General features: G+C 71.7%; 47 protein-coding genes, 2 tRNA genes and 2 pseudogenes (1 of these 51 running past the window's edge). 20 read left to right on the forward strand and 31 right to left on the reverse strand.

Annotation, left to right across the window (positions count from 1 at the left end; all coding sequences use genetic code 11):
• A protein-coding gene (locus tag ACIBSW_RS01795; protein WP_354726395.1) for an LPXTG cell wall anchor domain-containing protein crosses the window boundary here: on the forward strand, positions 1-441 show its final stretch. The gene continues 534 nt to the left of window position 1, outside the view; the window shows 441 of its 975 coding nt (coding positions 535-975); its start codon lies beyond the left edge, outside the window; its stop codon occupies positions 439-441.
• A 122-nt stretch (positions 442-563) separates the two neighbouring features.
• On the opposite strand, the gene ACIBSW_RS01800 is transcribed toward ACIBSW_RS01795, so the two are convergent.
• The 7 genes from ACIBSW_RS01800 to ACIBSW_RS01830 all read right to left on the reverse strand — a co-directional run bounded on the left by ACIBSW_RS01800 (position 564) and on the right by ACIBSW_RS01830 (position 18338).
• On the reverse strand, positions 564-1022 hold the full coding sequence (locus ACIBSW_RS01800; protein ID WP_354726393.1) for a hypothetical protein: 459 nt from the start codon (positions 1020-1022) through the stop codon (positions 564-566).
• 25 nt (positions 1023-1047) lie between these two features.
• Positions 1048-1962, reverse strand: a complete 915-nt coding sequence (locus ACIBSW_RS01805) for a hypothetical protein (RefSeq protein ID WP_354726391.1) — start codon at positions 1960-1962, stop codon at positions 1048-1050.
• 33 nt (positions 1963-1995) lie between these two features.
• The gene (locus tag ACIBSW_RS01810) at positions 1996-8283 is read right to left on the reverse strand and encodes an RHS repeat domain-containing protein (protein WP_404799189.1); all 6288 of its coding nucleotides are present in this window, start codon (positions 8281-8283) and stop codon (positions 1996-1998) included.
• 84 nt (positions 8284-8367) lie between these two features.
• Entirely contained in the window at positions 8368-13953 is a 5586-nt protein-coding gene (locus tag ACIBSW_RS01815; protein ID WP_354726126.1) for a carboxypeptidase regulatory-like domain-containing protein, read from the reverse strand.
• A 148-nt stretch (positions 13954-14101) separates the two neighbouring features.
• Complete coding sequence (locus ACIBSW_RS01820) at positions 14102-14446, reverse strand: DUF952 domain-containing protein (protein WP_354726124.1); 345 nt, start codon at positions 14444-14446, stop codon at positions 14102-14104.
• Positions 14443-16644 (reverse strand): ATP-dependent DNA helicase RecG, encoded by a 2202-nt coding sequence (gene recG / locus ACIBSW_RS01825; protein ID WP_354726122.1) that lies wholly within the window; start codon positions 16642-16644, stop codon positions 14443-14445. The genes ACIBSW_RS01820 and recG overlap by 4 nt, the downstream gene beginning before the upstream one ends.
• Positions 16641-18338, reverse strand: a complete 1698-nt coding sequence (locus tag ACIBSW_RS01830) for a DAK2 domain-containing protein (RefSeq protein ID WP_354726120.1) — start codon at positions 18336-18338, stop codon at positions 16641-16643. Before ACIBSW_RS01830 ends, recG begins: the two co-directional genes overlap by 4 nt.
• A 166-nt stretch (positions 18339-18504) precedes the next feature.
• Here ACIBSW_RS01830 and rpmB point away from each other — a divergent pair, with 166 nt between their 5' ends.
• Entirely contained in the window at positions 18505-18696 is a 192-nt protein-coding gene (gene rpmB / locus ACIBSW_RS01835) for a 50S ribosomal protein L28 (protein ID WP_354726118.1), read from the forward strand.
• A 57-nt stretch (positions 18697-18753) separates the two neighbouring features.
• Here rpmB and ACIBSW_RS01840 read toward each other — a convergent pair whose 3' ends face one another.
• Together ACIBSW_RS01840 and ACIBSW_RS01845 are read right to left on the reverse strand one after the other, a co-directional pair.
• Complete coding sequence (locus tag ACIBSW_RS01840; RefSeq protein ID WP_354726116.1) at positions 18754-19212, reverse strand: GNAT family N-acetyltransferase; 459 nt, start codon at positions 19210-19212, stop codon at positions 18754-18756.
• 24 nt (positions 19213-19236) lie between these two features.
• Complete coding sequence (locus tag ACIBSW_RS01845; RefSeq protein ID WP_354726114.1) at positions 19237-20175, reverse strand: thiamine-phosphate kinase; 939 nt, start codon at positions 20173-20175, stop codon at positions 19237-19239.
• Between the two features lie 152 nt (positions 20176-20327).
• Between ACIBSW_RS01845 and ACIBSW_RS01850 the strand changes: the two genes are divergently transcribed.
• Together ACIBSW_RS01850 and ACIBSW_RS01855 are read left to right on the forward strand one after the other, a co-directional pair.
• Positions 20328-20561, forward strand: a complete 234-nt coding sequence (locus ACIBSW_RS01850) for an Lrp/AsnC ligand binding domain-containing protein (protein WP_184990037.1) — start codon at positions 20328-20330, stop codon at positions 20559-20561.
• A 1-nt stretch (position 20562) separates the two neighbouring features.
• Positions 20563-21210 (forward strand): DUF3515 family protein, encoded by a 648-nt coding sequence (locus ACIBSW_RS01855; RefSeq protein WP_354726112.1) that lies wholly within the window; start codon positions 20563-20565, stop codon positions 21208-21210.
• Between the two features lie 3 nt (positions 21211-21213).
• Here ACIBSW_RS01855 and ACIBSW_RS01860 read toward each other — a convergent pair whose 3' ends face one another.
• The 5 genes from ACIBSW_RS01860 to ACIBSW_RS01880 all read right to left on the reverse strand — a co-directional run bounded on the left by ACIBSW_RS01860 (position 21214) and on the right by ACIBSW_RS01880 (position 25700).
• Complete coding sequence (locus tag ACIBSW_RS01860; RefSeq protein ID WP_354726110.1) at positions 21214-22317, reverse strand: D-alanine--D-alanine ligase family protein; 1104 nt, start codon at positions 22315-22317, stop codon at positions 21214-21216.
• Between the two features lie 132 nt (positions 22318-22449).
• Entirely contained in the window at positions 22450-22809 is a 360-nt protein-coding gene (locus tag ACIBSW_RS01865; protein WP_354726108.1) for a hypothetical protein, read from the reverse strand.
• Between the two features lie 5 nt (positions 22810-22814).
• On the reverse strand, positions 22815-23918 hold the full coding sequence (locus tag ACIBSW_RS01870) for a cystathionine gamma-lyase (protein ID WP_354726107.1): 1104 nt from the start codon (positions 23916-23918) through the stop codon (positions 22815-22817).
• Positions 23915-24910 (reverse strand): NAD(P)H-dependent glycerol-3-phosphate dehydrogenase, encoded by a 996-nt coding sequence (locus ACIBSW_RS01875; RefSeq protein WP_354726105.1) that lies wholly within the window; start codon positions 24908-24910, stop codon positions 23915-23917. Before ACIBSW_RS01875 ends, ACIBSW_RS01870 begins: the two co-directional genes overlap by 4 nt.
• Before the next feature lie 55 nt (positions 24911-24965).
• Positions 24966-25700, reverse strand: coding sequence for a lysophospholipid acyltransferase family protein (locus ACIBSW_RS01880; RefSeq protein ID WP_354726103.1), 735 nt, complete (start codon positions 25698-25700; stop codon positions 24966-24968).
• Between the two features lie 131 nt (positions 25701-25831).
• On the opposite strand from ACIBSW_RS01880, the gene cofC reads away from it, so the two are divergent.
• The 4 genes and pseudogenes from cofC to ACIBSW_RS01900 all read left to right on the forward strand — a co-directional run bounded on the left by cofC (position 25832) and on the right by ACIBSW_RS01900 (position 29952).
• Positions 25832-26503 (forward strand): 2-phospho-L-lactate guanylyltransferase, encoded by a 672-nt coding sequence (gene cofC, locus ACIBSW_RS01885; protein ID WP_354726101.1) that lies wholly within the window; start codon positions 25832-25834, stop codon positions 26501-26503.
• Positions 26504-26513: 10 nt separating this feature from the next.
• Positions 26514-26711, forward strand: coding sequence for a cold-shock protein (locus ACIBSW_RS01890; RefSeq protein WP_354726099.1), 198 nt, complete (start codon positions 26514-26516; stop codon positions 26709-26711).
• A 286-nt stretch (positions 26712-26997) separates the two neighbouring features.
• Positions 26998-29070, forward strand: a pseudogene (locus ACIBSW_RS01895) (RNA degradosome polyphosphate kinase); the annotation flags it as partial.
• Positions 29071-29952: an NUDIX hydrolase gene (locus tag ACIBSW_RS01900; protein WP_354726095.1), complete on the forward strand. Its 882-nt coding sequence runs from the start codon at positions 29071-29073 to the stop codon at positions 29950-29952.
• Here the strand turns inward: ACIBSW_RS01900 and ACIBSW_RS01905 are convergent.
• From ACIBSW_RS01905 to leuC, 4 genes are all read right to left on the reverse strand, one after another.
• Complete coding sequence (locus ACIBSW_RS01905) at positions 29909-30364, reverse strand: hypothetical protein (RefSeq protein WP_354726093.1); 456 nt, start codon at positions 30362-30364, stop codon at positions 29909-29911. The genes ACIBSW_RS01900 and ACIBSW_RS01905 overlap by 44 nt on opposite strands.
• 121 nt (positions 30365-30485) lie before the next feature.
• Positions 30486-31334: an HU family DNA-binding protein gene (locus ACIBSW_RS01910; RefSeq protein WP_354726091.1), complete on the reverse strand. Its 849-nt coding sequence runs from the start codon at positions 31332-31334 to the stop codon at positions 30486-30488.
• A 177-nt stretch (positions 31335-31511) separates the two neighbouring features.
• Entirely contained in the window at positions 31512-32099 is a 588-nt protein-coding gene (gene leuD, locus ACIBSW_RS01915; RefSeq protein ID WP_354726089.1) for a 3-isopropylmalate dehydratase small subunit, read from the reverse strand.
• 14 nt (positions 32100-32113) lie between these two features.
• Positions 32114-33559 carry a 3-isopropylmalate dehydratase large subunit gene (leuC, locus tag ACIBSW_RS01920; RefSeq protein ID WP_354726087.1) on the reverse strand — a complete coding sequence of 482 codons (1446 nt, stop codon included), beginning with the start codon at positions 33557-33559 and terminating at the stop codon, positions 32114-32116.
• A 49-nt stretch (positions 33560-33608) separates the two neighbouring features.
• On the opposite strand from leuC, the gene ACIBSW_RS01925 reads away from it, so the two are divergent.
• A complete protein-coding gene (locus tag ACIBSW_RS01925) occupies positions 33609-34295 on the forward strand; it encodes an IclR family transcriptional regulator (protein ID WP_023561932.1) in 687 nt (228 codons plus the stop codon).
• Between the two features lie 16 nt (positions 34296-34311).
• Here ACIBSW_RS01925 and ACIBSW_RS01930 read toward each other — a convergent pair whose 3' ends face one another.
• The 4 genes from ACIBSW_RS01930 to ACIBSW_RS01945 all read right to left on the reverse strand — a co-directional run bounded on the left by ACIBSW_RS01930 (position 34312) and on the right by ACIBSW_RS01945 (position 36212).
• On the reverse strand, positions 34312-35004 hold the full coding sequence (locus ACIBSW_RS01930; protein ID WP_354726085.1) for an MBL fold metallo-hydrolase: 693 nt from the start codon (positions 35002-35004) through the stop codon (positions 34312-34314).
• A 59-nt stretch (positions 35005-35063) separates the two neighbouring features.
• Positions 35064-35136: transfer RNA gene (locus ACIBSW_RS01935), tRNA-Glu, on the reverse strand.
• A gap of 111 nt (positions 35137-35247) precedes the next feature.
• Positions 35248-35319: transfer RNA gene (locus tag ACIBSW_RS01940), tRNA-Gln, on the reverse strand.
• 92 nt (positions 35320-35411) lie between these two features.
• The gene (locus ACIBSW_RS01945; protein WP_354726083.1) at positions 35412-36212 is read right to left on the reverse strand and encodes an NAD(P)H-binding protein; all 801 of its coding nucleotides are present in this window, start codon (positions 36210-36212) and stop codon (positions 35412-35414) included.
• A gap of 55 nt (positions 36213-36267) precedes the next feature.
• On the opposite strand from ACIBSW_RS01945, the pseudogene ACIBSW_RS01950 reads away from it, so the two are divergent.
• Positions 36268-36957 (forward strand): annotated as a pseudogene (locus ACIBSW_RS01950) (TetR/AcrR family transcriptional regulator); the annotation flags it as partial.
• A 51-nt stretch (positions 36958-37008) separates the two neighbouring features.
• Here ACIBSW_RS01950 and ACIBSW_RS01955 read toward each other — a convergent pair.
• Positions 37009-37812, reverse strand: coding sequence for a fumarylacetoacetate hydrolase family protein (locus ACIBSW_RS01955; RefSeq protein ID WP_354726081.1), 804 nt, complete (start codon positions 37810-37812; stop codon positions 37009-37011).
• A 187-nt stretch (positions 37813-37999) separates the two neighbouring features.
• Here ACIBSW_RS01955 and ACIBSW_RS01960 point away from each other — a divergent pair, with 187 nt between their 5' ends.
• Entirely contained in the window at positions 38000-38938 is a 939-nt protein-coding gene (locus tag ACIBSW_RS01960) for a 3-methyladenine DNA glycosylase (protein ID WP_354726080.1), read from the forward strand.
• A gap of 16 nt (positions 38939-38954) precedes the next feature.
• Positions 38955-39536, forward strand: coding sequence for an ATP-binding protein (locus tag ACIBSW_RS01965; protein ID WP_354726078.1), 582 nt, complete (start codon positions 38955-38957; stop codon positions 39534-39536).
• 24 nt (positions 39537-39560) lie between these two features.
• Here the strand turns inward: ACIBSW_RS01965 and ACIBSW_RS01970 are convergent, their stop codons facing one another.
• The 3 genes from ACIBSW_RS01970 to ACIBSW_RS01980 form a co-directional block, all read right to left on the reverse strand.
• Positions 39561-40052: a hypothetical protein gene (locus ACIBSW_RS01970; RefSeq protein WP_354726076.1), complete on the reverse strand. Its 492-nt coding sequence runs from the start codon at positions 40050-40052 to the stop codon at positions 39561-39563.
• A gap of 23 nt (positions 40053-40075) precedes the next feature.
• A complete protein-coding gene (gene arfB, locus ACIBSW_RS01975) occupies positions 40076-40498 on the reverse strand; it encodes an alternative ribosome rescue aminoacyl-tRNA hydrolase ArfB (RefSeq protein WP_354726074.1) in 423 nt (140 codons plus the stop codon).
• Positions 40499-40640: 142 nt separating this feature from the next.
• Positions 40641-41492: an EamA family transporter gene (locus ACIBSW_RS01980; RefSeq protein WP_354726072.1), complete on the reverse strand. Its 852-nt coding sequence runs from the start codon at positions 41490-41492 to the stop codon at positions 40641-40643.
• Positions 41493-41559: 67 nt separating this feature from the next.
• On the opposite strand from ACIBSW_RS01980, the gene ACIBSW_RS01985 reads away from it, so the two are divergent.
• The 5 genes from ACIBSW_RS01985 (at position 41560) to ACIBSW_RS02005 (ending at position 47870) form a co-directional block, all read left to right on the forward strand.
• Positions 41560-42456 (forward strand): LysR substrate-binding domain-containing protein, encoded by an 897-nt coding sequence (locus ACIBSW_RS01985; protein ID WP_354726070.1) that lies wholly within the window; start codon positions 41560-41562, stop codon positions 42454-42456.
• Positions 42457-42573: 117 nt separating this feature from the next.
• Positions 42574-43890: a pitrilysin family protein gene (locus ACIBSW_RS01990; protein ID WP_354726068.1), complete on the forward strand. Its 1317-nt coding sequence runs from the start codon at positions 42574-42576 to the stop codon at positions 43888-43890.
• Positions 43887-45233: a pitrilysin family protein gene (locus ACIBSW_RS01995; RefSeq protein WP_354726066.1), complete on the forward strand. Its 1347-nt coding sequence runs from the start codon at positions 43887-43889 to the stop codon at positions 45231-45233. The genes ACIBSW_RS01990 and ACIBSW_RS01995 overlap by 4 nt, the downstream gene beginning before the upstream one ends.
• Before the next feature lie 83 nt (positions 45234-45316).
• Positions 45317-46807, forward strand: a complete 1491-nt coding sequence (locus tag ACIBSW_RS02000; RefSeq protein WP_354726064.1) for a hypothetical protein — start codon at positions 45317-45319, stop codon at positions 46805-46807.
• Between the two features lie 58 nt (positions 46808-46865).
• The gene (locus ACIBSW_RS02005) at positions 46866-47870 is read left to right on the forward strand and encodes an endonuclease/exonuclease/phosphatase family protein (RefSeq protein WP_354726062.1); all 1005 of its coding nucleotides are present in this window, start codon (positions 46866-46868) and stop codon (positions 47868-47870) included.
• A gap of 15 nt (positions 47871-47885) precedes the next feature.
• Here the strand turns inward: ACIBSW_RS02005 and cimA are convergent, their stop codons facing one another.
• Entirely contained in the window at positions 47886-49472 is a 1587-nt protein-coding gene (gene cimA / locus ACIBSW_RS02010) for a citramalate synthase (RefSeq protein WP_354726060.1), read from the reverse strand.
• Positions 49473-49710: 238 nt separating this feature from the next.
• On the opposite strand from cimA, the gene ACIBSW_RS02015 reads away from it, so the two are divergent.
• Positions 49711-50448 (forward strand): tyrosine-protein phosphatase, encoded by a 738-nt coding sequence (locus ACIBSW_RS02015; RefSeq protein ID WP_354726058.1) that lies wholly within the window; start codon positions 49711-49713, stop codon positions 50446-50448.
• 36 nt (positions 50449-50484) lie between these two features.
• Here the strand turns inward: ACIBSW_RS02015 and ACIBSW_RS02020 are convergent, their stop codons facing one another.
• Together ACIBSW_RS02020 and ACIBSW_RS02025 are read right to left on the reverse strand one after the other, a co-directional pair.
• Positions 50485-51582, reverse strand: a complete 1098-nt coding sequence (locus tag ACIBSW_RS02020) for a branched-chain amino acid aminotransferase (protein WP_354723406.1) — start codon at positions 51580-51582, stop codon at positions 50485-50487.
• Between the two features lie 155 nt (positions 51583-51737).
• On the reverse strand, positions 51738-52769 hold the full coding sequence (locus tag ACIBSW_RS02025) for a 3-isopropylmalate dehydrogenase (RefSeq protein ID WP_354723414.1): 1032 nt from the start codon (positions 52767-52769) through the stop codon (positions 51738-51740).
• 355 nt (positions 52770-53124) lie between these two features.
• On the opposite strand from ACIBSW_RS02025, the gene ACIBSW_RS02030 reads away from it, so the two are divergent.
• Positions 53125-53487, forward strand: a complete 363-nt coding sequence (locus tag ACIBSW_RS02030; RefSeq protein ID WP_354723404.1) for a hypothetical protein — start codon at positions 53125-53127, stop codon at positions 53485-53487.
• On the opposite strand, the gene serA is transcribed toward ACIBSW_RS02030, so the two are convergent.
• On the reverse strand, positions 53484-55088 hold the full coding sequence (serA, locus tag ACIBSW_RS02035; RefSeq protein ID WP_354723402.1) for a phosphoglycerate dehydrogenase: 1605 nt from the start codon (positions 55086-55088) through the stop codon (positions 53484-53486). The genes ACIBSW_RS02030 and serA overlap by 4 nt on opposite strands.
• Before the next feature lie 176 nt (positions 55089-55264).
• On the opposite strand from serA, the gene ACIBSW_RS02040 reads away from it, so the two are divergent.
• Positions 55265-55933, forward strand: coding sequence for a hypothetical protein (locus tag ACIBSW_RS02040; protein ID WP_354723400.1), 669 nt, complete (start codon positions 55265-55267; stop codon positions 55931-55933).
• Between the two features lie 7 nt (positions 55934-55940).
• Here ACIBSW_RS02040 and mpgS read toward each other — a convergent pair whose 3' ends face one another.
• Entirely contained in the window at positions 55941-57203 is a 1263-nt protein-coding gene (gene mpgS / locus ACIBSW_RS02045) for a mannosyl-3-phosphoglycerate synthase (RefSeq protein WP_354723398.1), read from the reverse strand.
• Positions 57204-57277 lie beyond the last annotated feature (74 nt).

The following is a 57277-nucleotide window of genomic DNA, read 5'->3' on the forward strand; positions in this document are numbered from 1 at the left end:
GCGACGGTCAGCGAGGAGCCGTCGACGCCGCCCAAGCCCACCAAGGAGCCGGAGTTCGTCTACGACGAGACCTGCGACACGGTCACCGTCGGCATCACCGTCCCGAAGGACTGGCACGAGGACATCACGGTCGACTTCGTCACCAGCGAGGGTGACTCGAAGACGGTCGTCGGCAAGCGCGGCGAGACCACCACGGTGGAGTTCCCGGCCGTCGACGGCATGACGATCACCGCCACGCCCAAGGGCTACGAGGGCGAGGACGCCACCATCACCTACGAGCAGCCCGAGGACTGTGGCGGCAGCGGCGGCGGCGAGGAGCCGTCCCTGCCCCTGACCGGTGCCGCCGCGGGCAGCATCGCGGGCGGCGCGGCCGTCCTGCTCGCCGTCGGCGCCGGCCTGTTCTTCATGGCCCGTCGCCGCAAGGTGAAGTTCACCGCCTGATCGAGTAACCAGCTCCACGCAGGGGGCGCGTCGACCGTCACGGTCGGCGCGCCCCTTCGCTGTCCGCTGAAATAGCCGCCCGGTGCAGAAGCACCGGGCGGCATAAGAGTTGGTTGTCCGGGTTACCCCTCGAGTACCTCGAGTGCCGGGATCCCGAGCGCGGCGAGCAGTTCGTCGAGGGTCTCCTCGGCGAACACGTTCGTCGCCTCGAACGCGTCGCGGAGCGCGCCGGGATCGGCGGCGAGCCCGGCCTCGGCCGACCAGGCAAGCGCCTGCCGGGTGATCTCCTCATCCGATTGTTCGAGCGCGGGTGCGCCGTAGCCCTCCGCGGTGTCCCGATGCAGATAGGTGCGCCAGCTGACGCCGGCCGGGGACAGCCCCTCGACCTCCGCGCAGTCGCTGTCCAGCACGAACGCCGACACCGCCGGCGCACCTGTCGCGGCGACCAGGCCCTTGAGCGCGCCGGGCGAGTCGCCGTCGAGCTGGACCGACCACCATCCCGCACCGAACTCCCGCTCGTGCAGCACCTCGGCACCCAGCGCCGGCGCCCCGGCCGGGGACGTCCCGGTGCGCGTCACCACGATTCGACCCGTGTATCCCACCGACTCAGCCCTGCAGCTCGGCGGCGTTACGGCGGGACACGTAGTACGGCGGGTTACTCGCCACGGTCGGCAACGGATCGCCGGGACGCAGAACCGGGGCCAGGACCGGGAAGATCTTCTCGGCGGCCGGCTGTCCGAACTCGCGCCAGTCCTGCGTGGCGAGCAGCCAGTATCCGCCGTTGCGCAGGGGCTCGACCTCGGCGAAGGCCCGGCTGGCCCGCAGCGCCTCGACACCGCCGAGGCGGTCGCCGATCTCCTGCGGGCAGAGGGTCAGCCAGGCATAGCCGCGGAGCATCTTGCGGCTCTCCGTCGAGGTTCGGTTGGGGATGCCACGGAACACGCTCTCGTACGCCGTGCGCCCGCTGCCGCGGTCGTAGGAGATCTCGCCGTGTGCGACGTTCCATTCGTCCGCGAATCCGCGGACGAAATCGAGGGTCGACCGCTGAAACTCTGGTTCGTCGAGCAGCTCCGGGCCGAACTCGACGCTCAGGAAGAGCCAGTCGTCGAAATCGTCGTTGACCTGCGCGGTCACCCGGAAGGTAGGGAAGGCGTTGGGGAAGCCGGCATCGTCCAACGTGACGAGGTTGAGCACGGCCAGGTTGGGGGCCTTGGACATCCCGTCGAGGAAGGCCTTCCAGGAGGCGGGGCCGAACGGCTTCTCCGACATCCGCAGACCCCGGGCACCCTGGACGCCGATGCTGACTTGGCCCCAGACGTCACCCGGCCTACCGAAGGCATCGGTGCGCTTACGCTTGCGCAGAAAGTCGGCCGCGGGCGGCTCGGCTGCGAGCAGATCTGCCCGCAGCCGGCCACCCATGGCCTCGAAGGATCCGGCAAACCAGTCACACAGCATGCGCGCGGCGGTGTCGCCGTCCGCGGGTCTCTCCACCGTTATCTGGAGCTGCATCTGCCACGTCATCGGACTCGCCGGATCCCTTCTGTCACGACACCACTAGGAGAAGGCGAAGCTTAGTGCGATGGCCGCACAGGCCGCCCCGACAGCCGCGATCACGACGGGCGCGGCGGCGACGGCAATCGCGACGACCACAGCCACCACGACCACGACGGCGACCGCCGCCATCACGGTCTCGGCGTCCGGCGCGCCGATCTTGATCCCGTCGCTGGACGGCGGCTCCGGTGCCCGCGTGCTCGGCGATGGATTCGTCCTCACCCTGAAGTTCGGATTGTCGGTGGAGCCCGGCTCCGGGGTGGCCGCAGCGGTCGGGGTCGACGTCGCGGTCGGCGACGGCGACGCCGACTCCTTCTCATCGTCGTCCCAGGAATAGACCTGGATGCCCGCCGCCGTGCCGTCCTCGACGAGGGTCTCCTTCCCGTTCTGGGGATTGATGAAGGTCGTGTCCATCGCCTTTCCGAACTTCGGCCCCTTCTCGACCGTTTTCCCGTGCTCCGCATGTTTGGGCTCGTCGACCATGGCCTGGAGCTTGGTGACGTACTTGGTGAGCTGAGCCGGTCCGGCCGCCTCGGCACCACCGCCCTTGTGCTTCATCTCCCAGACGTAGATCGTGCCGGCGTCGCAATCCCAGCAGATCAGGTCGGCATAGCCGGCCTCCGTACTCTTCGGGGACTTCGACGAGCCCTCTCTGATGAAGTTGTCCTTCCGGCTGATCGTGATCTTCCGGGCCTTCGGCCACTTCTGCTTGATCTGCTTGACCCGCTCATCGATGGCCATGTCGTGCGGAACGCTGTACTTCCTCCACCAGTCCTTGCCGCCCCTGTCGTCGGCCGGCGGCGGGGTCGGCGAGGTGGTGCCCGGGCCACCCGCGTCGGTGATCAGCATCTCGCCGTCGGGGTCGCAGGACGAGATCGGGCTGTTGCTCGCGTACGAGTACCCGTGCATCTGCTGCGGGTTCGCGTTGTCGAGCAACGGGTCCACCGAAACGAAGCGCCCGGTCAGCGGGTCGTACTCGCGGGCGCCGAGGTGCACCAGCCCGGTCGGGTCCTGTTGCCCGCCGGCGTAACCGCGCTGGGTCGGCCACAGCGGCACCGCTCCGCGGCTGCCGCCGAACGGCGTCTGGAACCGCCGGGTCACCTTCTTGCCGTCCGCGCTGACGAGGATGTTGGCGGTGCCCTGATGGTCGTTGACCATCCACACCACGCCGGCCGCGGTACGCACGGCGACGACCTGGTCGGCCCACTTGTAGCTGCGGGTCTCGTTCAGCAGCCCGGTGATCTTGTTCAGCCGCACCTCGACGTCGCCGAGGTACACGGTGACCGCGTTGGTCTCCTTGCGCAGCAGGCGGGTGCCGCCCGCGTCGTACACGAACGAGGTGGTGTTCGCGCCGTCCACGATGCTGCCGAGGCGGCCTTCCGCGTCCCAGTTGAGCACCTGGTCGCCGGTGCCGGTCGGGCGGCGCTTGAGGTTGCCGATCTCGTCGTAGCCGTACGTGCCGGTCAGGGCCCCGTCGGTGCTGGCGAGCGCGTGCTTGCCCGGCACCGGGTGGTAGTTGGTGACGGCGTCGCCGGACGGTGTCGCATGGTCGGTCTGGGTCAGCCGGTTGCCGACGTCGTCGTAGGTCCACGACTGCCAGTACGGTGCCGGGCCGCCCAGCTTGTCATTCGCCCGCTTGGCCGGGTCGCAGTCGCCGTCGGCCGGCGTCCAGGCCTCGGTGAGGCGCTGGAGGTGGTCCTGGCTGAAGCACTGGTTGTCGGCCGCCTCGTTGCCCGAGAACGGGTCGGAGATGCTGGTGACGTTCCCGGCGCCGTCGTAGGTGTAGTGCGGCTGCGAGATGACGCCCTTGGCGGTGCTGCTGGTGACCGAGTGGTCCAGCCGCCCGGTCGTGGGGTCGTAGACGTAGTCCCGGTACGTCTCGGCGGTCTCGCGCTTGTCGGTGGTCAGCACGAATCCCGTCGGCTGGCCGATCCCGCTGTACGAGGTCGACTTCACGTAGGCGTTGGTGCCGGTGTAGTCGCTGTCGACGCTGTACGGCATGCCGGTGTCGGGGTGGTAGTTGTAGAAGATCGTCTCGGCCATGAGGTCGGCCCGGCCGCCGTACGTGTAGCCCGCCAGGCTGCCGTCGGTGGCGTCGTTGTACCCGACGATGAACGTGTAACTACCGGCCAGCGCACCCTCGGAGGCGGGGAGCGTTGTCGTCGTTCCGGTCGTCAGCCCGCGCGGGCTGTATCCCCGGACGGCGTTCTTGTACTCGTCGGTGCCGATCCAGCGGCTGCTCGATGCGACCGCGCCCTTGCCGCCCGGCGCGGTGTCGTAGGCCCAGGTGGCGCGCTTGGCGTTGGTGGCCTTGTCGAAGACGCCGGTCTTACGGCTGAGCATGTCGTAGGTGTATTTCAGCGCGGAGGCCGCGCCGCGCGCGTCGGTCGCCGTGGACATCCGGTCGACCGTGTCGTAGGTGTAGTTGACCTCACCCTTGTCCGGGTCCTTGGTGTAGACGAGCCGGCCGCGCAGGTCCCTCCGGTACTCCCACTTGTTGCCGTCCGGGTCGGTGACCTTGATCAGCTCGCCCTTGCGGTTGTACGCGTACGAGGTGGTCGTTCCGGCGCTGGACTCGGTGCCGGGCGCGTACTGGATCAGGTCCGTGGTGTGGCCGCTCGCGTCGTGGATCACGGTCGACGCCGTGCCACCCGTCGGCGGGGTGGTGGCCTCCCGGTCACCGCCGTAGTACTTCGACGTCCGCCACTTCTCGACACCGCGCGGCTGGAAGACGGTGGCCGCGACCCGGCCCGCGGCGTCGTAGTCCGTCCGGGACTGCGGGTACACCAGGTCCGCCGCCAGGCTGCTCAGCCGGCCGTCCGGCCTGGCGCCGTTGACCACCGGGCCGAGCTCGAGCACCTTGCGGCCGGCCGAGTCGTAACGCGTCTCCGTGACGATCCGGGAGCCGGCCGTCGGCGAGTCACTCTGCTTTTCCCGCTGGCGCAGCAGCGAGTCGAAGATGGTGTAGGACGTGGTGTACTTCCCCACCGCGTTGAGGCTCATCGACTTGGTCGACACCACGCCGTCGTTGCGCATGACGTAGCTGAAGACCGCGTTCGCGCCGGCCGAGCGGCTCCGGCCCGGCTTCCAGACCTCGGCCGTACGCCCCAGAGCGTCGTACTTGACGTCCGTGCGGTTGCTGTTCATATCGACCGTCGCGGTCGTCACGCCCCACGCCGGATCGATCTCCGCGCTGGTGGTGTAGACCTTCGAGTCGGCGACCAGCGTGGTGGTCACGCTGTTGACGCCGCCGCCGGAGACAGTGCCGAAGGTCATCGTCTTCTTGGCGCCGGCCAGGTCCCACGTCTGGTCGGCACGGCCGTACGCGTCGTAGTGCGCCCGCTGCTGCGCCAGGTAGGTCTGGCTGGTGGTGGACCAAGTCGCCAGCGTCTCCACCCGGGTGGGGTTGCCGGGGCCGGTCGGCGCCGCGCCCGCGGTCAGCGAGTTGTCGTAGAAGTTGCGGGTGATGCCCTTGACGTCGTCGGCGCTCTTGGGCGCGGTGCCGCACGGGCGGGCGTACGTCTCGACCTTGGACGTCCGGTCCATGATCCAGGTCGTTTCGTTCCGCGCGTACGTGTTCTTGACACACGACTCGTCGCCCGCGACCGTGTCGGTGCCGACCACCGCCTCGTCGCCGGCGTCATCGACCTCGGTGAGCATGCCGTAGCCGTCGTACTTCATCGTCTTGGAGACGCGGCGCCAGGTCGAGCTATGTGGCAGCCAGGTGCGGGTCCGGGTAGCCGCGACGTTGATGTACCGGGCGTCGGTGACGATCTTGTTGATCGTCCGCGTGGCGGTCGGCTCGGACTGCCACGGCGTCGAGACCGTCGCCGCGATCAGCGTGTCGCCGCTGTAGCTGCGGTCCTCCCGGATCATGCCGGCGAACGCCTCCGAGTCGGCGATCGCCGGTGAGCGGTCGATCGCCGGGAGGGTCACCTCCCGCTTCGTGCCGTCGGCGAGCGTGTCGCCGTCCATGCCACGGAAGTAGCTGGTCTCCTTGCGGGTCTGCTCGCCCTCCTCGCCCCGCAGCACCCGGACGGCCCCGTAGCCGCGCCACTGGCCCCAGCTCAGGTTCGACTTCTTGACCAGGCCGTCGTCCTCGTCGCGGTGCCAGGCGGGCGTGCCGAGGTACTCGTACTTCACCTTGACCGGGGGCGAGCCGCCGGTGAGGTCGGTCTCGGTGACCGCCCTGACCACGTACTTGTGGAAGTAGTCCAGCTTCGGAGCGGGGAAGCCGTCCGGCTGCCATTTCACCGGGTAGCAGCGCAGGGTGTTGCTGTCCGGGTCGGTCGGCACCTTGACCCCCGCGACGCACTCGGGGTCCTGGTAGAAGATCGAGGTCAGGCCGCCCGTCTCGCTCTTGACCGAGGTGAGGCGCAGCCATGCGTACGCGGAGATGTTGTCGCCGGTCCGGTCGACCCGGTTCTCCATCCGGGTGCCGGTCAGGACGGTTTCCGGCAGGCGGATCGTGCCGTCGGCCAGGCCGGTGTGCGTGATGCCGGCCAGCCACATGCCGGCGTGCAGGCCGTCGGCCGGCTCGGGCCAGGTGGCCCGCAGCGCCCACTCGTCGACCTTGCGGTACGCGGACCCGCCCCACACCTGCGTGGTGACCTTCGCCAGCCGCTTCATGGACCAGAAGGTGGGCGCGAAGTTGTCCTTGCAGTCCGTGCCCTCCTTGCAGCCCTTGTCGAGCGGCGTGTCGAGCCAGTTCTTCCAGTTCTCCTTGACGGTGGCGTCGCAGTCGGTGGTCGTCGAGCACCGGTTACCGGGCTCGAAGATCACCTGGGCGGGCGCGGTACCGAAGATGTTGTCGGCCCGGGTGCCGTAGTCGATCCGGGACAGCATGCCGCCGCGGGTGTACTTGGTGCGCTTGGTCGCGTCGTTGTTGCGGCCGTAGTAGTTCGTCTCGGGGTCGTACCAGTACGAGGTGGTGTTCCCGTTGGTGTCGACCACGTAGTCGAGGTTCCAGCGCCAGGCCTCGTCGCAGAACGAGTCGACGAACTCGGCGTTGTAGCAGGTCTCACCGGGGTTGTTGCCGGCGACCGGGGTGGTCCAGACGGACTTGGTCTCCTGCTTGTTCGCGCTCCAGCCCGGCAGGCGGTTACGGCCGAAGACATACTGGACGCCGTCGGCGGTGATCGCCTTCCAGTACTCGTTGTTGTCGTCGCCGTTGGCGAACGACGCGTCGGTCAGCCGCTCGATCTTGGTGCCGTCGTCCTTCTTCGGGTGCCACCGCTTGTCGCTGTTGTTGTAGAGCAGCTCGACATTGGACCCGTCGAGCGACAGCACGATGTTCTCCGCGCCGCCCGACTGGCAGAGGTCGCCGGTCTTCTTCTTGTTGGTGGCCTCGTCGCTCATGTCGTCCATGCAGGCTTTGAATCGGCGCTCCACGTAGCCCGGCGAGTAACTGAAGCCCTCGCCCAGCATCGACGGCTGGTTGTTGGTCGCCGAGGTACGCCCGTCGACCGACTGCGAGGAGTAGCCGAAGGCCACCTTCGGCGCCGCGCCGCCGAGCGCGGGCGGCGTCCGGAGCGGGTAGTTCCAGTTGAAGTCGCCGGTGCTGCCGCCCGCCTCCCAGGTGGAGGACGGCGCGATCGGCGTGGCGGAGTAGTCACCGGCGGCGCTCGACTCGCCTGCGCTCAGGGCCATCAGCGTGCTCGCGCCCGACAGCGACGCGGTGGCGGTGACGACGCCGGCCTCCGTGTCGTTCCTGCTCGGCACCCGGACGCCGGCGCACTGCGGCGCGTCCGGCGTGGTCAGCGCGCACTCGGGCAGGGCGAGCACGCGCAGCCGCGCGGCCCAGTCGCCGCCGTACGCGTTGCGGAACTTGCGGTAGTCGATCCGCAGCGGCAGCTTCGCCGGCGCGGCCGTGCGGGCGGCGCCGGCGGCGGTCAGGGCCGGGCGGCCCACGCGGACGAGCACGCCCGCCACGCCGGCCCGGTCGGAGGCCACGCGGTCGAGGAACTCGACCCGCATCTTCTCCGGCGCGGCGGATCCCGCGAGCCCGACCTGCATGGGCAGGCTGCCCGCGCGGGTGAGCGATCCGGACACGTCCAGCTCGGTCGCGCCGACCGGCCACTCGGCGTTCGGCACGGCACCGCGCAACATCGGTGCGCCCGGCACGTCGACCTTCTTGACCGGCACCCGGGTCATCGGCACCGAGGGCAGCTTCCGCCCGTCCGGATGCACGTAGCCGGGGTCCGCATACGCGGGCGCGTGGATGCCGAGGCAGAGCAGCAGGGCGATCGGCAGGGCACGCGCGATGACATTTCGGGCAGGGGTGAGCCTCATGAGTGTCTCCGGTCGTGAGCATGGGGCAGACAAGGCTGGGGACACCCGGCCCGGCCGATGGGAAGGCCGGACCGGGCGGATCGATCAGGAGCGGCTGATCACGATGGCCTCGTTGTCACGCAGGGTCTTCTCGTGGTCGGCGACCGAGAGGCCGTAGGTGCCGTCCGGACCCTCGACACCGGCAACGCCCTCGCCGCCCCACGGGCTGGCGTCGAGGGCGGCGCTGATGCCGCTGTAGTTGAAGGTGATCGTGCCGTCCGCGGAGAGCAGCGCCTCGAAGGAGAACCGCGGGCCCGGCGTGGGCAGCAGGTCGAGGACGACGTCCCGCCATTCGAGGACCACCTGCTGGTCGGCTCCGGTACCGATGACGCTGGTCCACATCGAGGAGTTCTCGTCCAGCTCGATCGGAGCGCCGAACGGCGCGATCAGGTTGTTCGGTTCGCTGTCGTGCGGGATCGACGTGCATTTGTTGAAGTGCGCCGGTTTCTCGGCGTAGAGCGTGCCGTACGCGTCGAACCACAGCGAGGAGCGCTGCGTGCCGTACAGGTTGAACTGGAACGGCAGCGACAGGGTCTGCGCGTTGTCCGGGTCGATCGGGACCGGGGTGGTTGCGGGCACGAACGGCGTGTTCGGACGCACCTCGCAGTGGTAGCCGTAGGCGTCCTTCTTCGTGCCGGTCACGAAGTCGCGCACGTCGTTCCACTCGACGTGGACGTTGGTGGCGCTCGCCACGTCGCCGCAGCGGCGCTCCTCGACCACGTAGATCTCGTGCTCGCCGGTGGGCAACCCGGTCAGCGAATATCGCCCGTCGGCGTCGGTGACGGTACCGGCGACGCGGTAGTCGCCGGCCTCGACGATCGCGCCCGCCACCGGTGAGCCGTCCGCCCCGCGGACCGTGCCGGACAGCGTCCAGTTCTCTGCGCCCGGCGGATGGAAGATCACCATCTCGCCGTCGTTGACCGAGAACTCGTCGTAGGAGAACTCGTAGCCGGCCGTTCCGTCGGCGTTCTCGATGCCGATCGCCGCCCAGGCGCCGCCCGTCGCGGTGTAGTCGATGTCGTCGTAGTTGACGCTGACCGTCCCGTGCTCGCCTAGCAGCACCTCCAGCGAGATGCGATCGGCGGACAGGCCGTAGATGTAGACGTTGCGCCACTCGACCACGAACTGCCGGTTCGGTGCCTTGCCGATGGTGGTGGTGCGCACGCTCGCCGCGGCGTCGACCACCAGGTCGGTCCACAACCCGGCGATCATGTTGTTCGGCGCGGCCGGGTCGGGCAACCCGGTCCGGATGCGGTTCGACTTGCCCGGATCGCTGAAGTAGAGCAGGCCGTTGGTGTCCACCCAGGTCGTGTTGTAGGTCGTCCCGTAGTACGTGAACGGGAACGGCATCGCCACGCTCTTGTACGCGTCGTCGCCGGTGAGCGGCACCACCGTGGTATCCGCCCGGACGAACGGCCGGTCGGACTGCCGGGTGCAGCGGTACCCACCCCCGTCGACCTGCGCCTGCAACTGAAGGTCGGTGGTGGCGTCGGTGTCGACGAACGCGTCGGCCAGGGCGATGTCGCCGCAGTGCTTCTCCCACGTGGCGTACACCTGGTAGTCGCCGGTCTCCAGGTCGGTGAATTCGTATCGGCCCGTCGAGTCCGCCTGGTCGGAGATGCCGAGCGGCTCGATGTAGACCGAGTTGTACTCGCTCGGCGTGCCGTCCGCCTCGGTCACCTGGCCGGAGAGCGTCCACGAGCCGAGCGGTTGCGGGTTCTGCGGCGAGTGGAAGGTGATCGCCTGGCCGTTCTGCACCAGCGGCTCCTCCGACTGGTACTGCAGGCCGACCCGCCCGCCCGGGCTCTCGATGCCGACCGTCGCCTCGGCCGCCGCGATCCGGTCCGCCGGCAGGTTGAGGTAGTTGTAGGTGATCGTCTGGTCCTCGCCGAGGATCATCTCGAACGAGAACTTCGTCTTGGCGGAGTCGTACTCGCGGTGGAAGTCGTGCCACTCGATGACGAACTTGCGCTCGGGCGCGGTGCCGATCAGCGCGGTGCGCAGGCTGCCGGTGTCGGCGGCCGGCACCAGGTCCTGCCAGAGCGCCGCCGCCAGCGCGTTTCCGCCGTGCGCGTCCGGCAGGGTCGTCGAGTTGCTGGTATCCGACCAGTAGGCCTTCTTGAACGAGGCGACACCGGTCATGGCGACCCACACCGACGAGGTCTCCCGGCCGTAGAAGCCGACCGGGAACGGCAGCGCGAGCTCCCTGGTCACCCAGTTGTTGTCGAGGTCGATCTCGGTGGTGCCGGGGATGAACGGCGTGGACTTGGTGGTGCAGGTGTATCCGTACGCGTCGCTCTGCGGACCGAGCGCGAGATTCACCGAGGTGTCGCCCTCGGGCAGGTCCAGCTCGGTGCTCCCGAACAGGGCGCAGCGGGTGGTCCCGCTGGCCGCGGAGACCTCGTAGACGCCAGCAGTGATCCCGGTGATGTTGTATCCGCCGGAGCTGTTGGTGGTCGCCGTCCGCCCGCCGGGCTGCAGGGTGACCGTGACGCCCGCCAGCGGTGCGGTGGTGTCGCCGTCGATGACGACGCCGGAGATGCTGGTGGCACGGTGCGGCCGCAGATCCCAGCGGCCGGCGTCGCTCTGCGCCCCGGCGGTGGTGCCGTCGTCGTAGTAGGCGAACGCGCCGACGTAGGCCACGTCGGTGTCGGTGAGCGTGACCGAGACGGTGACGGGTGTGCCGTTGGCGTTGGCGTTGACCCAGCGAACGTCCGCGATGCTGGTGTAGTACTTGTACTTCTTGACGTTGGTGTCGCCGCCCGAGCCCAGGGTGAGGGTGAACGGGGTGCCGACGGTCACGTCCTGGCTGGCGGTGCTGACCAGCGGCGGCGCCGGGTAGAACATCGCCTTGGCGTCGCCGGCGACCACGGCCCGGTTCCACACCCGGACGTCGTCGACCAGGCCGGCCCAGTACGCGGTGGCGGCGCTGTTGAGGCGCCCGCGCCCGACGGCGACGGCGCCGGTGGCGTTCCACATGGCGACCGGAACCGCGGTCGTGGTGATCAGCTTGCCGTTGACGTAGAGCTTGATGGTGTTGCCGACGGAGTCGTACGCGCCGAGCAGATGGGTCCACACGTTGAGCGCGGCGCCGGCGGGCGCGGCGGCGGCCGTCACGGTCGGCGCGGCGACGTCCCGCTGGTTGACCGAGAACCGCCAGCAGTCGCAGCCGACCGCGTACTCCAGGTTGTACGCGCTCGCGGCCGAGCCGTCCTGGCTGACCACCGTGCGGTTGACCGACTTGGTGCTCAGCCGCACCCAGGCCGAGACGGTGAAGCTCTGGTCGGTGCGGACCGCGACGTTGGCGGTGTCGGCCGCGTCGCGCCCGGTCAGCGGCCCGCCGGTCGCGGCGAACCCGTTGGTCCCGTTGAGGCTCAGCGCCTTGCCGACGCCGCCGCGGCCGGCGACCCAGGTCGCACCGGCGGACAGCGTCGCGGTGTCCGGGTGCGCGGTGTACGTGTCGGCGGTGGTGGTGCCGGTGCCCTCGTCGAGCTTGAAGAACGCGGCCGGTGACGAGCCCGCGCCGACACCGAACTCGAAGGTGAAGTAGTCCGTGTCGGTGCCGCCGCTGCCCTTGCTCAGGTTGCCGGCCTTGTCGACGCTCCAGACCCGCAGCACGTTCACGCCCTGCTTGACCGGGTAGACGAGGACCTGCCCGACCCCGTTGGCGTCGGCGCCGACCGACTTGCACGACGTCGAACTGGTGGTGTCCGCGATCGTGTAGCAGTAGTGGTCGAAGTCGGTGCGCACCGCGGGCGGACTGAACGTGAACAGGTCCGGCTGACCGAGCCCGCCGTGCGGGTTGATGTCGGAGTAGACGGTCGCGGACACCCCGGTCGGCTTCGGCGGCGCCGTGGCGTCCACGGTGAACGGGCACTTCGCGGACAGCTGCGAGTCGTCGATCTCGTCGTGGGCGCGCGCCTGCAGGTAGTAGTCGCCGTCGGCGAGACTCTGCGTGGTGTTCCCCTGCGCGATGCCCGGATCGCCGAGATCGTTGCGCTCCACCATCCGGCCGCTGCTGAGCCCGGCCGAGGTCGGTGACCAGTACAGCCGGCCGCGCAACGGCTGGCCGCTGTCCGGGTCGGAGACCCGCGCCTTCAGCAGCGGGGTACGGGTGCGCACCCACAGCTTCGCGCCGTTGTTGCACTTCTTGCCGTCGACCGCCATGTCGTCGGGCGCGTTCGGGTACGAGTTGTAGGTGATCGACAGGCTCGCGGTGCCCTTGTCGAACCGCTTCCAGGACTTGGTGTCGCCCTCGTCCTTGGCGCGCAGGCCGAGCGTGGTCACCGACTCACCCTTCTGGGCGCGCCGCTGCACGTAGCCGGTCGCGTCGAACTCGACCGGCCCGACCGGGCACTTGCTGCTGTTGAAGAACTTCAGCGACTTGTTCGAGCCCTGCGCGCTGAGCCAGCCGCTCTTGTCCTTGTTCCAGGACGTGTTCCAGGTCGTGTTCTGGTCGGTCTCCTTGGTGCCCCACAGCTGGGTGACCCGATCGGTGGTGTCGCCGCAGTACGACGACGACCAGGTCTGCTTGATGCTGAAGACGGCCTTCTTGACGTGCTTGCTCTTGACCTTGGTGGTGTTGAACTCGAAGAAGGTGCGCACCACGAAGCCGCCGTCGTCCGGCGACTTGCCGACCTTGATCTCTCCGGCGTACGAGTTCGAGCTCGACGGGAGCCCGGTGTTGTAGAACGGGCTGGAGGCGTGCGACGCCACGGTCGACCAGTGGTTGAGCGTGCCGCCGGTGAGCTGCCACACCGGGTCGATCATCACCGGGTACCGGGTGTCCTTGCCGCGCAGCAGCTTGACGTCCGGCACGACGGACAGCCGGCCGTCGCCGACCTCGATGCCGACCGGCGCCTGCCTCGGCTCCACCTCTTCGACCGTCGGCTCGCCCTCGCCCGTCGGCGCGCCGTCCGCGGCGTGCCCCGTCGGCTTCGGCTTCGCGCCCTGTGTCCGCGAGTCCCACATCATCGCGGTGCCGCGCAGGGCGACGGCGCCGTTCGAGTCGACCGCGTTGACGATGCCCTTCCCCTTGGCCGAGGAGCGGGTCGACAGGCCGGGCGAGGACATCGTGAAGTCGACCCGGTCCAGCGCGGGATTCGCCGCAGCCTCCCGGTTCTTGATCACCAGCATGTGGGTGAAGCCGTCGACGCCGGCCTCGACCCGCAGGTCGACGCCGGGCAGCACCTCCGGGTACACGGCCGCGGATCCGTTGATCACCGGCTGCGGCAGCTTCTTCGCCCAGCCCAGCGTGATCTTCTTGGCCGCCGGCCCGAACGCGGCGAACTGCTTGTCGCCGCCGCCGGAGAAGCGCATCGGCGCCACCGCGGCCTTCGGCGAGAGCGAACCGTCGGCGTTGCGCTGCAACGTGGCGTCCGCGGCGACCCAGCCCTTGCCCCGCTTCACCCGTACCGGCACCAGGCTCGACTCCAGCGTGAAGGAGCCGTTGGCGTTGGCGTACAGGGTGCTCGTCTCGGTGCGCTCGCTCGGCACCTCGACCCGCTTGTTGGTCCGCTGGGCGGTCGCCGACGCGGCGGCCGCGGGGTCCGTGGGCGGCGCTGCCACCCCGGCCCGGTCGAAAGGTCCGATCAGGACCGTCGACGCCCCGGTGACCGCGGCGACGAACATTGCGACGTGACGAAAAATGGCAGCATGTGACAGCACCAGGACCCCCCGTTGATCGTTGGCGCGCTCACAATAAACGATCAGCGAGGGACTGGATAGCCCGTCGTCAATTCAGAAGCGCTCGACGGTTCCACTGTCGAGCTTCGCCCTGCTAGAGGCCGGCGGGCCGGTCGAAGATCCCGTCCGGTCCCGGCAGGTAGTCGTGGACCGCCACGACCGCGGACGCCGGTATCGGCTCGTAGACATGCGGGAAGAGCATGCCGCCCGGATCCGGCGGATCGCCCTGCTCCCAGACGACCGGCCGGCCCAGCCGCCGCTCGTCGATCTCCAGCAGCACGATGTCGGTGCGGCCCCGGGCCAGCGCCGTCGCCGGGATCGCCACCTGCGCCGGCGTCGAGCAGTGGATGAAGCCCTGGCTCGCCAACGAATCGGCCCGGTAGACGCCGGCAGCCTTCGCCGCCTCCCACTCGGCGCGGGGGCAGAAGTGCAGGATCATCCCTTCTCCAGGTACTCGGCGCGTTCCTCGTCGACCAGGGCCGTCACCGACGCCAGCAGCGCCGGGTGCTTCGCCAGGGTCGGGTCCTCGCTCACCAGCTCGGACGCCTCGGCGCGGGCGTCGGTGATCAGCTTGCTGTCCCGCAGCAGCGACAGCAGCCGCAGGTGGCTGTTGCGGCCGGACTGCAGCGCGCCGAGCACATCGCCCTCGCGGCGCTGCTCCAGGTCGAGCTCCGCCAGGCGGAAGCCGTCCGTCGTGGACGCCACCGCGTCCAGGCGCTCCCGGGCCGGGGTGCCCTCCGCCGCCTCGGTCACCAGCAGGCAGATGCCCGGCGCCGAGCCCCGGCCCACCCGCCCGCGCAGCTGATGCAGCTGGGAGACGCCGAAGCGGTCCGCGTCCATAATGATCATGACGGTGGAGTTGGGCACGTCGACGCCGACCTCGATGACCGTGGTCGCGACCAGCACGTCGAGCTCGCTCGCCGCGAAGCGCCGCATCACCGCGTCCTTCTCGTCCGCGGGCAGCCTGCCGTGCAGGATGCCGATCCGCAGCCCGTGCAGCGGACCCTCGGACAGGATCGGCGCGACCTCCATCACCGCCAGCGGCGGGCGGCGGGCCGGCTCGTTGTCGCCCGGCGGCTGCTCGTCCTCCTCCGCCTCGGTCGCGCCGATCCGCGGGCACACCACGTATGCCTGGTGGCCGGCCTTGACCTCCTCGCGCACCCGCTGCCAGGCCCGCTCCAGGAAGGCCGGGCGCTCCGGGGGCACCACGTGCGACGCGATCGGCGAACGGCCGCGCGGCAGCTGCGACAGCGTGGACGTCTCCAGGTCGCCGTACACGGTCATCGCGACCGTGCGCGGGATCGGCGTGGCGGTCATGACCAGCACGTGCGGCGGCTGGGCCGCCTTGGCGCGCAGGGCGTCGCGCTGCTCGACGCCGAACCGGTGCTGCTCGTCGACCACCACCAGGGCGAGGTCGTGGAAGTCGACGCCCTCGTACAGCAGGGCGTGCGTGCCGACGACGATGCCGGCGCTGCCGTCCGCGACCTTGGCCAGCGCGGCCCGGCGGGCCGCCGCGCCGAGCGAGCCGGTGACCAGGGTCAGCTGCGTGCCGTCGGGGTCGCCGTCCAGCTCGCCGGCCCGGCCCAGCGCGCCCAGCTGCGCCCCGATGCTGCGGTGATGCTGGGTGGCGAGCACCTCGGTCGGCGCCAGCAGCGCGGCCTGACCGCCCGCGTCGACGACCTGGAGCATCGCGCGGACCGCGACGAGCGTCTTGCCCGAGCCGACCTCGCCCTGCAGCAGCCGGTGCATCGGGTGCGCCTGCGCCAGGTCCGCGGCGATCTCCTCGCCGACCTGCGCCTGCCCCTCGGTCAGCTCGTAGGGCAGCGTCGCGTCGAAGGCCGCGAGCAGCCCGGCCTCGCTGCGCGGCCGGGCCTTGCCGGGCAGCGCGGACGCCCGGGCCTTGCGCTGCACCAGCGTCAGCTGTACGGCGAAGGCCTCGTCCCACTTCAGCCTGTACTTGGCGAGATGCAGGTCCTTGTCGGAGCTGGGCCGGTGGATCTCACGCAGGGCCTTGCCGATCCCGATGAGGTTGCGGCTCGCGCGGACCGTGCCCGGCAACGGGTCCTCGGGCGGCTGGAAGTTCTCCAGCACCTCACGCACGTACCGCGCGATGGTCCACGTCGGCACCGCGGCCGCGGCCGGGTAGACCGGGATCAGCGCGCCGGCGAACTCCTCGATCTCCTCCGCGGCCTCGTCCTGCGTCGCGTCGGCCTTGAGCAGCTGGTACGCCGGGCCGTTGAGCTGGCGCTTGCCGCGGAAGTCGGTGACCTTGCCGGCGAACAGGCCCCACCGGCCGGTGCGCAGCTCCCGCTCGCGCCACGCCTGGTTGAAGAAGGTGCAGGTCAGCGTCGCCCCGCTGCCGTCGCCGATGGTGATCTCGAGCATGTTGCCGCGGCGCTGGCGCATCGGCCGTACCGTCGCGCTCTTCACCTGGGCGAGCAGGGTGACCTGCTCGCCGACCTCGAGCTTGCGCATGTCGGTGTGCTCGCCGCGCTCGTCGTAGCGGCGCGGGAAGTGATAGATGAGGTCGCCCGCGGTGTGCAGGTCGAGGTGGGTGGCGAGCGCCTTGGCCTTGGCCGCGCCGAGCACCTTCTCCAGCGGGGTGTCGGTGGTTGCGGCGGTGGTCGTATCGGTCATTCCACTCCTACCAGCAGGTGGTAGCGGGGTTGGCCGCCCGCATAGAAGTGCAGCTCGACGAAGGGCCATTCGTGCGCGAGGTGGCCGCGCAGCCGCTCCTCGAGCCCGGCCGGCGCGTCGGCGCCGAGCACCAGGGTGGCCAGCTCGCCGCCGCCGCCGAGCATCCGATCGAGCAGCCGGCGGCAGACCTCCTCCAGGTCGGCGCCGATCACGTGCACCTCGCCGTCGACCAGGCCGAGCAGGTCGCCGGGCCGGCACCGGCCGGCCACGGTGAGCGCCTCCCGGCTCGCGGTGCAGACCTCGCCGTAGCGGCAGGCGCCGGCGGCCTCGGCCATCGCGATGACGTCGTCGTCGAAGGGGCGCTGCGCGTCACGGACGGCGAGCGCGGCGAGCGCCTGCACCGGCGAGCGGGTCGGCACCACGCTGACCCGCAGCCCGGTCGCGGCCGCCTCGCGGGCGGCGGCGCTCGCGACGGCGTGGGTGTTGGCGTCGTTGGGCAGCAGCACCACCCGGCCGGCGCCGGTCGCCGCGATGGCGGCGAGCATCTCGGCGATGGACGGGTTGCGCCCGACGACGACGGCGCCCTCGTCCGCGAAGAGCGAGGTGAGCCCGTCACCGGCCGCGACGACGACCGCCGCGCGGGCGCCGAGGTCGATCACCGGTGCCGCCGGGGCGCCCGGCTCGCCGTGACCGGCGCCGCCCGCCTGCTCGTGGCCGCCGTGCGGGTGCAGGCGGTCGACCAGCCGCGTGACGGAGATCCGGTGTGGACGGCCCGCGACGATGCCCGCCTCGACCGCGGCGCCGATGTCGTCGACGTGGATGTGCACGTTCCAGGTGGGCGGCGTGCCCTCGCCGGTGCCGACAACCACGAGCGAGTCGCCGAGCTTCTCGAGCGCGCCCCGCAGCACCTCGACCGCCTCCGGCTCCGCGTCGAGCAGGTACTGCACCTCGTAGCCGACGCCCTCCCAGACCACCGGCGACCCGCCCGCGGGCGGCACCAGGGCCTCGGCCGCGGCCGGGCCGGGACCGGCGACCGCGGCCGGCGGACGCGACGCGGTGGTGCTCAGGGCGTCCACCAGGGCCTCGAGGAGCAGGACCAGGCCGCGCCCGCCCGCGTCGACCACACCGGCCCGGGCCAGGATCGGCAGCTGCTGCGGGGTGCGGGCCAGCGCCTCCGCCGCCGCGCGGGCCGCGGCCCGCGCGACCGCGACCAGGTCGTCCGAGGAGATCCGGCCGGCGCCGTCCGCCGCGGCCGCCACCACCGAGAGCACCGTGCCCTCGACCGGCTTGGCCACCGCCGCGTACGCCGCCTCGCTGGCCCGGCGCAGGGCCCGGGCCAGCTCGCCGCCGCGCACCGCCACCGACGTCGCGAGGGCGTCGGCCATGCCGCGCAGGATCTGCGACACGATGACACCCGAGTTGCCGCGCGCGCCGAGCAGCGCGCCGCGCGCCATCTGGCGCATGGTCGCGCCGAGCGGCGTCTGCCCGGCCGGCTCGGCCTCGCCGGAGAGGGCGGTGGGCTGGTCCAGGGCCTGCTGGGCCGAGGTGAGGGTGAGCACCAGGTTGGTGCCGGTGTCGCCGTCGGGCACCGGGTAGACGTTCAACAGGTCGATCTCGTGCTGGTGCGCGCGCAGCGACGCCAGCCCGCCGCCGCACCAGCGGCGTATCGCGGCGGCGTCCAGGGAGTCCAGCACGCGAAAAGCGTACTAACCAGGGCCCCTGATTGCTGGATGCAGGGTTCGCGGCAGGCGGGAGAAGGGGCGATTGGCTGTCCAGGCCGACCATCGGGTAACCTGGCCAGGTTGCCCGGACGCAGGCTGTCCGGGACCCTCAAGTTCGTATCAATCCCAGGAGTACCCCGTGGCTAGCGTGTGCGACGTCTGTGGCAAGGGACCGGGCTTCGGCCACAACGTGTCCCACTCGCACCGGCGGACCAACCGCCGCTGGAACCCGAACATCCAGTCGGTGCGCACCCCTGCCGGTGGTGGCAACACCAAGAAGGTCAAGGCCTGCACCTCGTGCATCAAGGCCGGCAAGATCGTCCGCGCCTGACCTCTGCGACATCACAGCCCGCCAGGTTCTCCTGGCGGGCTGGTTGCGTTAACGGCCTCAGAGCACCCGGGCGTAGGACAGCACGCCCTCTTCGCCCTTGTAGTAGCCGAAGTCCTCGATGCGCTCGTAACCGCAGTTGAGGTACAGGGCGATCGCCTCGGGCTGTTTGTCGCCCGTTTCCAGGATCACCCGCTTGCAGCCCCGCTCCCGCGCCGACTCCTCGAGCGCCGCCAGTACCCGGCGGGCCACGCCGCGCCCGCGCGCCGCCGGGACCGTGAACATCCGCTTGAGCTCGGCGTCCGGGCCGTGCGCGCGCCAGCCGGCGCAGCCCAGCAGCTCGTCGCCCGCGTAGGCCACGAGGAAGGCGCCCCGCGGCGGCGCGAAGTCCGAGGCCGCCACCGGGGTGTCGTCGCCGCTGCCGCCGTACCGGCGGCCGAGTTCGGCCATCGCCTCGGCTATCAGTCGCTGCACCGCGGGCTCGTCGAAACGGGCCTCGCGAATCTTGATCTCCTCCACGCCGACCAACACTAATGAGCCTGGTCAGCGGAAGTGGTCCCACCCCTTGTCGCCCTGCCAGGCCCGGCCGTCGACGGTCACCCCGGTGCCCTCGCGCACGCCGCCGATGGCCCGCCAGCCCGGCGGCAGGGTCGCGCCGGGCGGGAACGTCGCGGCCAGCGCGTGGTCGTCCCCGCCGGCGAGCAGCCACGCGTACGGGTCGACGCCCAGCGCCGAGGCCGCGTCGCGCATCTGCGCGGGTATCTCGAACGCGCCCCGGTCGACGTCGATGCCGACCGCGCTGGCGGCGGCGATGTGGCCCAGGTCCTGCAGCAGCCCGTCGGAGATGTCGATCATCGAGGTGGCGCCGGCCCGGGCGGCCGCGGGACCCGCCGGGTACGGCACCTCGGGCCGCCGGTGCGCCTCGACCAGCAGCTTCGGCGTGCGGAAGCCCCGGGACAGGATGGTGAACCCGGCCGCGGCGTGGCCGGTGCGCCCGGCCAGCGCGAGGACGTCGCCGGGCCGGGCGCCGCCGCGCACCACCGGCTCCCGGCCGTCCAGGTCGCCCAGGGCGGTGACGGCGATGGTCAGCGTCGGGCTGGACGACATGTCCCCGCCGACCACCCCCGCGCCGACCAGGCCCGCCTCCGCCGACAGCCCGCCGGCCAGCTCCTCGGCCCACGCCGGGTCCAGGTCCGCCGGCATGCAGAGCGCGACCAGCAGCGCGGTGGGTGCCGCGCCCATCGCCGCGATGTCGGCGAGGTTCGCGGCGGCGGCCCGGTGGCCCACGTCGGTGGCGCTGGACCAGTCGCGCCGGAAGTGCCGGCCGTCGACCAGGACGTCGGTGCTCGCCACGACCCGGCGATCCGGCGCGGCCACCACGGCGGCGTCGTCGCCGGGGCCGAGCAGGCTCGCCGTGCCGGTCTCGAGCCGCGCGACGATCCGGGCGATGAGCCCGAACTCACCCGTCTCCGCGATGCTCAACGTCCCACCGTTCCTCTCGGCCTGAGTTTTTCCCCGGATGCGGGGTCAAGCCGTCCGGCTTGGCCCAGTCTGCGCGGCAACTGCGCTTCCGACCGGCTCCGTACTGTAGTTTCACGTTCGAGTCGCCAGCGCTGGCGGATAGGAGTCTGATCGTGGTCCAGGCATACATCCTCATCCAAACGGAGGTCGGAAAGGCCCGTGACGTGGCCGCCGCGATCGACAAAATCAGTGGAGTGGTACGCGTCGACGCGGTCACCGGGCCCTACGACGTCGTGGTGCTGGCCGAGGCGCACTCGGTCGACGAGCTCGGCAAGATGATTGTGAGCAAGATCCAGTACGTGCCGGGCATCACGCGGACCGTCACCTGCTCCGTGGTAAATCTCTGACATGGTCAACGTGGAGACCCGCTCCGAGCCACCGCAACAGCCGCCCGCCAAGGACCGGACGACGCGCAGCGCCGCGCTCTGGGCGACGGCGATCGCGGTGCCGGTGGCCGTACTGGCGGGCCTGCTGGTCTTCTCCCGGTTCGTGCCCGAGGCCGACACCGCGGCACCCGCGCCGTCCGCGACGCAGCCCGCGGTCGTACCGGCGGATCCCGTGCGGATGGCCGCGCCCGAGCTCGCGGCCGGAACCGCGCAGGTCTGCCTCGCGGTGACCTCGCAGCTGCCCGCCCGGGTCCGCGACCTGCCGGCCCGCAAGGTCAGCGCCGGCCCGGAGCAGAACGCGGCCTACGGCGAGCCCGCCCTGACCGTCGCCTGCGGTGTCGCCCGGCCGGCGATGTGCACGACGCTGGACCAGACCGGTTCGGGCTGCGTGCCGCTGGACGCGGAGCTGATGAACATGAACCGGGTCTGCTGGTACGCGCAGGAGCAGGCCGCGGCCACCACGTTCACGACCATGGACCGCGAGGTCGCGGTGCGGGTCACCGTCCCGAAGCAGTACGCACAGCCCGCGCAGTGGGCCAACGAGTTCTCCGACGCCGTGGTGAAGACCGACAAGTCGATCACCGAGGGGCGGCCGGGCGGCTGCGTCTAGGCCCTAGTGCAGGCCGGTGCCGCGGCGCAGGGCGGTGCGGATCAGCCGGTCGACGACCTTCGGGTACTCCAGGCCGGTGGCCGCCCACATCAGCGGGAACATCGAGGTCGGCGTGAACCCCGGCATCGTGTTGATCTCGTTGAGGTAGATCTCGTTCTCCGCGGTCACGAAGAAGTCGACGCGGGCCAGCCCGGCGCAGTCCAGCGCGGTGAAGGTGCGGGTGGCGTACTCCTGCACCCGGCGGGCCACCTCGGGCTCGAGGCCCGCGGGGATCTGGTACGGCGTCCCGTCGCCCAGGTACTTGGCGTCGAAGTCGTAGAAGTCGTCGCCCTCGGCGCTCACCAGGATCTCGGCGAGCAGCGACGCCTCGGGCGCCCCGCCGGCCTCGCCCTCGAGCACCCCGCACTCGATCTCGCGGCCGACGATGCCGGCCTCGACCAGCACCTTGGGGTCGATCTGCCGGGCCTTGGCGACCGCCGCGTCCAGGTCCGCCCAGTCCGTGACTTTGCTGATGCCGTGCGACGAGCCGGCCCGGGAGGGCTTGACGAAGACCGGCAGGCCCAGGCGCTCCTTGTCGGCCTCCGACAGCGACGAGCCGGCCCGCAGGACCGCGTACGGGCCGACGGGGATGCCCTCGGCGGCGGCGAGCTTCTTGGTGAACTCCTTGTCCATGCCCGCCGCCGAGGCGAAGACGTTCGCGCCCACGTACGGGATGCCGGCCATCTCGAGCATGCCCTGGATGGTGCCGTCCTCGCCGTAGGCGCCGTGCAGGGCCGGGAAGACGACGTCGACGCCGCCGAGCACGGCCACCCCGTCGGCCGGGTCGACGACCAGCATGCCGGCGGAGGTCGGGTCGGCGGGCAGCACCACGGACCGGCCGGACTCCGCGGTGATCTCCGGGAGCCGGCGGCCGGAGATGGCCAGCGCCGCCGGGTCGCCGCTGGAGAGCACCCAGGCGCCGGCGCGGGTGATGCCGACCGGCACGGCCTCGTACTGGTCCGGATCGAGGGCGCCCAGGATGCTGCCGGCGCTCACGCAGGAGATGGCGTGCTCGGTGCTGCGCCCGCCGAAAACGATCGCTACACGGGTCTTGCGGGGGGTCGACACGGATAGGACCTCTCGTTGCGGATGTCGGGGCGGCAGGCATGCCAGGCGCCGACCCTACTCTGCGTAGACAATATTCGGCCGACGCGGGCACTGCCACGGCAAACAGGCACGAGGAGTGATCACCGGGCCCGGTCAGGCGGCGGTGAACGTCTGCGGCAGCGCGCCGCTCTCCCAGAGCCCGTCGAGGTGCGCGAGGAAGCCGATCAGGCTGCGCTCCAGTTCGCGGCGCTCGGCCGCGGAGAGCACCGCGAGCGGATCGGAGAAGATCAGGCCCTCGGGGTGCCGGGCCCGGGTGCCGACGAACCGGTGGCAGGCGGTGCACCAGACGTAGCTGACCAGCGTGGGGCGGCGGGCGTTCGCCGCGGCGTGCACGTACGCCCGCACCCGGCGCGCGCCGCAGGCGGGGCAGTCCCGCTCGCCGGGGTCGGCGAGCAGGCTCTCGCCGGTCGCCAGCGCCGCCACCTCGTCGCCGCTGAAGCTGCTCCAGGCCACGGCGCTCAGGCCGCGTCCAGCGCGGCCGTCAGGTCCGCGACCAGATCCGCGGTGTCCTCGATGCCGCAGGAGAGCCGGACGAAGCCCGGCGCCGTGTCGTCGCCCCACTGCGCGCGCCGGTCCGCGGTGGTGTGCAGGCCGCCGAACGAGGTCGCCGCGAAGACGAGCTCGGAGGCGGTCAGGAACCGGGCCACCCGCTCGGCGCTGCCCAGGTCGAACCCGATGATGCCGGGAATCCGGCGCATCTGCGCCGCCGCGATCGGGTACGACGGATCGTCCGGCAGGCCCGGGAACCGCACGTGCCGCACGTCCGGGCGCCCGGCCAGCAGCTCGGCCAGCACCGCCGCGTTGGCGCTCTGCCGGGCCAGCCGCAGGTCCAGCGTGGCCAGCGAGCGGTGCGCCAGCCAGGAGTCGAACGCGCCCGGTACGGCGCCGGTCTGCACCCGCCAGGCGGTCACCCGGGCGAGCAGATCCTCGTCGTTGGTGGCCAGGTAGCCGAGCAGCACGTCGGAGTGCCCGGTCAGCGCCTTGGTACCCGACGCGACCACCACGTCGGCGCCGAGCTCCAGCGGGCGCTGCCCGAGCGGCGTCGGCGTGGTGTTGTCGACCGCGACCAGGGCACCGGCGGCGTGCGCGGCCGCCGACAGCGCGCGGACGTCGCAGACGTCCAGGCCGGGGTTGGCCGGCGTCTCCAAGAGCACCAACCGCATGCCCTCGAACGACGGGTACGGCCCGGCCGTCGGCACCAGCACGGTGTTGACGCCCAGGTCACGCAGCGCGCCGGCGGCGAACACGCGCACGGCGTAGTAGCCGTCCGCCGGCAGCGCCACGGTGTCGCCGGCGCGGACGGTGGCGAGCAGCATCGCGGTGACGGCCGCCTGCCCGCTCGCGAAGGCCAGCGTCGGGCCGCCCTCCAGCTCGCCGATCGCCGCCTCGAGCGCGCGCCGGGTCGGATTGTCCGGCCGCCCGTAGCCGTTGACCACCTGCCCGGCGACCGGGTCCAGGTGGTAGGGCGCCGCGAACACCGGCCCGGGCAGGAAAGGCTCGCCCGGCACCGGGTCCGGCAGGCCGGCGTGCACGACCCGGGTGCCGTCTCCGTCGTACTTCACTCCGGCTTCATCTCCCGGCCCATCAGCAGCTTCACCGCGACCCGCGGGTCGACGCCCTCATGGCAGACCCGCTCCACCTGCTCGGTGATCGGCATCTCGACGCCGTGCGCGCGGGCCAGGTCGCGGATCGCCAGGCAGCTCTTGACGCCCTCGGCGGTCTGCCGGGCGGCGCGCTGCGCCTGCTCGAGGGACTCGCCACGGCCGAGGTGCTCGCCGAAGGTGCGGTTGCGCGACAGCGGCGAGGAGCAGGTGGCGACCAGGTCGCCGAGCCCCGCCAGCCCGGCGAAGGTCATCGGGTCGGCGCCGAGCGCCACCCCGAGCCGGGCCGTCTCGGCCAGCCCGCGGGTGATCAGCGAAGCCTTGGTGTTGTCGCCCATGCCCATCGCCGTCGCCATCCCGTACGCGAGCGCGATGACGTTCTTGACCGCGCCACCGAGCTCGCACCCGATGACGTCGTCGCTGGTGTACGGCCGGATGTACGGCAGCGCGATGGCCTGCTGCACCTTCTGTGCGCGGGCCTCGTCGGTGCCCGCCACCACGGTCGCCGCGGGCTGCTCGGCGGCGACCTCGGGCGCCAGGTTCGGCCCGGAGACCACCACCACCCGGTCCGGGTCGACCCCGGCGGTCTCGACGATGACCTGGCTCATCCGCTTGGTGGTGCCGAGCTCGATGCCCTTCATCAGCGAGATCAGGGTCGAGTCGGCGGGCAGGTGCACGGCCCAGTCGGCGAGGTTGCCGCGCAGCGTCTGCGAGGGCACGGCGAGGAAGACCAGCTCAGCGCCGTCGAGCGCGGCCACCAGGTCGCTGGTGGCGCTGACCCGGTCGGGCAGCTTGACGCCCGGCAGCGCGGTCTCGTTGATCCCTTCCGCTCGGATGGCGGCGGCCACCGACTCGCGGCGGGCCCACAGGGCCACGTCCGAACCCGCCTCGGCCAGGATCTTGGCGAACGCCGTCCCCCAGGCGCCCGCACCGAGCACCGCAGCGCGCGTCATGCTCCAACTCCCCTTCTCGTCTCCCCGTGCCCTGATCCCGCGCGCACCGGCTCGCTCATGCCGTGGGCCCGGTCGGGCGCTGCGCCCGGCCGGCGTCGTGCTGGTAGATCGGGGGCGGGGTCTCGTCGCGCAGCTCGGCGAGCAGGTCCCGGGTGGCCAGCTGGATCGCCTCGGTCATCTGCTCGAGCACGGCCCGGCTGGGCGCCTCGCCGGTCCAGCGGCTGAGGTCGACCGGCTTGCCGACGCTCACGCTCACCGGTACCCGGCCGCGGCCGAACGTGAACTTCTTCGTCCGCACGTCGTGCACCCGCTGCGAGCCCCAGGTCGCCATCGGCAGCACCGGCGCACCGGTGACCAGCGCCAGCCGGGCCGCGCCGGTCTTGCCGCGCATCGGCCACAGGTCGGGCTCGCGGGTCGTGGTGCCCTCCGGGTAGATCACCACCACGCCGCCCTGGTGCAGGGCTTCGATGAGAGTGTCGAGGGACTTCACCGCCTCTACACTGCCGCGTTCGACCGGGATCTGCATGGTCTTCCGGAGCATGAACCCGACGAACGGCACCTTCCAGATGCTCGCCTTGGCGAGGAACCGGGGCCATCTGCCCGAGGCGTAGACGTAGTGGGCCACCAGCAGCGGGTCGAACTGCGACATGTGGTTCGGCGTGATGATGAAGCCGCCGGTGGTCGGCAGGTTCTCCATACCGGTCCAGGTGCGCTTCGTCCAGACCTGCATGCCCGGTAACAGGAGAAACACGGCGAATCGCCGCCAGATTCCAAGCCTGCGCCGCGCCATGGTGCCTCCCCTGCTCACCCGCGGCGTGCCCCGCGCCGCCGTTCCCCACCTCTGCGACGAAATCATGCCTGCTCGCGGTCGCTGTAGCCAGGGCGGGGCCCGGCCCTGTGCCTGGTGGCAGGATTGGCGCCGTGTCAGGAGCGGACTGGACCGCGGTCATTCCCGTCAAGCGCCTCAGCACGGCCAAGAGCCGGCTGCGCGGCGCCGTGCTCGATGCCCGGCACGAGGACCTCGCGCTGGCGATGGTCCGCGACACGGTCGCCGCCGTCATGTCCTGCGCGCCGGTCGCCGAGGTGCTGGTCGTCACGGACGACCCCGCCGCGACCGCCGCGGTGGCGGCGCTCGGCGCGCGGGCCGTGCCCGACCGCCCCGGCGCGGGCCTGAACGCCGCCCTGCGGTTCGGCGCCGACCTGGTCGCCGGGCTGTCCCGGCGGCGCGCCGTGCTCACCGGCGACCTGCCCGCGCTGCGGCCCGGCGAGCTCGGCGAGGCGCTGACCGCGGCCGGGCCGGGCCGCAGCTTCGTCGCCGACGCGGCCGGCACCGGCACGGTCCTGCTCACCGCCGACGCCGGCGTCCCGCTCGAGCCGCGGTTCGGCGTCGGCTCGGCGGCGTCGCACGCCGCGTCGCAGGCCCGGGCGCTGACCGGGTCCTGGCCGGGGCTGCGCCAGGACGTGGACACCGCCGCCGATCTGCGCACGGTGCTCGCGCTCGGCGCCGGCGAGCACACCTGCGCGCTCCTGCGTGATCTCGGACTCATCGCGGACTGCGGTGCTTGCGGTGTGCCGGCGGGCCCGCACCGGTAGCGTTGCCCGCATGCAGGGCACGGTCGCGACCTTCGATGCACAGACACTCTCCGGGACGCTGCTCCTCGACGACGGTACCGAGCTGGCGTTCCCCGCCGAGGCGTTCCGGGCCTCCGGGCTGCGCCTGCTGCGCCTCGGGCAACGGGTCCGCTTCGAGTCCGGCCCGGACGGGGTGGTGCACAAGGTCGAACTTCCCGGAATCAGATGAGCCTGGTTCGTTTCCTGTTCACCGTGGACCGGCGATGATGGTTGCCATGACCACCCCGCCCCGGACACCCGACACGACCGTGCCGCCTGCGGCCCGCCGCCGCGGCCCGAACGGGCGGTTCCTTCCCCGCGAGGAACGGGCGACCGAGGCGGAAATACTCAACGACGAGTGCGCGACCGAGCCGACCCCCATCGAGCCTCCGGAGCCCGCCGTGACCAGTACCGCAGCACCTACCGGCCCACTCGCCGACAGCACCGGCGAGCTCGACGATCTCGACGATCTCGACGCGCACGAGCTGCCCGACGACCGGTTCCTCAACCGGGAGCTGTCCTGGCTCGACTTCAACGCCCGGGTGCTCGCCCTCGCCGAGGATCCGGAGACCCCGCTGCTGGAGCGCGCGAAGTTCCTGGCCATCTTCGCCAGCAACCTCGACGAGTTCTACATGGTCCGCGTCGCGGGCCTCAAGCGCCGGCTGAAGGCCGGCCTGCCGATGCGGGGCGGCGACCGCTCGTCGCTGCGCCACCAGCTCGCGATGATCACCGAGCGGGCCGCGGATCTGGTCACCCGGCACGCCGCCTGCTTCGGCGAGGAGGTCCGGCCGAAGCTGTCCGCCGAGGGCATCGAGCTGGTCAGCTGGGGCGAGCTGGACGCGCCCGAGCGCGAGCGGCTGCGCATGTTCTTCCGCGAGCAGGTCTTCCCGGTGCTGACCCCGCTCGCCGTCGACCCGGCGCACCCGTTCCCCTACATCTCCAGCCGCTCGCTGAACCTGGCCGTCGCGCTGCGCGACCCGGCCGGCAGCGGTGCCGAGCTGTTCGCCCGGATCAAGGTGCCGGACAACGTGCACCGCTTCGTGACGGTGCAGAACGACAGCCGCGGCGTGCGTTTCCTGCCCGTCGAGGAGCTCATCGCCGCGCACCTGGATCAGCTCTTCTCCGGCATGCAGATCCTGGAGTGGCACCTGTTCCGGGTGACCCGCAACGCCGAGCTGGAGGTCGACGAGGACCGCGACGAGGACCTGCTGCAGGCGCTCGAGCGCGAGCTCGCCCAGCGCCGCTTCGGGCCGCCGGTGCGCCTCGAGGTGGCCGCCTCGATCAGCGACCACGTCCTCGACCTGCTCTCCCGCGAGCTCGAGATGGACAGCCAGGACGTGCTGCGGGTGCCCGGGCTGCTGGACCTCTCGGCACTGTGGCAGGTGTTCGGCGAGTGCGACCGCGACGACCTCAAGGACCGCCCGTTCGTGCCGGCCACCCACCCGCAGCTCGCCGACGGCGAGGTGCCGCGCAGCGTCTTCAACCGGCTGCGCGAGTGCGACATCCTGGTGCACCACCCGTACCACTCGTTCTCCACCAGCGTGCAGCGCTTCATCGAGCAGGCCGCCGCGGATCCGAACGTGCTGGCCATCAAGCAGACCCTCTACCGCACCAGCGGCGACTCACCGATCGTCGACGCGCTCGTCGACGCCGCCGCCGCCGGCAAGCAGGTGGTGGTGCTGGTCGAGGTGAAGGCGCGCTTCGACGAGGTCGCGAACATCGCCTGGGCGCGCACGCTCGAGCGGGCCGGCTGCCACGTCGTCTACGGCCTGGTCGGCCTCAAGACACACTGCAAGACCTCCCTGGTGGTACGCCAGGAGGGCAACCAGATCCGCCGCTACTGCCACATCGGTACGGGCAACTACCACCCGAAGACGGCCCGGCTCTACGAGGACTTCGGCATGCTCACCGCCGATCCCGAGGTCGGCGCGGACGTCACCGACCTGTTCAACGTGCTGACCGGATACAGCAGGCAGACCAAGTTCCGGCGGCTGCTGGTCGCGCCGCACGGCGTCCGGGCCGGACTGATCGAGCGGATCGAGGAGCAGGCCCGGATCGCCCGCGAGGGCGGCGAGGCGCTGGTGCAGTTCAAGGTGAACTCGTTGGTCGACGAGGGCACCTGCGACGCGCTCTATCGCGCCTCGCAGGCCGGCGTGAAGGTCGATCTGATCATCCGCGGCATGTGCTCGCTGCGCCCCGGCGTGCCCGGGCTGTCCGACAACATCCGGGTCCGCTCGATCGTCGGCCGGTTCCTGGAGCACTCGCGGGTGTTCCGCTTCGGCGCGGGCGACGACGCCGAGTACTGGATCGGCTCGGCCGACCTCATGCACCGCAACCTGGACCGCCGGGTCGAGGCGCTGGTCCGGGTCAGCCTGCCGTCCGCGCAGGACGACCTGCGCAACGTGCTGGAGCTGTCGATGCGCGACGAGAGCGAGGGCTGGGACCTGGCCGGTGACGGCACCTGGCACCGCCGCGCGTCGACCCCGTCGGACCCGCACATCCACCTGCAGGAGGCGCTGTTGCGCCGGATCATCGGCAAGGCGGTCTGATTGTCGCCGGAGCCCGTCCGCGCCGCCGGTGGCGTCCTGTGGCGGCCCGCCGGGGACTCGATCGAGGTGTGCGTCGTGCACCGGCCGTACCGGCGCGACTGGAGCCTGCCCAAGGGCAAGCTCGACGACGGCGAGCATCCGCTCGCCGCCGCGGCGCGCGAGCTGCTGGAGGAGACCGGGCTGCGCGGCGAGCCGCAGCTGCGGCTGCCCGCCGTCGCGTATGCGTTGCCGGACGGCACGCCCAAGACCGTCGACTTCTGGCTGATGCGCTGCGCCGACGGCCCGGCCGCGGACCCGGCGGACCCGACCGAGGTCGACGCCGTGGTCTTCCTCCCGCCGGCCGAGGCCGTCGCGCGGCTGACCTACCCGGACGACCGGCGCCTGGTGGCGCATGTCGCCGCCCTGCCGCCGGTGACCGCCGTTACGGCGCTGGTCCGGCACGGTCACGCGGGCCGGCGCCGCGACTTCGAGGGCGACGACGACCTGCGCCCGCTCGACGAAGAGGGCCGAGACGAGGCGCGGAGGCTGGGCCCGCTGGTCTCCCTGATCGGCCCGCGGCGGCTGGTCGCCGCGACCCCGTTGCGCTGCCGGCAGACCCTCGAGCCGCTGTCGGCCCTGCTGTCGCTGCCCATCGAGACGGATCCGGCGTTCGCGGAGCCGGCCGAGGCGGACGCGCTGCCGGCCCGTAAGCGCGCGGCGGCCCGGCTGGCCGTGCTCCGCGACGGCGACCGGGCGGCGGTGTGCAGCCAGGGCAAGGTGATACCGGGTCTGCTGGCGCTCCTGGACGGCGCCGAGGACCCCGAGCCCTACCGGACGGAAAAGGGCTCGGGCTGGATCCTCACCTGGTCCGGCGACCGCCTCCTGGCGTTGAGCCGGATCTAGGCCGCGCCGGGTGCACCGGCCGGCGCCCGGGCGGCAGCTGGTCCGCCCGCCAGTAGCCGACCAGGTCGCCGGTGAGCCAGCGGGCCCGCCAGAACTCGTCGTCGCGCGGCTCCCAGTCCCGCAGCGGCAGCAGCGCGACCCGCCAGGACAGCACGCTGGCGAGGTACCAGCCGTACAGCGGAACGAGGCCGAGCGCCGCGTCGCGGCGCCGGTAGGAGCCGTACGGCCCGAGCACGAGGACGGCCAGCCCCGACCAGGCACAGGTGACGCCCCAGTCCAGCAGCCCCTGCCCAGTCCAGCGCTCGACCAGCTCGCCGAAGGTCCAGCCGGGCACGACGGCGCCGGCGAAGACGGCCGCGGCGATCAGCGACCTGCCTACGAGGCCGCGGGGTTCGGCGGAACTTCGGTCCATGATGCGGACCGTAGGCTCAGCGGCCACTGTGGCGCCGGAACACATGAAGGGCGTCCACCGTACGGGTGGACGCCCTTCGTGTCTCAGCGCCGAACTGAGCGGGCCTGGCGGCCCCTCGTGATCAGCGGGTCTTGCGTGCCGCGGAGGTACGCGCGGTCGTGGCGCGCCCCGCCGCGGTGCCGCTCGCGGCGGCGGTCGTCTTGCGGGCGGTGGCCTTCTTGGCCGGCGCCGCCTTGGTGGCAGTCGACTTGGCAGCCGTCGACTTGGTGGCCGTCTTCTTCGCCGGCGTGGCCTTGGCCGTGGCCGCCTTCGTAGCGGTCTTGGCCGCGGCCGTCTTGGTCGCCGTGGTCTTCTTAGCCGCCGCCTTGGTGGCGGTCGACCGGGCCGGCGCGGCCTTGGTGGCCACCGACTTGGTGGCCGTCTTCTTCGCCGGCGTTGCCTTTGCCGTGGCCGCCTTCGTAGCGGTCTTGGCCGCGGCCGTCTTGGCGGCGGTACGGGCCGGCGCCGCCTTGGTGGCGGTGGTCTTCTTCGCCGCCGCCGTCTTGGTGGCGGCCGACCGGGCCGGAGCGGCCTTCGTGGCCGTGGTCTTCTTCGCCGCCGCTGCCTTGGCAGCGGTCGACCGGGCCGTGGTGGCCTTGGCGGCAGTGGACTTCACTGCCCCCGTGGTCTTCTTCGGGGCGGCGGCCTTTGCCACCTTGCCACTCGCGACCATCTCCCGGAAGCCGGTTCCGGGTTTGAATGCGGGGACGGACGTCTTCTTCACCTTCACCGGTTCACCGGTACGCGGATTGCGCGCGGTACGCGCATTGCGCGCACGCTTTTCGAAGACTCCGAAACCGGTAATGGCAACGCGATCGCCCTTGGTTACGGCGTTCTGCACCTCGCTGATCACCGCATCCAGCGCTGCTGTCGCCGTCTTCCGGTCCCCCAGTCGGGCGGCGAGCGCCTCGACGAGCTCGGCCTTGTTCACTGGTTTCCTCCCGAACGTGAGAACTGGCCCAATGCGAGCCATTCTGCGCGCACCGTATGCCCTCTGACCAGCAGACACAAACATCTGCTCAAAAAAAAACGTTGTGTCGCAACGATTTCGCCCCCACCGAGGAGCCGGTGGGGGCGAAAGCGCCTGCGAGGACAAGGGAATTCGGGGTCAGACGACCACCGGCTTGTAAGCGGGTCGATCCTTCTCGTACGAGGTAATCCGCTCCTCGTGGCGCAGTGTCAGCCCGATGTCGTCGAGACCCTCCATGAGGCGCCACCGACTGAAATCATCGATGGAGAAGGTCCAGACTGCGTCGTCCACGCGCACCTGACGCTCGGCGAGGTCGACGGTGATCCGCTTGTCCGGTTCGCTGTCCGCCATATCGAGTAGCGCCTCGACGGCCTTCTGGTCGAGCTGCACCGGCAGCAGACCCTCCTTGAGGGCGTTGCCCCGGAAGATGTCGCCGAAGCGCGGCGCGATGACGACCTTGAAGCCCCAGTCCCGCAGCGCCCAGACGGCGTGCTGGCGCGAGGAGCCGGTACCGAAATTGGGGCCGGCGACCAGGATCGTCGCGCCCGCGTGCGCGGGGTTGTTGAGCACGAAGGCCGGGTCGTCGCGCCAGGCGCTGAACAGCCCGTCCTCGAAGCCGGTGCGGGTGACCCGCTTCAGGTACACGGCCGGGATGATCTGGTCGGTATCCACATCGGAACGCCGCAGCGGCATGACCGTGCCGGTGTGGCTGGTGAACTTGTCCATGCTCCTGCTCCTGCTCAGAGGTCTGCCGGGGCGGCCAGCCGGCCCACCACGGCGGTGGCGGCGGCGACCTGCGGCGAGACCAGGTGGGTACGCCCACCGCGGCCCTGCCGGCCCTCGAAGTTGCGGTTGGACGTTGACGCGGCGCGCTGGCCGGGGCTGAGCGTGTCCGGGTTCATGCCCAGGCACATGGAGCAGCCGGCGAACCGCCACTCGGCGCCCGCCTCGGTGAAGACCCGGTCGAGCCCTTCCGCCTCGGCGGCCTCGCGGACCTGGTAGGACCCGGGCACGACCATCATGCGTACGCCGTCGTGCACCCGGTGGCCGCGCAGCACGTCGGCGGCCGCCCGCAGGTCCTCGAGGCGCCCGTTGGTGCAGGAGCCGACGAAGACCACGTCGACGGCGACGTCCTTGAGCGGCGTGCCGGCCTCGAGGCCCATGTACTCCAGGGCCCGGCGGGCGGCGCTGCGCTCCGACTCCTCGACGAACTCCTCGGGGTCCGGCACCACGCTGTTCAGCGGCGCGCCCTGGCCCGGGTTGGTGCCCCAGGTGACGAACGGGTGGATGGTGGAGGCGTCGATGTGGATCACGGTGTCGTACTCGGCGCCCTCGTCGGTCGCGAGCGTGCGCCAGTAGTCGACAGCGGCGTCCCAGTCGGCGCCCTGCGGCGCGTGCTCGCGGCCCTTGAGGTACTCGAACGTGGTCTCGTCCGGCGCGATCATGCCGGCCTTGGCGCCCCACTCGATCGACATGTTGCAGATGGTCATCCGGCCCTCCATGGAGAGCTTGCGGATGGCCTCGCCCCGGTACTCGACGATGTGGCCGTTGCCGCCGCCGGTGCCGGTCTGGGTGATGAGCGCGAGGATCAGGTCCTTGGCCGACGCGTCGTCGTGCAGCTCGCCGTCGACCACGACCGCCATCGTCTTCGGCTTGGCCTGCGGCAGCGTCTGGGTGGCGAGCACGTGCTCGACCTCGCTGGTGCCGATGCCGAAGGCCAGCGCGCCGAACGCGCCGTGCGTCGCGGTGTGCGAGTCGCCGCAGACGATCGTCGTGCCGGGCTGGGTGAGCCCGAGCTGCGGCCCGATCACGTGGACGATGCCCTGCTCCACATTGCCGAGCGAGCGGATCTGCACGCCGAACTCGGCGCAGTTCTTGCGCAGGGTCTCGATCTGCGTGCGCGACACGGTGTCGAGGATCGTCAGCAGGTCGCCGCGGCGGGTGTTGAACGCCGGGTCGGCGTACCCGGTCGGGGTGTTGTGGTCCTCGGTCGCGAGCGTGAGATCGGTGCGCCGGACCCGGCGCCCGGCCAGCCGCAGGCCGTCGAAGGCCTGCGGGCTGGTCACCTCGTGCAGCAGGTGCAGGTCGATGTAGAGCAGATCAGGCTCACCCTCGGCAGCACGCACGACATGGTCGTCCCAGACCTTCTCGGCCAGGGTCCTCGGCTTCGGAGTGACTCCCACCATCTGGACATCCTAAATTCTGGGAGGTATGTTTCGGCTTGTGGGACACAGTATGAGCGGTGTCGGCGTTCTCGACAAGGCGGTGGTCATCCTCGCGGCCTGTGTCGACGGCGCCAGCCTTGCCGAATTGGTCGACCGGACGAAGCTGCCGCGGGCGACCGCACACCGGCTGGCCCAGGCGTTGGAGATCCACCGGATGCTGGTCCGGGACACCCAGGGCCGCTGGCGCCCCGGGCCGCGCCTGGGCGAGCTCGCGAACGCGGCGCCCGACGTGCTGCTGACGGCGGCGGAACCGCTGCTCTCGGCGCTGCGTGACGCGACCGGCGAGAGCGCGCAGCTGTATCTGCGCCGGGCGGACGAACGGATCTGCGTTGCCGCGGCGGAGCGCGCGAGCGGCCTGCGCGACACCGTGCCGGTTGGCTCGGTGTTGCCGATGGTGGCCGGGTCCGCGGCACAGATCTTACTCGCCTGGGAGCCGCCCGAGGCCGTGATGCCGCTGCTTCCGCGCTGCAAGTTCACCGGCCGGACGCTGGCCGAGGTGCGCCGGCGCGGGTGGGCGCAGAGCGTCGCGGAGCGCGAGCCGGGCGTCGCCAGCGTCTCGGCACCGATCCGCGACCGCACCGGCCGGGTGATCGCCTCGATCTCGATAAGCGGCCCGATCGAGCGGCTGGGCCGCCGCCCGGGCGAGCGCCACGCGATGGCCGTGGTCCGCGCCGGACAGCGCCTGAGCGGCCTCTGACGGTCCACCCGGGCGCTCACGGCGTCCAGACGGCGTTGTCGTGTGCGAACACCACCCGCGCCGGGTCGAATCCCAGCAGCCGGTCCATCCAGGCCGGCGGCACCGGCAGGGGCGGCCCGGCGCCGTCGCGCCCGGCCCTGCCGGCGAGCACGTCACCCGTGAAACCCACCGCGTGGTCGTGGCTCTGCCCGGCGACGATCACCGTGCCGTCGCCGCGGCGCACCACCAGCGACTGATGGCCGGCCGTGTGGCCCGGCGTCGGCACGATCACCACGCCCGGCAGGATCTCGGCCTCGCCGTCCAGCTCGACGTAGACCGTGCCCGGGCCGTCGATCAGCCAGGGCAGGGTGTGGTGCTCCGCGGTGCGGGCGAGGTCCAGCTCGACGCGCTGGGTGTAGATCGGTCGGCCCGCCAGCTCGGGATTGCCGCCGCTGTGGTCGAAGTGCAGGTGGCAGTTGACCACGTGCCGCACGTCACCGACCGCGGCGCCGGCCGCGGCGAGCGCCGCCGCCATCGGTACGCGGTGCGGCCGGTAATGCGCGTCCACCGCCGGGTCCGCGCCCATGCCGGTGTCGACCAGCAGCAGGCCGTCCGGGTGTTCGACGAGATAGCCGAGGCAGGGCTCGACGCGGGGCGCGCCCGTGCCGGTCTCGGTCGCGGGCCGGATGAAGTAGCCGAAGTCGACCCTGCGCACGCTGATGTCCGTCACCAGTGAACCCGAACACAAAGCAGCGGCCCGTGTCGATCGACACGGGCCGCTTGCGTTTGTAGCCCCGAAGGGATTCGAACCCTCGCTACCGCCTTGAGAGGGCGGCGTCCTAGGCCGCTAGACGACGGGGCCGGGACACGCTGAACTTCCGATCTTGCCTTGCTTTGCTTCCGCTTCTCGCTCGAGCAACGGTGCGGAACTCTATCAGAAGTCCAGCACCACCGCCCTTGCGGAACAGTCGCGCTGGGGTACCAGGACTCGAACCTAGACTAACTGAACCAGAATCAGTCGGGCTGCCAATTACCCCATACCCCATTGGTACGGCTTGCCGTACCGAGTGGGAACTCTACCCGAGCGCGTGGTGGCGAACAAATCGGGTCACCACCCTGCGTTCCGTGTCCCCGCGGCTACCCGAAGACGTCGGTGCCCCGGGCCCACTCGGCGAACGTCGTGGCGGGCCGCCCGGTGAGCTCGGCGACGGTCGGCACCGCGGCCTGCGGGTACCGGGCCAGCTCGGCGAGGCCGTCGGCGTACCAGCACCCGTACTCGCCCATGGCCTCGGTGAGCTGGGCCACGAGCTCCTCGTGCGGCAGGTCTACGTAGGTGAGCTCGCGGCCCAGAGCCGCGCCGATCTGCTCGACCCGTTGCCGCCGGGTGAGCGACTCCGGGCCGGTCAGCTCGTACGACCGGCCCTCGTGCCCGTCCTCGAGCAGGCAGCGGGCCGCGACCGCGGCGATGTCCGCGAGCGCGATGGGCGCGTTCGCGGCCGAGCCGTAGCCGTCGCGGACCACGTCGCCCGCCGCGAGCTGCGCCGCCCAGATCCCCGAGTTGGTCATGAACTCGCCGGGCTCGAGATGCACGTAAGGCACCCCGCACGCCTCGACCCCGTCCTCGATCGCCTGCCAGTGGTCACCCTTGGCGCCGGCCATGTCCACGATGCGCCGCACCCCGGCCTCCGCCGCCAGCCGGCAGGTCTGCGCGTTGGTCTCGATCACCGGCGCCAGGTACATGCGGTCGACGCCCGCGAGGGCGCCGGGCAGGGTCTCGGGCCGGCCGACGTACCCGCGGACGACCTCGACGGAGTCCGGCAGGCCGGCCCGGGCGGGGTTGACCGTGAGCGCGCGGACGTCGGTGGCGCCGAGCGCGAGCAGTTCGTCGACGACCAGCCGGCCGACGCCGCCGGTGGCGCCGGTAACGAGGATCTTCATGTCGCCCCCCAGTTATCGTATGGGCTACGGAAACTCTTCTCGTAGGGTATACGAGATGACGGAGTTCAGCGGGGCGACCGATCCCGACCGGATCCTGCCCCTGCTCTGGCGGCACCGGACGGCGCGCAAGGCCACGACCGGGCGGCCGCCGCGGCTCAGCGTCGACGACGTGGTCGCGGCCGGCATCGCCATCGCCGACACCGACGGCCTCGCGGCGGCCTCGATGGCCCGGGTGGCCGCGCGGCTCGGCGTCGCGACAATGACGCTCTACACATACGTGCCGTCGCGCACCGAGCTGGTCGAGCTGATGGTCGACGACGTGCTCGGCGGGAGGCGCCTGCCCGGCCCGGGCGACGAGCGGCCCGGTCCCTGGCGGGACCAGATCCAGCTGTACGCCGACCGCACGCTGGCGATGTACCGAGCGCACCCCTGGCTGTCCGAGGTCTCCCGGGTCCGCCCGCCGCTCGGCCCCGGAATGCTCCGCGAGAGCGAGTACGTGCTCTCCACCCTCGGCGCCGTGCCGGTGGCGCGGCGCAACACGGCGGCGGTGACGATCGTCATGTTCGTGACCGCCGCGGCCCGGCAGGAGGGCGAGAACGCCCAGCTGCGCCGGGCCAGCGGCCAGTCCAACGACGCGTGGTGGGGTCAGCGCGGCCAGCTGTGGGAGCAGTGGTTCGACGTCGAGCAGCACCCCGCCATGACGGAGCTGTGGAACGCCGGCGGCTTCGACCGCGGGCCGGACCAGCAGGCCGCGGACGCGTTCGCCCTCGGCCTGCGGCTGATCCTGGACGGGATCTCAGTCCAGCGAGACGACCGGGTTGCGCAGCTCCCCGATGCCCTGAACGCTCACCGAGACGGTCTCGCCGGTGACGATCTGGCTCACCCCAGCCGGCGTGCCGGTCAGGATGATGTCGCCGGGCAGCAGCGTCATGACATGTGACACGTACGACACCAGGGTCGGCACGTCGAACACCATGTCCTTGGTGCGGCCGAGCTGGCGCACCTCCATCGCGTCCGGGTTGCGGCCGACCTCGCAGCGCACCTCGAGGTCGCTGACGTCGAGCTCGGTCTCGATCCACGGCCCGATCGGGCAGAACGAGTCGAAGCCCTTGGCCCGGGTCCACTGCGGGTCGGTGCGCTGCAGGTCCCGCGCGGTCACGTCGTTGCCGCAGGTGTAGCCGAAGATCGCCTTCTCCGCGCCGGCCCGGTCCACCCGGCGGGCGCCGGTCGCGCCGATCACGACCGCCAGCTCGGCCTCGTGCTCGACCTGGCTCGACTGCGGCGGGATCCGGATCGCGTCGTTCGGGCCGATCACCGAGGTGGACGGCTTGATGAAGATCAGCGGCTCCTTCGGCACCTCGTTGCCCAGCTCGGCGGCGTGCTCCGCGTAGTTGCGGCCGACGCCGATCACCTTGCTGGAGAAGATCGGCGCGAGCAGCCGGACGTCGGCGAGTGCCCAGCGCTGACCGGTGAAGCGCACCTGCTCGAACGGGAGGCTGCCGATCTCCGCGACGGTCAGGCCCTTGGCGCCGGCACCCGCCTCACCCTCGACGACTCCGAAGGACACGCCACCGGCATGAACAAAACGAGCGAAACGCACGGATAACCCCATCCATTAAGCGACGAACACGCAGCTTCGAGGCTACGCGCCGCCCCGCGCCGCCCTCCGGCGGCAAGTCGGGGTGGCCGACGTCACAAATCCGGGCGTGCGAAACCCATTCGGGCGTTCCTCACCACAGACCACACCGAGGCTCGATAGGAGTGGACTTGCTGGATACGCTGGTGCGATGCGGATCAGCGAAACCCACGCGCTGACCACCGTGCTGCCCTCGGTCAGCTGGATCCCGCTGGCCCGAGCCCACACCGAGCGCGCCGACGTGATGACAGCCGGCCACCGCGCCCGCAAGGCCAAGGGCGAGAAGCACGCCATAGAGGATTTCCTGTACGACTACTACGGCACCCGCCCGGCCCAGCTGCGCCGCTGGCACCCCGGCATCGGCACCGGCCTGGCCGCGGCGCCCGGCGGCCTGGCCGAGCACTCGGCCTGGAAGTGGTACAAGGCACACACCGACGGCGTCGTCACCCTCGACGTCGAGGCATACATGCACGCCCGCGGCGAGAGCGTGCGCTACATACACGGCCTGCTCACCGCGACCGCGTCGCGGCCCGCGTTCTCCGGCTGCTTCGGCCTGCACGAGTGGGCGATGGTCTACCGCCAGCCGGAGCACCGGCACTCGCTGCCGCTGCGCCTCGGCCAGGCCGGCACCGACCAGGTGGTCGAGCAGCACCCGGTCCGCTGCACCCACTTCGACGCGTTCCGCTTCTTCACCCCGGAGGCGGTCGGCCTCAACCGCCTGCAGCCGACCCGCGCCACCCAGGTCGACCTGGACCAGCCGGGCTGCCTGCACGCGGCGATGGACTGCCACAAGTGGGCGAGCAAGCTCGGCCCGGCGGTGCCCGGCGCGCTCGCGCTCGACTGCTTCGCCCTGGCCGGCGACATCCGCCTGCTCGACATGCAGGCCAGCCCCTACGACCTCTCCTCGTACGGCCAGGAGCCCGTGAAGATCGAAACCGCGGAGGGCAAGGCCGAGTACGTGGCCCGCCAACGCGAGTTCGCCCGCCGCGCGGCCGCACTACGCCACCGTCTGATCCGCGTCTGCGACGAACTCCTCGGCCCGGCCCTGGCCGCCGAGAACCGCAACGCCGTGGCCCCACACAACACCTGATCCCGATGACGACGTGGTGAGCAGAAAACCAGTCCTCGTCGTCGTCAGCGGCCCGCCCGGCGCCGGCAAGACCACCCTGGCCCATCGACTCGCCCGCAAGATCGGCTGTCCGGCAATCTGCCGGGACGAGATCAAAGAGGGAATGGTCCACGCCACCGGCGACTTCGTCGCCGCTCCCAGCGACGAGCTCACTCGACGCACCTTGCCGACGTTCTTCCAGGTACTCGAGCTACTCCTGAACGCGGGCGTCACCACGGTGGCCGAAGCAGCCTTCCAGGACCGGCTCTGGCGCCCACACCTGCAACACCTACCCGAGATCTCCGACATTCGAGTCGTCCACTGTCAGGTCACAGCGGAAATCGCCAGGACCCGCATCCAGCGCCGACAGGACGAGAACAGCACCCGCCGCGCACACGCCGACACGCACCTCCTCACCCGGCAAACGCATGCGGCAGAACACAACGGCTTTCACCGCGTCCAGCTCGACGTGCCCGAGATCGATGTCGACACCAGCGACGAATACCGCCCCGGCCTCGACGAAATCGCAGCCTTCGTCCAGGCGGCCGGGTGTCCTGACCGCCGGCCATCGACCACGTAGTGCCGGAGTTTAGGAACCGCCGCGTCAGCCGCTGACGACCACCGCGACCGGATCGGCACTGTGCCCGTCCAGGACGGGCCTGTCGCCCAACGGCCGCGTGAGGACGACCGTTGCGGTGCGGCGATGCCCGATGAGGAGGCATGACTCCTCGCCGAAGCCCAGGTTGAGCCGTTCGAGCAGACTTCGGGGTTTCCCCTCGAGAACCACCACCACGGCGCTTTCCGACTCGAACGCCTCCGCGTAGTAGTCGCGTTCGCACGGACCGTTTCCCGGCGCCTCGCCGACGAATTCCACGGTCAAGCGGGTGCCGCCCTCGACCGTCGAAGCGGATTCGACATTGGTCCCGATCAGGAACGGGCCCGACGGCGGCGGCCGGCCGCTGCCGTGCCGCGCCAGGATCTCCTCGGCGTGCCCGCGGAGCCCGACCCCCACGCCGCGATCCACCCACAGCCACCCGGCGAGGGCCATCGCCACGAGGGAAAGAGCGCCGGCCGCTACCGACAGGCGCTTGATCATCTTGGTTCTCGCGGGTGGCAGGGTCAGTCCGTATCTCCGCGGCGGTTGCGTTTGATCTGGGCGCGGCGCTTCTTCTCGCCGATGCGGCGCTCGACCGATCCGCGGGACGGCTTGGTCGGGCGGCGCTGGCGGGGCGGGGGCGCGATGGCCTCGCCGACCCGCATGGCGAGGCGGGCCTCGGCCGCCTCCCGGTTGCGCAGCTGGGAGCGGTGTTCGGACGCGGTGATGGTCAGCACGCCGTCGACCAGCCGGCTGCCGAGGCGCTCGACCGCCCGCTCCTTGAGCGCCGGCGAGAGCAGGCTGGAGGCCAGCAGGTTCCAGGACAGCTCGACCCGCGAGTCCGTGGTGTTCACGCCCTGGCCGCCGGGGCCGCTGGAGCGGGAGAACCGCCAGCTCAGCTCGGCCTCGGGGATGGCGAGGCCCGGCCGGATCAGCACGTCGGCCATGCGGCACCCCTCGCCGAGGGCAGCGGGGCACGCCGAGCGAGCGCCGCGGCCGTACCGGTCCGCTGCTTGCTCATCCGCACGTCATCCGCCATGTGGCACAGCATCGCACCCGCCCGGCCGCACCCGCCAGGCAGTTATTGGATCAAGAAACGGGGACGGGGCTGCGTGCGCTGGAGACCGTGGAGCCGATGCTGGCCAGGACCACGACGGCCACCCCGGCCACCGCCTTCAGGGACATGGCCTGTGACAGCAGGAGCCAGCCGGCCAGCGCCGCCACCGCCGGTTCCAGGCTCAGCAGGACGCCGAAGACCCGCTGCGGCAGCCGGCGCAGGGCCGACAGCTCGAGCGTGTACGGGATCACCGACGCCAGCAGGCACGTGCCCAGCGCGAGCAGCAGCAGGTGCGGCGAGGTCAGCGCCGCGGCGGCGCCGGCCAGCCCGCCGGGTACCAGCAGGACTGCGCCGGCGGTCATCGCCACGGCGAGGCCACCCTGACCGGGTACCGCCGCGCCGGCCCGGGTGCTCGCCAGGATGTACAGCGCCCAGAACACCGCCGCGATCAGCACGTACGTCACGCCCAGCGGGTCGAGGCCGGTGGCGTTCGGGCCGGTCCAGCCGAGCGTCGAGATGCCGGCCGCGGCCAGGGCCACCCAGATGAGGTCGCGGCCGCGCCGGGACAGCACCGCGGCCAGCGTCAGGGGGCCGAGGAACTCGATCGTCACCGCGATGCCGAGCGGGATCCGGGCGATGGCCGCGTAGAAGAAGCCGTTCATGCCGGCCAGCGCCGCGCCGAGCAGCAGCACCTCGCGCCACTGGTCGCGGCGCCAGGTCCGCACCGCCGGGCGGGCCAGCACCAGCAGCACGGCCGCCGCCATGGCGAGGCGCAGCAGGGTCGCGCCGGCGCTGCCCGTCGCCGGGAAGAGGTGGGCGGCCAGGGCCGCGCCGATCTGCAGGCTGGCGCAGGAGCCGAGGACCATGAGGACGGCGTTTCGCATGGCTCACACGTTCGCCCGGCGACCATTGATTCGTCCAGCGAATGTTTCTGAGCAATAATGATTAGCCATGCTGGACGTTCATCGGCTGCGGCTGCTCCGCGAGCTGGACCGGCGCGGCACCCTGGCCGCCGTGGCGCGGGCGCTCTCGTACAGTCCCTCGGCCATATCGCAGCAGCTCACGCAGCTTGAGGCCGAGACCGGCGCGACCCTGCTCGAGCACGTCGGCCGCGGCGTGCGGCTCACCGAGCAGGCTCGGATCCTGGTCCGGCACACCGAGGTGATCCTCGAGCGGCTCGAGCTCGCCGAGGCCGATCTGGCCCGGAGCATGACGGAGGTCACGGGCGGGCTGCGGGTCGCCTCGTTCCAGTCGGTGATGCTCGCGCTCGTGCCGTCCGCGCTGTCGTCGCTCGCCGCGCGGCATCCCGCGCTGCGCGTCCAGATCACCCAATGCGACGCCGCGGAGGCCATCGCCGGGCTGGTCGCGCACGACTTCGACCTGGTGCTCGGCGAGGAGTACCCGGGCCTGCCGCAGCCGCGGATGCCCGGCGTCGACGAGGAGGACCTCTCGTACGACGAGATGCGGTTCGCCGTGCCGCCCGACGGGCCGTGGAGCCGGGCCCGGCTCGCCGACCTGGCCGGGGCGCCGTTCGTCTTCGACCCCGCCGATCTCGCGCCCGGGCAGTGGGCGCGGAACATGTGCCGCGACGCCGGCTTCGAGCCCGACGTGCGGTTCGCCAGCGGCGACCTGCTGCTGCAGGTCCGGCTCGTGGAGACCGGGCACGCGGTCGCGTTCCTGCCCGATCTGCTCTGGACCGACCGCTCGCCGGGCACGGTGCGGCTGCACCACCTGCCCGGCCGTCCCCGGCGCCGGCTGTTCACCGCGGTGCGCGGCGGCGCCGGCGGGCAGCCCCGGATCCAAGTCTTCCGCGAGGCCCTGCGCGCCAGCGTCGCGACCGGGGAATGACCTGGGCCGATCTCATCAACTGAGCCCGAAAGCGTACCGAAGGAGCGGATCGACCTGCGAAGACGGGATACTGGACGCGGCGCCGCCGATGGGCGGGTGCCGCTACAGGGAGGTTGCGTGTCTGCTCAGCCCGCACCGGTCGCCGAGACCGGCTATCCGTGGCCCATCGAAACCGCGCGCCTGGACAACGGGCTGCGCATCGTCGTCAGCGAGGACAACAGCGCGCCCGTGGTGTGCGTGAACCTCTGGTACGACGTCGGCTCACGGCACGAACCCGCCGGACAGACCGGCTTCGCGCACCTCTTCGAGCACCTGATGTTCGAGGGCTCGCAGCACGTCGAGAAGACCGAGCACATGAAGCTGGTGCAGGGCTCGGGCGGCTCCCTCAACGCCACCACCAGCCCGGACCGGACGAACTACTTCGAGACGCTGCCGGCCGAGCACCTCGAGCTCGGCCTGTGGCTGGAGGCCGACCGGATGGGCGGCCTGGTGCCGGCGCTGACCCAGGAGACCCTGGACAACCAGCGCGAGGTGGTCAAGAACGAGCGCCGGCAGCGCTACGACAACGTGCCGTACGGCGACGCGTGGCTGCGCCTGCTGCCGCTGCTGTACCCCGAGGGGCACCCGTACCACCACGCGACGATCGGGTCGATGGAGGACCTGAACGCCGCCGGCCTGGACACCTTCAAGGCCTTCCACCAGCAGTACTACGCGCCGAACAACGCGGTGCTCACGGTGACCGGTGACGCCTCGCCGGCCACGGTCTTCGCCCTCGCCGAGAAGTACTTCGGCGCGATCGAGGCGGTGCCCGACATCCCGCCGGCGCCGCGCGGGCACCTGACCGGCGCGGCCGCCGAGCCGGTCGCCGAGACCGTTACCGGCAAGGTTCCGGCGCCGCGGGTCTACCTGTCGCACCGCACCCACCCGTTCGGCACGGCCGGATACGACGCCGTCACCGTGCTCGCCACCGTGCTGGGCAGCGGCCGCGGCAGCCGGCTCTACCAGCGGCTCGCCGACGGCGCCCGGATCGCCCAGCCCGACTACGTCGGCGCCTACGGCGTCGATCTCGCGCACGCGCCGGCGCCGCTGATCGTCACCGCCACCGCCAAGGACGGCGTCGACGCGGCGACGCTCACCGCCGGGGTCGCGGAGGTGCTGGACAGCATGGCGACCGAGCCGGTCACCGAGGCGGAGCTGGAGCGGGCCAAGGCCCTGCTGACCACCTCGTGGTGGCGGCAGATGTCCACTGTGGGTGGCCGTGCCGACACCCTCGGCCGCTATGCGACCCAGTTCGGCGACGCGGCCAGCGCCGCGTACCGGCTGCCGCAGCTGCTGGCCGTGACGGCGCAGGACGTCGCCGACGCCGCGCGCACGCTCGATCCGCAGTCCCGCGTGACCCTGACGTACCTGCCCGAGGAAGGAACCGAAGCATGAGCCTCGTCGCCACGCGACCCGGCCCGGGCGAGCCCCGCCCGTACGAGTTCCCGGCGATCCGGCGGGTCCAGGTCGCCGGCGGCGAGGTCGTCGCCGCGCACATGCCGGGCCAGTACCTGGCCACCGCCGCGCTGCTGCTCGACGCCGGCGGCGCCCGCGAGACCGCGGGCCGGGAGGGCACCGCGACCGTGCTCGCCAAGTGCCTCGAGGAGGGCACGGCGGCCCGGGACTCCGCGGCGTTCGCGCTGGCCCTCGAGGGCCTGGGCGCCGAGCTCTCCACGTCGGTGGACTGGGACGCGTTCCGCGTCGGCGTCTCCGTGCCGGCCGGCCTGCTGCCGCGGGCCGTCGCCCTGCTCGCGGAGGCGGCCCGGACCCCGCGCCTGGATCCGGCCGATGTCGCGCGGGTGCGCGACGACGAGGTGACCGGGCTGCGGATGGACTGGGCGCAGCCCGGCCCGCGGGCCGACGCCGCGCTGCGGCTGGACCTGTTCGGCACCGGCGAGCGGTACGCCCGCCCGCTGCACGGCGACCCCACCTCGGTGGCCGCCGTGACCCCCGAGGACGTGGCGGCGTTCCACGGCTCCTGGTTCTCCCGCGCCGGGGTGCTGCTGGTCGCGGGCGACCTCGAGCGGCTGGACCTGGCGGAGCTGGGTGCGCTCGCGTTCGCGGGCACGTCGGGTGCGCCGCTGACGCCGGCGCCGCCGCTGGAGGTCTCGGTCGGCACCGGCCGCCGGGTGCTGCTGGTCGACCGGCCCGGCTCGGTGCAGTCGACGCTGCGCCTCGGCCACCGGGCGCCGGAACGGGCACACCCGCAGTACGTGCCGCTGACCCTGGCGGCGACGGTGTTGGGCGGGGCGTTCACCTCCCGGCTCAACCACCTGATCCGCGAGGTGAAGGGCTACACCTACGGCATCCGCGCCGACTTCGCGATGACCCGGCGGTTCGGCCGGTTCGGCGTCAGCACCTCGGTGCAGACGGCGGTGACCGCGCCGGCGCTGGTCGACACGGTCGGCGAGATCACCCGAACCTGGCAGGACGGCGTGACCGAGGAGGAGCTCGAGGTGGCCCGGACCTGGCGGGCCGGGCAGCTCACGGTCGAGATGCAGACGCCGGGCGCGATCGCCAGTTCGCTGGCCACGCTGGTGGTGCACGGCCTGCCCGACGACTACTACGCGACGCTGCGGCAGGGCCTGCTCGGCGCCACGGTCGACGAGGTCTCGCTCGCCGCGCGGACGCACCTGCACCCGGACGGGCTGACCCTGGTCATCGAGGGTGACGCGGCGCTGATCCGCGAGGAGCTGGCGGCGACCGGCATCGGCGAGATCGTCACCGTGGAGGTCTGACCCCATCGCCTGCCGCCCTCGGATTGAAATTTTTTTCACCGAGGGCGGCGGGCGTATTGCCACGGGGTACCGGACGGGTTTCAATGGCGCCGACGCTCTCCTGCGAGAGCGCTCTCACCTCCGCGCTGGAGCCCGCCATGCCCACCAACTTCTCCACCGCCGCCGAGCCGTTCTCCCGGCGCGGGCTGCTCGTGCTGCCGGCCGCGAGCGCCGCGCCCCTGCGTGCCCCGGAGGCCGCGGCCGCCGCCGGCACCTGTCAGCCGCGGCACCTGGTGGACCGGGCCCTGGCCGGGCCGGCGGGCCGCGCGTACCACTACCTCGACGTGGTGCAGGACGCCTACGTCAAGGGCGGCGAGCCGCGCCTGCTGCAGAGCTACAACAACGAGAGCGGGCTGATGACGACCGCGTTCGTCTACGACAACGCGCTCGCGACCCTGGCCTACCTGGCGAACCCGACCGTCGCGAACGTGCGCCGGGCCCGGCTCATCGGCGACGCCCTGCTCTGGGCGCAGGCCAGCGACGAGGCGTACTCCGACGGGCGCCTGCGGCAGGCGTACGCGGCGGGCCCGATGGTCTTCTACGGCGGCGGGCCCGCCTACCCCGGCCTCAGGCGCGCGGACGGCAAGGCGGCGTACCTGCGGCCGTACGGCTTCGGCGGCTCCTCGACCGGCGACATGGCGTGGGTGGCCCTCGCGCTGGCGCAGCTGTACGCCGACACCCGGATCGCCAAGTACCTCGACGGCGCCGTCGCGCTCGGGCACTGGATCGCGGCCCGGGAGTCGCCGTACCGCTACGGCGGCTACCACGGCGGCGTGCAAAGCGACGGCGAGACCGCGCAGAACTGGGCGTCGACCGAGCACAACATCGACGCGTACGGGCTCTTCACGCTGCTGGCCAAGCTGACCAGGGACCGGCGCTGGACCGCCCGGGCCGCGGTCGCGGAGCATTTCGTACGGGCCATGTGGCACCACGCGGGCTGGCTCTGCACCGGCACGCTCGGCGGCGAGGGCGAGGACCCGAACCAGATCAACCTCGGCAACATCCCGGAGGACGCGCAGACCTGGGCGCTGCTGAGCATCGGCGACCCGCAGCACCGCGGCGCCGTCGACTGGGTCACCGGAAACCTGTGGAACACCGACGGGGCCGTCTCCGGCGTGACCTACAGCAGCCAGGCCAAGCTCATCGCCGGCGACGTCTCCGGCAGCACCGTCGCGAGCAGCCGCGACGCCGTCTGGCTGGAGGGCAACGGGCACGCGGCCCTGGCGCTGCTGCGGCGCGGCGGGCGCGGCGACGCGGCGCTGGCCCGGCGGCTGCTGTCACAGACGGTGATCGCGCAGGAGAGCCTCGGCGCCGGGCAGACGGTGGGCCGGACCGCCGACCCCGGCGACGGCCGGCTGCGCGACCCGGCCGAGGGCGGCACCTGGACCGGGACGCCGCTGCCGGCCCGCTCGGGCATCGTGGCGGCCACCGGCCCGCTCGAGACCGGCTTCGACTTCGGCTACTTCGCCCGCCAGCACGTCGGCGCGACGTCCTGGTTCCTGATGGCCGCGCAGAACTTCAACCCTTACCGATGATGTGACATGGCCCCGCTTCGCTCGGTGACGGTGGCGTCGGGCGGATAGCGTCGCCGCCATGACGATCGCCACCGCCACCCCCGAGACGAAACCGGTCCGGGGGCGGGTCCGGCGGGTCGCCTGGCCGCTGCTGCTCTGGCTGCTCGTGCTGCCCGGCGCGGCCTGGGCGCTGCTGCGCCTCGGCGGCTGGGAGCAGGGCCTGATGGTGCAGCTCTTCGCGTTCACCCCGTACGTCGCGGCGTGGTCGGTGGTGCCGGTGATCGCGGCGCTGGCCACCCGGCGCGGGGTGGCGGCGACCGTCGCGGCGGTGACCCTCGCGGTCTTCGCGATGGTGACGCTGCCCCGGGCGGTCGCCGACGGCGACCGCGGGCCGCGGGGCGGCGTCGCGCTGCACGTGATGACGTCGAACATGCTCTTCGGCAACGCGGACGCGGCGGAGATCGTCCGGCTGGTCCGGGCCAACGCCGTCTCGGTGCTCGCGCTGCAGGAGTTCAGCCCGGGCGCGCAGGCCCGGCTGGCCGAGGCCGGGCTCGGCGACCTGCTGCCCTACTCCTCGCTCGCCCCCGAGTACGGCGCGGGCGGCTCCGGCCTCTACTCCCGCTTCCCGATCACCAACCCGGGCGTCCGGCGCAACGGCGGCGGCTTCAACCAGGCGTACGGCACGATCCAGGCGCCGGGTGCCGGCGCGGTCGTGGTGGAGTCGGCGCATCCGCTGGCACCGTACGCGGTCGAGGTCCTGGATGACTGGCGCGACGACCTGAACGCGGAGCCGCGCGCCGACCTGAAGGGTGTGCCCCGGATCCTGCTCGGCGACTTCAACTCGACGCTCGACCACGCGCCGCTGCGCGACCTGATCGACAGCGGGTACCGCGACGCGGCCGACGCCGACGGCGCGGGCCTGACCGGAACGTGGGGACCGTACGACGGCGACCCGCTGCCGCCGGTGACGATCGACCACGTCCTGGCCGACAAGCGCCTCGGCATCGGCCCGGTGAGCGTGCACGACGTCACGGGCAGCGACCACCGGGCCATCCTGGCCGAGATCAGGATCCCGGCCGCCTGAGCTGGGGAACCCCGGTCAGGCCGCCGCCGTGGTGTTGGCCAGGCCGTAGGTGAGCGCGTCGGTGAGCGCCTTCCAGCTCGCCTCGACGACGTTCTCGTGCACCCCGACGGTGGTCCACTCGCGGTGGCCGTCGCTGGTCTCCACCAGGACGCGGGTGATCGCGTTTGAGCCGTGCGAGCCCTCCAGGATGCGCACCTTGTAGTCGGCCAGCTCGAACGACCTCAGCTCCGGGTAGTGCTTGAGGAGCGCGACGCGCAGCGCCTCGTCCAGCGCGTTGACCGGGCCGTTGCCCTCGGCGGTCGCGATGATCCGCTCGCCGCGTACCCGGACCTTGACGGTCGCCTCGGAGACCACCGAGCCGTCCTCGCGGTGCTCGACCTGCACCCGGTACGACTCGAGGGCGAACGGCCGCACGAAGTCCTCGCCGGGCAGCTCGCTGCGTACCAGAAGCTCGAAGGACGCGTCGGCGGCCTCGAAGGACCAGCCGCCCGCCTCCAGGTCCTTGACCTTGCGGGTCACCGACGTGAGGGTGTCCGGGTGGCCGGCCAGTTCCAGCCCGAGCTCGCGGCTCTTGAGCTCGATGCTGGCCCGGCCGGCCATCTCGGTAACCAGGATCCGCATGTCGTTCCCGACGACCGCCGGGTCCACGTGGTTGTAGAGCAGCGGATCCACCTTGATCGCGCTCGCGTGCAGCCCCGCCTTGTGAGCGAAAGCCGCGGCACCGACGTAGGCCTGGTGGGTGTCGGGTGCGATGTTGGCGATCTCGGCGAGCGCGGTCGACACCCGCGTCGCCTGCTCGAGGCAGCCGTCCGGTAGGACCTTCAGCCCGAGTTTGAGTTGCAGGTTGCTGACGACGGCGAACAGGTCGGCGTTGCCGGGCCGCTCGCCGTAGCCGTTGGCCGTGCACTGGAAGTGTTCGACGCCCGCCTCGACGGCGGCGACGGTGTTGGCGACCGCGCAGGAGGTGTCGTTCTGGCAGTGGATGCCGAGCCGGTCGGGGGTGACACCGGTGCGCCGCACGACGTCCTGGATCGCGGCGGTGATCATCGACGGGAGCATGCCGCCGTTGGTGTCGCACATGACGACGCGCTCGGCGCCGGCCTCGAACGCGGCCTTGACCACGGAGGCGGTGTATTCGGGGTCGTAGCGGAAGCCGTCGAAGAAGTGCTCGCAGTCGACGAACGCGCGCCGGCCGTTCGCGACCAGGTGGGTGACGGTGTCGCGGACCATCGCGAGGTTCTCCTCGCCGGTGGTGCGCAGCGCCCGCTCGACGTGCCGGATGTCGGACTTGGCGACCACGCACACGACCGGCGTCTCGGCGTCCAGCAGGGCCTGCACCTGCGGGTCCGTCTTGACGTCGACGTTGGCCTTGCGGGTCGCACCGAACGCGACAAGCAGGGCGTGCTTCAGGTCAAGCTCCTTGCGGGCCCGCGCGAAGAACTCGGTGTCCTTGGGCATCGCGCCCGGCCAGCCGCCCTCGATGAAGCCGACCCCGAACTCGTCCAGCAGCCGGGCGACTGCCAGTTTGTCGGCGACCGAGTAGCTGATGCCCTCGCGCTGGGCGCCGTCGCGCAACGTCGTGTCGAACACCTGGTAGGTCATGAGCGGGGTTCCTTTCCGAAGACTGACGACCCAACAAAAAGACCCCCCGCGGATGCGGGAGGTCTGCACGTCGGCGAAAGGTCAGCCGGCGCGCTAGGTGCGAATAATCAGCACGAGGTGGGTCACGCAGAGCAGCATGCCACGCACGGCATCGGCATGTGGCCAGAATCCACAGGCTGAGACGGCGGCGTTACCGGGCGGGACGGAGAGAATCGACGGGGCCCGTTAGGTTGAAGGGGTGGCCGACGAATACCCGCGCACGCTGACGTTCTCCTCCAGCTACAACTTCCGCGACATCGGGGGCTACGCCGGCCTCGACGACCGGACGGTGCGCTGGCGGCGCATCTTCCGCGCGGACTCCCTGCACCGCCTGCGGGGCGACGACCTCGAGACCTTCCGCGAGCTGGGCGTCCGGACGGTCATCGACCTGCGCCGGGTCTTCGAGGTCGAGGCGCACGGCCGGGTGCCGGAGGCCGACGGGCTGGCCTACCACAACCTGGTGGTCGAGCACGTGGACTGGGAGACGATCGCGCCCTCGCTGCCGCACGAGCGCTGGCTGGCCGACCGCTACCTCAACTTCGCGGAGGACGGCCAGGCCGGGCTGGCGGCGGCGCTGAGCCTGATCGCCGACCCGGGCGCGGCGCCGGCGGTCGTGCACTGCATGGCCGGCAAGGACCGTACGGGCGTGGTCTGCGCGCTCACGCTGTCGCTGCTCGGGGTGTCCGACGCGGACATCGCCGCGGACTACGCGCTGACCGAGGTCGCGATGGCCTCGCTGACCGACTACCTGCTGCGGTCGAAGCCGGAGCTGGTCCAGGACAAGTACCACATGTTCGACTGCCCGCAGGACGCCATGCTGCTCTTCCTGAGCGACCTGCGGGACCGGCACGGCTCGGTGGAGAAGTACGTCCGCGAGATCGGGATCAGCGCCGGGCAGATCGCGGCGCTGCGCGACCACCTGCTGACCCCTGGCTGACGGCCGCCCCAAGCGGCGCGGCCGTCAGCCAGGGCCTCAGAGGACCTTGTGCACCCAGCCGAACGGGTCGGCGGCGCGGCCGCGCTGGATGTCCGACAGCTCCTGGCGCAGCGCCATCGTGACCTCGCCCGAGCCGCCGTCCGCGACGGTGAACTCGCCGTCCGGGTGGCGGACCGTGCCGATCGGCGTGATCACCGCGGCGGTGCCGCAGGCGAACGCCTCGCGGATCCGGCCCGACGCGGCGCCGTCGCGCCACTCGTCGAAGCTGACCGCGCGCTCCTCGACCCGGCGGCCGGCCCGCTGGGCCAGCTTGAGGATCGAGTCGCGGGTGATGCCCGGCAGGATCGTGCCGGTCAGCGGCGGCGTGACCAGCGAGCCGTCGTCCTGCACGAAGACGATGTTCATCCCGCCGAGCTCGTCGACGTACCGGCGCTCGACCGCGTCCAGGTAGACCACCTGGTCGCAGCCGTGCTCGATCGCCTCGGCCTGCGCGGACAGGCCGGCGGCGTAGTTGCCGCCGCACTTGGCCGCGCCGGTGCCGCCGGGCGCCGCGCGGGTGTAGTCCGGGGTGATCCACACGGTGACCGGCTTGACGCCGCCGCTGAAGTAGGCGCCGACCGGCGAGGCGATCACCAGGTAGAGGTACTCCATCGCCGGGCGCACGCCGAGGAAGACCTCACTGGCGTAGGCGAACGGCCGCAGGTAGAGGCTGCCCTCGTCGCCCTGCGGTATCCACTTCCGGTCGATCGAGATGATCTGGCGCAGGGACTCCAGGAACGCGGCCTGCGGCACCGACGGCATCGCCATCCGCTGCGCGGACTGGTTGAAGCGGGCGGCGTTCGCGTCCGGGCGGAACAGCGCCACGCCGCCGTCCGGCGTGGTGTAGGCCTTCAGGCCCTCGAAGATCTCCTGCGCGTAGTGCAGCACGGCCGACGCCGGGTCCATCGGGATCGGCGCGCGCGCCTCCACCCGCGGCTCGTACCAGCCCTTACCTTCCGCGTAGCGAATGGTGACCATGTGATCGGTGAAGATCCGGCCGAAGCCCGGGTTGCTGAGCCTCGTGGCGCGCTCCGCGTCGCTTACGGGCGCCGGATTCGGACGGATCTCGAAGTCGAGGTTGTCACCACCACCCATGGCAGTTGACCTGCTTTCTGTCACGAAGAATGAAGAGGTAGCACCCGCAGTGCTCCATGAACTTACCCCGAACGGTCGTTCACCGACGACCATCGGATGTGCGCCATCGCCCGCCGGCCTGAGGAGGCTACGGCGGGTGGCGGGAGGGTGTTGGATCAGGCGACCGCGGCGGCGGCGACCCGGTCCCCGACCTCGGCGGTACGCAGCGGCGCGCCCGGTGCACGGGACGCGACCTCGGCCGCGACCGCCTCGGATACTCGGCGGGCCTCGTCGGCGTGCCCGAGGTGCTCGAGCAGCATCGACGCGGAGAGGATGGCGGCCGCCGGGTCGGCGATGCCCTGGCCGGCGATGTCCGGCGCCGAGCCGTGCACCGGCTCGAAGGTCGAGGGGTACTTGCGCTCCGGGTTGACGGAGCCGCTGGCGGCCATGCCGATGCCGCCGGTCACGGCAGCGGCGATGTCGGTGAGGATGTCACCGAAGAGGTTGTCGGTAACCACCACGTCGAAGCGCTGCGGGTTGCTCACCAGGAACATGCTCGCGGCGTCGACGTGCTGGTATTCCGTGGTCACGTCGGGGAACTCGGCGGCGACGGCGGCGAAGGTGCGCGCCCAGAGCCCGCCCGCGTGGGTGAGCACGTTGGTCTTGTGCACGAGGGTGAGGTGGCGGCGCTCGCGGCGCCGCGCCCGGGCGAACGCGTCGCGGACGACCCGCTCGACGCCGTGCCGCGTGTTCAGGCTCTCCTCGGTGGCGATCTCGGCGGGGGTGTCGCGGTGCAGGACGCCGCCGGCGCCGACGTAGAGGCCCTCGGTGCCCTCGCGGACCACGACCATGTCGATCTCGCCGGGCTTGATGCCGGCCAGCGGGCTGGTCGTGCCGGGCCAGAGCCGGGACGGGCGCAGGTTGACGTACTGGTCGAAGTCGAAGCGGAGCTTGAGCAGCAGCCCGCGCTCGAGGATGCCCGGCGGGACGCTGGGGTCGCCGATGGCGCCGAGCAGGATGGCGTCGTGCGCCGCCAGCTCGTCCTCGATGGCCTGCGGCAGGACCTCGCCGGTGCGGTTGTAGAAGCGGGCGCCCAGGTCGTAGTCGTCGAACTCCACGTCCGGGAGCACGGCCTCGATCACCTTGCACGCCTGCGCGGTCACCTCGGTTCCGATGCCGTCTCCGGCCACCACCGCGATCCGCGCCACCGCCACGTCAACTCCCTCACTAGTTGCGACCCGTCGACAGTAGCCCTTGTCCCGTTCTCTGGCACGACGGTCCCACACTGTGGGTGAGCAGTCGTTAAGGGCGCAAACGCGAACAACCCCCGCCGATCGCGGCAACGATCGCGGGGGCTGTCACGACAGGTACGCGTGGCTCGCGTCCGCCGGGGGTGCATCCACCGCACGGAGCGACCACGGAAGTGTCACCCGAAGACACGCCCGCGTAGCCCGCGCGGCAGGACCAACGCTAGCGATGCGGACTAATGTCGCGCAAGACGCATCCCCCGCGTGTCGCGGCGACAACTGAGTCGGTTGGCCGACGGTATGGCACCATGCGCGCGTGAGTTTCGACCTCGTGGTGTGGGCCCTGAACAACACGGACACGCCTGATGACGTGCGCGCCGCCAACGACCGGTGCGTCCGTGGTGAGCACCCCCAGCGGCCCGCAGACCCCCGCGTCGTCGCCTTCTATGACGCCCTGACCAGCCATTATCCCGACCGTGGCCCGGGCGCGACGCAGTCCGGCTCGCCGTGGGCCGCTACCCCGCTGCACGCCGCCGCGGACCACATTCAGATGCGCCTGGACGAGAACTGCTCCGACGTGGTGCTGGAGATGATCGAGCGGCTCGCCGGCGAGCACGGCCTCGACCTGCTCGACCTGCAGGACGGGACCGTGTATCCCCCGCCGGTCAAGTCCCGCTAGTCCTCGTCCCGCAGGTCCACGACGCTGCCCTTGGCGGTGCCGACCGCCGCCGCGACCGACGCGAACAGCTCGGCATCCACCCAGGAGTCGACGGTCAGCGCCATCAGCGCCTCGCCGCCCGCCTCCCGCCGGGCCACCTGCATCGCGGCGATGTTGACGCCCGCCTCGCCCAGGATCGTGCCGAGGGCGCCGACCATGCCGGGCCGGTCCGAGTAGCGGAAGAACAGCAGCACGCCGCCGGCGTCCATCTCCAGGTCGAACCCGTCGACCTGGGTGAGCCGGCGGGCCTCGCGGGTGGTGCCGAGGCCGGTGACGGTGCCGGCCACGCTCACGGTGCGCCCGTCCGGCAGCGCGCCCCGCACGGTCACCAGGTTGTGGTGGTCGGAGACCTCGTGGTCGACGACCAGCTCCACCTCGACGCCGCGGTCGGCCGCGAGCTGCGGCGCGTTGACGTAGGTGACCTGCTCCTCCACCACCGAGGTGAAGAGCCCCTTGGTCGCGGCGAGCTTGAGCACCGCGACGTCGTGCGACACGATCTCGCCGTGCACCTCGACGGTCACGCTCGCCGCGACTCCACCCGCGACCGCGGTGAAGACCTTGCCGAGCTTCTCGGCGAGCGCGAGCAGCGGCCGCACGTCCTCGTCGACCACGCCGCCGGCCTGCACGTTCACCGCGTCGGGCACGAACTCGCCCTGCAGCGCCAGCTTGACGCTGCGGGCCACCGACAGGCCGGCCTTGTCCTGCGCCTCGGCGGTCGAGGCGCCCAGGTGCGGGGTCACCACCACGTTGTCGAAGGCGAACAGCGGCGATTCGGTGGTCGGCTCGGAGACGAACACGTCGATGCCGGCGCCGGCGACGCGGCCCTCGGCCAGCGCCTCGGCAAGTGCCCGCTCGTCGATCAGGCCACCCCGGGCCGCGTTGACGATCCGCACGCCGGGCTTGACCGTGGCCAGCTCCTTCTCCCCGATCAGGCCCATCGTCTCCGGGGTACGCGGCAGGTGCACCGAGATGAAGTCGCTCTCCCGCAGCAGCTCGTCGAGCCCGACCAGCCGCACGCCGAGCTGCGCGGCCCGGGCCGGCTGGATGTACGGGTCGAAGGCGATCAGCCGGGTGCCGAACGCGGCCATCCGCTGCGCGAAGAGCACGCCGATGCGGCCCAGCCCGACCACGCCGACGGTCTTGCCCTGCACCTCGACGCCGGTGTACCGCTTCCGCTTCCACTCGCCGCTCTTGAGCGAGGTGCTGGCGCTCGCCGTGTGCCGGGCGACGGCGAGCAGCAGCGCGATCGCCTGCTCCGCGGCCGAGACGATGTTGGAGGTCGGCGCGTTGACGACCATGACGCCGCGGGCGGTGGCGGCGGGCACGTCGACGTTGTCCAGGCCGACGCCCGCGCGGGCGATGACCTTCAGGCGCGGGGCCGCGGCGACCGCCTCGGCGTCGACCTGGGTGGCGCTGCGGACGATGATCGCGTCCGCGTCGGCGAGGGCCGCGAGCAGCGTCGCGCGGTCGGTGCCGTCGACGTGGCGGACGTCGAAATCGTGCGCCAGAACGTCGATGGCGGCGGGGGCCAGTTCCTCAGCGATCAGTACTACGGGAGTCATATGTCTCCACAGTTTGTCTCGCGGGCGGGGCCGGCCGGCCGGACCTTTCCGGCGATCCTAGGCGGATCGGCGACCGGGGCGGGACGTCATCGTATGGTGACCGGCGTCACAAGTGTGAAATCGTCCCGCGTCTCAGGGGACACCCGGCGACCCGGGTTGCCGATAGCCTCCTCGGCATGGCTGAAGCCTCCACCGACGCCGGGGAAACCGACGAGGACCTCGGACCCACCCTCCCCGAGCCGCCGCGCCGGGTGCCCTTCGCCGTCGCGGTCACCGCGTCACTGCTCGGCGTCGTCGCGCTGACGCTGCTGATCGGGGCGGTGCTGACCCTGACCGCGAACTCGTACTACTACGACGGCGTCGGAGAGGCGACGGCCGAGGGGCTGGCGACCGCCGGGCTCGCCGTGGGCGCCGCCGTCGTCGCCGCGGTCGCGTGGTCCATGGTGCGCAACGGCAACTCGGTCGGGCCGATGGTGGTCGGCGGCCTGGTCCTGCTGACCGGGCTGATCTTCCTGGTCAGCGCGGTGGCCGCCGACTCGGACACCGACGGCCTGCGGATCGGCGTCCTCGCGCTGGTGCTGGGCCTCGGCGTCCTGCTCGCCCCGATGTTCGGACAGGGCCCGGCCTACCTGGCCGCCCGCCGGGTGTGGGCGAAGGCCGAGCGGGACTGGCTGCAGGGCCTGGCCACGCCGGCCGGCCCGCAGGTGCAGTGGCCCGTCCAATACCCGCCGCCGCAGTACCAGTACCCGCCGCAGCCGCCGGGCCATCCGTGGCCCGGACCGCCGGCGCAGTACCAGGCCTGGCCCGCCGCCCCGCCGGCGCCGCAGGACAAGCCGCAGCCCTAGGGTCTGTTCAGCCGGCCGGCAGCGGGATCGAGTCCCGCTCGATCGGCGGCGCGGCGGGGTAGCCCGACAACGCGCGGCCGTCGAACTGGCGGAAGCTGAGCGCCTCGGCCTCCAGCCCGTCGTAGAGCAGCTCCAGGTCGAGGCCGCCGACGGGCGGGTAGACCCGCTCGCGCGGCGGCTCCTGGCCGATCTCCAGCGCGCCCTGCGACACCATGAAGTCGATGATCGCCCGGCGCACCGCGGGCAGGGTCACCGGCGAGTGGTAGACGACGTTCAGGGCCTGCATCCGCATGCCCTGCACATGCTCCTCGCCCTTGTTGTCGTGGAAGTGCGGGTTGCGGGTCTCGATCTGCAACACCGGCACCGAGCAGCTCATGACGTCCGGGCTGTCGGACTCCAACACCCCGCCGAACTGCTCGAAGAGGTCCATGAACTCGTACGGCTCGACGGCGAAGCCGCCGGCCAGCCGCAGCTTGAGGCCCAGGTCGAGGCTCATCGCGTGCTCGCCGGCGTTGCCAGTCGCGATCACCTCGGTGCCGAAGCCGGAATACTCGGCGAGGAAGCGATTGAGCCACTCGTTGGTGATCTCCGAGCTGCGGCCGCGGCGGCTGAAGAACAGCCGGCCGTCGCGCAGCTTCGGTTTGGAGTGCCAGAAGATCCGGACCATCGCGTACGGGCTGTCGGCCAGGTGCAGCCCGGCGGCGTACGCCTTGCAGTACTCGTGGACGGCGCCCGGCACGTAGTTGTCGGCGTCCACGTAGCCCACGTAGCGGCGGCCGGTCATCGCGGCCAGGGCCATGCCGATCAGCATCGCCTCGCCCTTGCCGGAACGGACCAGGCCGTCCTCGCCGATCAGTTCCTCCATACCCGCGGCCTTGAATGCGGCCGCTAGTCCGGGGTCTTTCTGATGGACGCTGACCGCGGACCGGCCGGCCAGGCGGCAGAACTGCTCGAGCGTCTGCGCCTCGCTCTCGTATAGGTTCACCGGCAGCTTGTCGCTGTTGGAGACCAACACAATGAGACAGTCGTGTGGAATTCCGGAGAGTACTCCTTCGACGACGCTTCGCGTCTCATTCATGCAGGGGACCACGATTACCATTTGCGACTCGACGGCGCGTAATGCTTCGGACGGCACGACCCGACTACCAGCCGAAAGACTGGGCTGGCCGGCATCCTGCTCGGCGCTCGAGTCAAGCTCGATCACCCTCTGCAGCTCATGAATCCGGACCGCGCCGAAGCGCTCACTCCGGAAAGAATCAGCCAGTCGCATACCGGGAATGTACCGCCTACCGTCGGCCCGGCGGCGTCCGAACAGTACACATTTCTATGACGACGCCGTTTCGG

The sequence above is a fragment of the Actinoplanes sp. NPDC049668 genome (assembly GCF_044465445.1).
In the GTDB taxonomy this organism is placed as follows: domain Bacteria; phylum Actinomycetota; class Actinomycetes; order Mycobacteriales; family Micromonosporaceae; genus Actinoplanes.

Bases quoted from the DNA above. Each gene is read 5' to 3' on its own strand.
- ACIBSW_RS01805 (WP_354726391.1), bottom strand. From the start codon at position 1,962: ATGACGTGGCAGATGCAGCTCCAGATAACGGTGGAGAGACCCGCGGAC.
- ACIBSW_RS01810 (WP_404799189.1), bottom strand. From the start codon at position 8,283: ATGAGGCTCACCCCTGCCCGAAATGTCATCGCGCGTGCCCTGCCGATC.
- ACIBSW_RS01815 (WP_354726126.1), bottom strand. From the start codon at position 13,953: ATGTTCGTCGCCGCGGTCACCGGGGCGTCGACGGTCCTGATCGGACCT.
- ACIBSW_RS01820 (WP_354726124.1), bottom strand. From the start codon at position 14,446: ATGATCCTGCACTTCTGCCCCCGCGCCGAGTGGGAGGCGGCGAAGGCT.
- recG (WP_354726122.1), bottom strand. From the start codon at position 16,644: ATGACCGATACGACCACCGCCGCAACCACCGACACCCCGCTGGAGAAG.
- ACIBSW_RS01855 (WP_354726112.1), top strand. From the start codon at position 20,563: ATGGTCAACGTGGAGACCCGCTCCGAGCCACCGCAACAGCCGCCCGCC.
- ACIBSW_RS01875 (WP_354726105.1), bottom strand. From the start codon at position 24,910: ATGACGCGCGCTGCGGTGCTCGGTGCGGGCGCCTGGGGGACGGCGTTC.
- ACIBSW_RS01880 (WP_354726103.1), bottom strand. From the start codon at position 25,700: ATGGCGCGGCGCAGGCTTGGAATCTGGCGGCGATTCGCCGTGTTTCTC.
- ACIBSW_RS01890 (WP_354726099.1), top strand. From the start codon at position 26,514: ATGCAGGGCACGGTCGCGACCTTCGATGCACAGACACTCTCCGGGACG.
- ACIBSW_RS01905 (WP_354726093.1), bottom strand. From the start codon at position 30,364: ATGGACCGAAGTTCCGCCGAACCCCGCGGCCTCGTAGGCAGGTCGCTG.
- leuD (WP_354726089.1), bottom strand. From the start codon at position 32,099: ATGGACAAGTTCACCAGCCACACCGGCACGGTCATGCCGCTGCGGCGT.
- leuC (WP_354726087.1), bottom strand. From the start codon at position 33,559: ATGGTGGGAGTCACTCCGAAGCCGAGGACCCTGGCCGAGAAGGTCTGG.
- ACIBSW_RS01925 (WP_023561932.1), top strand. From the start codon at position 33,609: ATGAGCGGTGTCGGCGTTCTCGACAAGGCGGTGGTCATCCTCGCGGCC.
- ACIBSW_RS01945 (WP_354726083.1), bottom strand. From the start codon at position 36,212: ATGAAGATCCTCGTTACCGGCGCCACCGGCGGCGTCGGCCGGCTGGTC.
- ACIBSW_RS01960 (WP_354726080.1), top strand. From the start codon at position 38,000: ATGCGGATCAGCGAAACCCACGCGCTGACCACCGTGCTGCCCTCGGTC.
- ACIBSW_RS01970 (WP_354726076.1), bottom strand. From the start codon at position 40,052: ATGATCAAGCGCCTGTCGGTAGCGGCCGGCGCTCTTTCCCTCGTGGCG.
- arfB (WP_354726074.1), bottom strand. From the start codon at position 40,498: ATGGCCGACGTGCTGATCCGGCCGGGCCTCGCCATCCCCGAGGCCGAG.
- ACIBSW_RS01980 (WP_354726072.1), bottom strand. From the start codon at position 41,492: ATGCGAAACGCCGTCCTCATGGTCCTCGGCTCCTGCGCCAGCCTGCAG.
- ACIBSW_RS01985 (WP_354726070.1), top strand. From the start codon at position 41,560: ATGCTGGACGTTCATCGGCTGCGGCTGCTCCGCGAGCTGGACCGGCGC.
- ACIBSW_RS01995 (WP_354726066.1), top strand. From the start codon at position 43,887: ATGAGCCTCGTCGCCACGCGACCCGGCCCGGGCGAGCCCCGCCCGTAC.
- ACIBSW_RS02000 (WP_354726064.1), top strand. From the start codon at position 45,317: ATGGCGCCGACGCTCTCCTGCGAGAGCGCTCTCACCTCCGCGCTGGAG.
- ACIBSW_RS02005 (WP_354726062.1), top strand. From the start codon at position 46,866: ATGACGATCGCCACCGCCACCCCCGAGACGAAACCGGTCCGGGGGCGG.
- cimA (WP_354726060.1), bottom strand. From the start codon at position 49,472: ATGACCTACCAGGTGTTCGACACGACGTTGCGCGACGGCGCCCAGCGC.
- ACIBSW_RS02020 (WP_354723406.1), bottom strand. From the start codon at position 51,582: ATGGGTGGTGGTGACAACCTCGACTTCGAGATCCGTCCGAATCCGGCG.
- serA (WP_354723402.1), bottom strand. From the start codon at position 55,088: ATGACTCCCGTAGTACTGATCGCTGAGGAACTGGCCCCCGCCGCCATC.
- ACIBSW_RS02040 (WP_354723400.1), top strand. From the start codon at position 55,265: ATGGCTGAAGCCTCCACCGACGCCGGGGAAACCGACGAGGACCTCGGA.
- mpgS (WP_354723398.1), bottom strand. From the start codon at position 57,203: ATGCGACTGGCTGATTCTTTCCGGAGTGAGCGCTTCGGCGCGGTCCGG.